Origin of the sequence: Streptomyces justiciae, assembly GCF_015163075.1 — a bacterium.
Taxonomy (GTDB): Bacteria; Actinomycetota; Actinomycetes; order Streptomycetales; family Streptomycetaceae; genus Streptomyces; species Streptomyces justiciae.
The window spans coordinates 55,952-111,504 of record NZ_JADDXU010000011.1 but is presented as its reverse complement, the minus strand read 5'-3'; the positions used below and the strand labels follow the sequence as shown (position 1 = coordinate 111,504).

At 71.6% G+C, this 55,553-nt stretch carries 56 protein-coding genes and 2 pseudogenes (1 of these 58 cut by a window edge); 35 read left to right on the top strand and 23 right to left on the bottom strand.

Going from position 1 to position 55,553, the window contains the following annotated elements:
• Positions 1-54, bottom strand: partial view of a hypothetical protein gene (locus IQ210_RS28425; protein WP_194082005.1) — the 5' portion only. Its footprint begins 621 nt before the window's first position; only the first 54 of its 675 coding nucleotides appear in the window; the start codon lies at positions 52-54; its stop codon lies off the left edge, out of view.
• Positions 55-406: 352 nt separating this feature from the next.
• On the opposite strand from IQ210_RS28425, the gene IQ210_RS28420 reads away from it, so the two are divergent.
• Entirely contained in the window at positions 407-1,618 is a 1,212-nt protein-coding gene (locus IQ210_RS28420; protein ID WP_194082004.1) for an MFS transporter, read from the top strand.
• Here IQ210_RS28420 and IQ210_RS28415 read toward each other — a convergent pair.
• The gene (locus tag IQ210_RS28415; RefSeq protein WP_194082003.1) at positions 1,600-2,067 is read right to left on the bottom strand and encodes a hypothetical protein; all 468 of its coding nucleotides are present in this window, start codon (positions 2,065-2,067) and stop codon (positions 1,600-1,602) included. The two genes, IQ210_RS28420 and IQ210_RS28415, sit on opposite strands and share 19 nt — an antisense overlap.
• Positions 2,068-2,165: 98 nt before the next feature.
• A complete protein-coding gene (locus tag IQ210_RS28410) occupies positions 2,166-2,669 on the bottom strand; it encodes a PaaI family thioesterase (protein WP_194082002.1) in 504 nt (167 codons plus the stop codon).
• 93 nt (positions 2,670-2,762) lie between these two features.
• Between IQ210_RS28410 and IQ210_RS28405 the strand changes: the two genes are divergently transcribed.
• A complete protein-coding gene (locus tag IQ210_RS28405; RefSeq protein WP_194082001.1) occupies positions 2,763-3,230 on the top strand; it encodes a winged helix-turn-helix transcriptional regulator in 468 nt (155 codons plus the stop codon).
• A 10-nt stretch (positions 3,231-3,240) separates the two neighbouring features.
• Here IQ210_RS28405 and IQ210_RS28400 read toward each other — a convergent pair whose 3' ends face one another.
• Entirely contained in the window at positions 3,241-3,996 is a 756-nt protein-coding gene (locus tag IQ210_RS28400) for a hypothetical protein (protein WP_194082000.1), read from the bottom strand.
• A gap of 381 nt (positions 3,997-4,377) precedes the next feature.
• Between IQ210_RS28400 and IQ210_RS48280 the strand changes: the two genes are divergently transcribed.
• Both IQ210_RS48280 and IQ210_RS28390 read left to right on the top strand, forming a co-directional pair.
• Positions 4,378-4,617, top strand: coding sequence for a hypothetical protein (locus tag IQ210_RS48280; RefSeq protein WP_194081999.1), 240 nt, complete (start codon positions 4,378-4,380; stop codon positions 4,615-4,617).
• A gap of 135 nt (positions 4,618-4,752) precedes the next feature.
• Positions 4,753-5,022 carry a hypothetical protein gene (locus IQ210_RS28390; RefSeq protein ID WP_194081998.1) on the top strand — a complete coding sequence of 90 codons (270 nt, stop codon included), beginning with the start codon at positions 4,753-4,755 and terminating at the stop codon, positions 5,020-5,022.
• A 43-nt stretch (positions 5,023-5,065) separates the two neighbouring features.
• Here the strand turns inward: IQ210_RS28390 and IQ210_RS28385 are convergent, their stop codons facing one another.
• The gene (locus tag IQ210_RS28385; protein ID WP_194081997.1) at positions 5,066-5,710 is read right to left on the bottom strand and encodes a hypothetical protein; all 645 of its coding nucleotides are present in this window, start codon (positions 5,708-5,710) and stop codon (positions 5,066-5,068) included.
• Between the two features lie 326 nt (positions 5,711-6,036).
• Here IQ210_RS28385 and IQ210_RS28380 point away from each other — a divergent pair, with 326 nt between their 5' ends.
• From IQ210_RS28380 to IQ210_RS28370, 3 genes are read left to right on the top strand one after another with little or no spacing between them, the layout of a single operon-like run.
• Complete coding sequence (locus tag IQ210_RS28380) at positions 6,037-7,176, top strand: sensor histidine kinase (protein WP_194081996.1); 1,140 nt, start codon at positions 6,037-6,039, stop codon at positions 7,174-7,176.
• Positions 7,173-7,832, top strand: coding sequence for a response regulator (locus tag IQ210_RS28375; RefSeq protein ID WP_194081995.1), 660 nt, complete (start codon positions 7,173-7,175; stop codon positions 7,830-7,832). The genes IQ210_RS28380 and IQ210_RS28375 overlap by 4 nt, the downstream gene beginning before the upstream one ends.
• A gap of 48 nt (positions 7,833-7,880) precedes the next feature.
• Complete coding sequence (locus IQ210_RS28370; protein WP_194081994.1) at positions 7,881-8,906, top strand: YihY/virulence factor BrkB family protein; 1,026 nt, start codon at positions 7,881-7,883, stop codon at positions 8,904-8,906.
• 37 nt (positions 8,907-8,943) lie between these two features.
• On the opposite strand, the gene IQ210_RS28365 is transcribed toward IQ210_RS28370, so the two are convergent.
• The gene (locus IQ210_RS28365) at positions 8,944-10,212 is read right to left on the bottom strand and encodes a cytochrome P450 (protein WP_322656890.1); all 1,269 of its coding nucleotides are present in this window, start codon (positions 10,210-10,212) and stop codon (positions 8,944-8,946) included.
• Positions 10,213-10,370: 158 nt separating this feature from the next.
• Between IQ210_RS28365 and IQ210_RS28360 the strand changes: the two genes are divergently transcribed.
• Positions 10,371-10,838 (top strand): MarR family winged helix-turn-helix transcriptional regulator, encoded by a 468-nt coding sequence (locus tag IQ210_RS28360; protein WP_194081993.1) that lies wholly within the window; start codon positions 10,371-10,373, stop codon positions 10,836-10,838.
• Between the two features lie 106 nt (positions 10,839-10,944).
• Here the strand turns inward: IQ210_RS28360 and fahA are convergent, their stop codons facing one another.
• The 3 genes from fahA to IQ210_RS28345 are packed head-to-tail and all read right to left on the bottom strand — an operon-like array spanning position 10,945 to position 14,179.
• The gene (gene fahA / locus IQ210_RS28355) at positions 10,945-12,144 is read right to left on the bottom strand and encodes a fumarylacetoacetase (protein WP_194081992.1); all 1,200 of its coding nucleotides are present in this window, start codon (positions 12,142-12,144) and stop codon (positions 10,945-10,947) included.
• On the bottom strand, positions 12,141-13,001 hold the full coding sequence (locus IQ210_RS28350; RefSeq protein ID WP_194081991.1) for a hypothetical protein: 861 nt from the start codon (positions 12,999-13,001) through the stop codon (positions 12,141-12,143). Before IQ210_RS28350 ends, fahA begins: the two co-directional genes overlap by 4 nt.
• Positions 12,998-14,179, bottom strand: coding sequence for a homogentisate 1,2-dioxygenase (locus IQ210_RS28345; protein WP_194081990.1), 1,182 nt, complete (start codon positions 14,177-14,179; stop codon positions 12,998-13,000). The genes IQ210_RS28350 and IQ210_RS28345 overlap by 4 nt, the downstream gene beginning before the upstream one ends.
• Positions 14,180-14,256: 77 nt before the next feature.
• Here IQ210_RS28345 and IQ210_RS28340 point away from each other — a divergent pair, with 77 nt between their 5' ends.
• The 6 genes and pseudogenes from IQ210_RS28340 to IQ210_RS28320 all read left to right on the top strand — a co-directional run bounded on the left by IQ210_RS28340 (position 14,257) and on the right by IQ210_RS28320 (position 19,438).
• Entirely contained in the window at positions 14,257-14,928 is a 672-nt protein-coding gene (locus tag IQ210_RS28340; protein WP_194081989.1) for an IclR family transcriptional regulator, read from the top strand.
• A gap of 166 nt (positions 14,929-15,094) precedes the next feature.
• Positions 15,095-16,300 carry a 4-hydroxyphenylpyruvate dioxygenase gene (gene hppD / locus IQ210_RS28335; protein WP_194081988.1) on the top strand — a complete coding sequence of 402 codons (1,206 nt, stop codon included), beginning with the start codon at positions 15,095-15,097 and terminating at the stop codon, positions 16,298-16,300.
• Between the two features lie 186 nt (positions 16,301-16,486).
• Positions 16,487-17,536 carry a glycosyl hydrolase 53 family protein gene (locus IQ210_RS28330; RefSeq protein ID WP_194081987.1) on the top strand — a complete coding sequence of 350 codons (1,050 nt, stop codon included), beginning with the start codon at positions 16,487-16,489 and terminating at the stop codon, positions 17,534-17,536.
• Positions 17,508-17,723 (top strand): annotated as a pseudogene (locus IQ210_RS47345) (hypothetical protein); the annotation flags it as partial. The gene IQ210_RS28330 and the pseudogene IQ210_RS47345, both read left to right, overlap by 29 nt.
• A 66-nt stretch (positions 17,724-17,789) precedes the next feature.
• Positions 17,790-18,326 (top strand): annotated as a pseudogene (locus IQ210_RS28325) (AMP-binding enzyme); the annotation flags it as partial.
• A 95-nt stretch (positions 18,327-18,421) separates the two neighbouring features.
• A complete protein-coding gene (locus IQ210_RS28320) occupies positions 18,422-19,438 on the top strand; it encodes a LacI family DNA-binding transcriptional regulator (RefSeq protein ID WP_194081986.1) in 1,017 nt (338 codons plus the stop codon).
• A 55-nt stretch (positions 19,439-19,493) separates the two neighbouring features.
• Here the strand turns inward: IQ210_RS28320 and IQ210_RS48275 are convergent, their stop codons facing one another.
• A complete protein-coding gene (locus IQ210_RS48275; protein WP_194081985.1) occupies positions 19,494-21,026 on the bottom strand; it encodes a glycoside hydrolase family 43 protein in 1,533 nt (510 codons plus the stop codon).
• 149 nt (positions 21,027-21,175) lie between these two features.
• Here IQ210_RS48275 and IQ210_RS28310 point away from each other — a divergent pair, with 149 nt between their 5' ends.
• A complete protein-coding gene (locus tag IQ210_RS28310) occupies positions 21,176-22,618 on the top strand; it encodes a GH1 family beta-glucosidase (protein WP_194081984.1) in 1,443 nt (480 codons plus the stop codon).
• A gap of 16 nt (positions 22,619-22,634) precedes the next feature.
• On the opposite strand, the gene IQ210_RS28305 is transcribed toward IQ210_RS28310, so the two are convergent.
• From IQ210_RS28305 to IQ210_RS28295, 3 genes are all read right to left on the bottom strand, one after another.
• The gene (locus tag IQ210_RS28305; RefSeq protein WP_322656888.1) at positions 22,635-23,138 is read right to left on the bottom strand and encodes a carboxymuconolactone decarboxylase family protein; all 504 of its coding nucleotides are present in this window, start codon (positions 23,136-23,138) and stop codon (positions 22,635-22,637) included.
• A 124-nt stretch (positions 23,139-23,262) separates the two neighbouring features.
• A complete protein-coding gene (locus IQ210_RS28300) occupies positions 23,263-24,324 on the bottom strand; it encodes a dipeptidase (protein ID WP_228048473.1) in 1,062 nt (353 codons plus the stop codon).
• Positions 24,321-25,643 (bottom strand): amidohydrolase family protein, encoded by a 1,323-nt coding sequence (locus tag IQ210_RS28295; RefSeq protein ID WP_228048472.1) that lies wholly within the window; start codon positions 25,641-25,643, stop codon positions 24,321-24,323. Before IQ210_RS28295 ends, IQ210_RS28300 begins: the two co-directional genes overlap by 4 nt.
• Before the next feature lie 189 nt (positions 25,644-25,832).
• On the opposite strand from IQ210_RS28295, the gene IQ210_RS28290 reads away from it, so the two are divergent.
• The 3 genes from IQ210_RS28290 (at position 25,833) to IQ210_RS28280 (ending at position 27,727) form a co-directional block, all read left to right on the top strand.
• Positions 25,833-26,570 carry an IclR family transcriptional regulator gene (locus IQ210_RS28290; protein WP_322656886.1) on the top strand — a complete coding sequence of 246 codons (738 nt, stop codon included), beginning with the start codon at positions 25,833-25,835 and terminating at the stop codon, positions 26,568-26,570.
• The gene (locus tag IQ210_RS28285; protein WP_194081980.1) at positions 26,567-27,496 is read left to right on the top strand and encodes an ornithine cyclodeaminase family protein; all 930 of its coding nucleotides are present in this window, start codon (positions 26,567-26,569) and stop codon (positions 27,494-27,496) included. Before IQ210_RS28290 ends, IQ210_RS28285 begins: the two co-directional genes overlap by 4 nt.
• Before the next feature lie 69 nt (positions 27,497-27,565).
• Positions 27,566-27,727: a hypothetical protein gene (locus IQ210_RS28280; RefSeq protein WP_194081979.1), complete on the top strand. Its 162-nt coding sequence runs from the start codon at positions 27,566-27,568 to the stop codon at positions 27,725-27,727.
• Positions 27,728-27,730: 3 nt separating this feature from the next.
• On the opposite strand, the gene IQ210_RS28275 is transcribed toward IQ210_RS28280, so the two are convergent.
• The gene (locus IQ210_RS28275) at positions 27,731-28,636 is read right to left on the bottom strand and encodes a helix-turn-helix transcriptional regulator (protein ID WP_194081978.1); all 906 of its coding nucleotides are present in this window, start codon (positions 28,634-28,636) and stop codon (positions 27,731-27,733) included.
• Between the two features lie 260 nt (positions 28,637-28,896).
• Between IQ210_RS28275 and IQ210_RS28270 the strand changes: the two genes are divergently transcribed.
• The 5 genes from IQ210_RS28270 to IQ210_RS28250 all read left to right on the top strand — a co-directional run bounded on the left by IQ210_RS28270 (position 28,897) and on the right by IQ210_RS28250 (position 35,014).
• Positions 28,897-29,940 (top strand): zinc-binding dehydrogenase, encoded by a 1,044-nt coding sequence (locus tag IQ210_RS28270; protein ID WP_194081977.1) that lies wholly within the window; start codon positions 28,897-28,899, stop codon positions 29,938-29,940.
• A gap of 45 nt (positions 29,941-29,985) precedes the next feature.
• Entirely contained in the window at positions 29,986-30,627 is a 642-nt protein-coding gene (locus IQ210_RS28265; protein ID WP_194081976.1) for a (2Fe-2S)-binding protein, read from the top strand.
• 3 nt (positions 30,628-30,630) lie between these two features.
• A complete protein-coding gene (locus IQ210_RS28260; RefSeq protein ID WP_194081975.1) occupies positions 30,631-31,611 on the top strand; it encodes an FAD binding domain-containing protein in 981 nt (326 codons plus the stop codon).
• Entirely contained in the window at positions 31,608-33,803 is a 2,196-nt protein-coding gene (locus tag IQ210_RS28255) for a xanthine dehydrogenase family protein molybdopterin-binding subunit (RefSeq protein ID WP_194081974.1), read from the top strand. The genes IQ210_RS28260 and IQ210_RS28255 overlap by 4 nt, the downstream gene beginning before the upstream one ends.
• A gap of 74 nt (positions 33,804-33,877) precedes the next feature.
• Positions 33,878-35,014, top strand: a complete 1,137-nt coding sequence (locus tag IQ210_RS28250; protein WP_194081973.1) for an XdhC family protein — start codon at positions 33,878-33,880, stop codon at positions 35,012-35,014.
• A gap of 44 nt (positions 35,015-35,058) precedes the next feature.
• Here the strand turns inward: IQ210_RS28250 and IQ210_RS28245 are convergent, their stop codons facing one another.
• Together IQ210_RS28245 and IQ210_RS28240 are read right to left on the bottom strand one after the other, a co-directional pair.
• A complete protein-coding gene (locus IQ210_RS28245; protein WP_194081972.1) occupies positions 35,059-36,381 on the bottom strand; it encodes a lipase family protein in 1,323 nt (440 codons plus the stop codon).
• Between the two features lie 241 nt (positions 36,382-36,622).
• A complete protein-coding gene (locus IQ210_RS28240; RefSeq protein ID WP_194081971.1) occupies positions 36,623-36,910 on the bottom strand; it encodes a hypothetical protein in 288 nt (95 codons plus the stop codon).
• A 53-nt stretch (positions 36,911-36,963) separates the two neighbouring features.
• Here IQ210_RS28240 and IQ210_RS28235 point away from each other — a divergent pair, with 53 nt between their 5' ends.
• Positions 36,964-37,689 carry a MerR family transcriptional regulator gene (locus tag IQ210_RS28235; RefSeq protein ID WP_194081970.1) on the top strand — a complete coding sequence of 242 codons (726 nt, stop codon included), beginning with the start codon at positions 36,964-36,966 and terminating at the stop codon, positions 37,687-37,689.
• Between the two features lie 52 nt (positions 37,690-37,741).
• Here IQ210_RS28235 and IQ210_RS28230 read toward each other — a convergent pair whose 3' ends face one another.
• Positions 37,742-39,052 (bottom strand): hypothetical protein, encoded by a 1,311-nt coding sequence (locus tag IQ210_RS28230; protein ID WP_194081969.1) that lies wholly within the window; start codon positions 39,050-39,052, stop codon positions 37,742-37,744.
• Between the two features lie 333 nt (positions 39,053-39,385).
• Between IQ210_RS28230 and IQ210_RS28225 the strand changes: the two genes are divergently transcribed.
• From IQ210_RS28225 to IQ210_RS28200, 6 genes are all read left to right on the top strand, one after another.
• Positions 39,386-40,420, top strand: a complete 1,035-nt coding sequence (locus IQ210_RS28225; RefSeq protein ID WP_256783908.1) for an alcohol dehydrogenase catalytic domain-containing protein — start codon at positions 39,386-39,388, stop codon at positions 40,418-40,420.
• Positions 40,421-40,442: 22 nt separating this feature from the next.
• A complete protein-coding gene (locus IQ210_RS28220; RefSeq protein WP_194081968.1) occupies positions 40,443-41,519 on the top strand; it encodes a flavin monoamine oxidase family protein in 1,077 nt (358 codons plus the stop codon).
• Positions 41,507-42,037 (top strand): DinB family protein, encoded by a 531-nt coding sequence (locus IQ210_RS28215; RefSeq protein ID WP_194081967.1) that lies wholly within the window; start codon positions 41,507-41,509, stop codon positions 42,035-42,037. The genes IQ210_RS28220 and IQ210_RS28215 overlap by 13 nt, the downstream gene beginning before the upstream one ends.
• 41 nt (positions 42,038-42,078) lie before the next feature.
• Complete coding sequence (locus IQ210_RS28210) at positions 42,079-43,320, top strand: MFS transporter (RefSeq protein WP_194081966.1); 1,242 nt, start codon at positions 42,079-42,081, stop codon at positions 43,318-43,320.
• A gap of 93 nt (positions 43,321-43,413) precedes the next feature.
• Positions 43,414-43,857, top strand: a complete 444-nt coding sequence (locus IQ210_RS28205; RefSeq protein WP_194081965.1) for a hypothetical protein — start codon at positions 43,414-43,416, stop codon at positions 43,855-43,857.
• A gap of 154 nt (positions 43,858-44,011) precedes the next feature.
• Complete coding sequence (locus IQ210_RS28200) at positions 44,012-44,713, top strand: hypothetical protein (RefSeq protein WP_194081964.1); 702 nt, start codon at positions 44,012-44,014, stop codon at positions 44,711-44,713.
• A gap of 32 nt (positions 44,714-44,745) precedes the next feature.
• Here IQ210_RS28200 and IQ210_RS28195 read toward each other — a convergent pair whose 3' ends face one another.
• Positions 44,746-45,726, bottom strand: coding sequence for a tetratricopeptide repeat protein (locus tag IQ210_RS28195; RefSeq protein WP_194081963.1), 981 nt, complete (start codon positions 45,724-45,726; stop codon positions 44,746-44,748).
• 89 nt (positions 45,727-45,815) lie between these two features.
• On the opposite strand from IQ210_RS28195, the gene IQ210_RS28190 reads away from it, so the two are divergent.
• The 5 genes from IQ210_RS28190 (at position 45,816) to IQ210_RS28170 (ending at position 50,070) form a co-directional block, all read left to right on the top strand.
• Positions 45,816-46,634 carry an IclR family transcriptional regulator gene (locus IQ210_RS28190; protein ID WP_322656884.1) on the top strand — a complete coding sequence of 273 codons (819 nt, stop codon included), beginning with the start codon at positions 45,816-45,818 and terminating at the stop codon, positions 46,632-46,634.
• Positions 46,635-46,707: 73 nt separating this feature from the next.
• Complete coding sequence (locus IQ210_RS28185; RefSeq protein WP_407699728.1) at positions 46,708-47,694, top strand: PDR/VanB family oxidoreductase; 987 nt, start codon at positions 46,708-46,710, stop codon at positions 47,692-47,694.
• A 32-nt stretch (positions 47,695-47,726) separates the two neighbouring features.
• A complete protein-coding gene (locus IQ210_RS28180; protein WP_194081962.1) occupies positions 47,727-48,920 on the top strand; it encodes a cytochrome P450 in 1,194 nt (397 codons plus the stop codon).
• Positions 48,921-49,021: 101 nt separating this feature from the next.
• Positions 49,022-49,267, top strand: a complete 246-nt coding sequence (locus IQ210_RS28175; protein ID WP_194081961.1) for a DUF5133 domain-containing protein — start codon at positions 49,022-49,024, stop codon at positions 49,265-49,267.
• A 113-nt stretch (positions 49,268-49,380) separates the two neighbouring features.
• Positions 49,381-50,070 (top strand): NADPH-dependent F420 reductase, encoded by a 690-nt coding sequence (locus IQ210_RS28170; RefSeq protein ID WP_194081960.1) that lies wholly within the window; start codon positions 49,381-49,383, stop codon positions 50,068-50,070.
• 20 nt (positions 50,071-50,090) lie between these two features.
• Here the strand turns inward: IQ210_RS28170 and IQ210_RS28165 are convergent, their stop codons facing one another.
• The 5 genes from IQ210_RS28165 to IQ210_RS28145 form a co-directional block, all read right to left on the bottom strand.
• The gene (locus IQ210_RS28165; RefSeq protein WP_194081959.1) at positions 50,091-50,738 is read right to left on the bottom strand and encodes a response regulator transcription factor; all 648 of its coding nucleotides are present in this window, start codon (positions 50,736-50,738) and stop codon (positions 50,091-50,093) included.
• Positions 50,735-51,997, bottom strand: a complete 1,263-nt coding sequence (locus tag IQ210_RS28160) for a sensor histidine kinase (RefSeq protein ID WP_228048470.1) — start codon at positions 51,995-51,997, stop codon at positions 50,735-50,737. Before IQ210_RS28160 ends, IQ210_RS28165 begins: the two co-directional genes overlap by 4 nt.
• Before the next feature lie 122 nt (positions 51,998-52,119).
• Positions 52,120-53,265: an ABC transporter substrate-binding protein gene (locus IQ210_RS28155; protein ID WP_194081958.1), complete on the bottom strand. Its 1,146-nt coding sequence runs from the start codon at positions 53,263-53,265 to the stop codon at positions 52,120-52,122.
• A 165-nt stretch (positions 53,266-53,430) separates the two neighbouring features.
• A complete protein-coding gene (locus IQ210_RS28150; RefSeq protein ID WP_194081957.1) occupies positions 53,431-54,642 on the bottom strand; it encodes a GNAT family N-acetyltransferase in 1,212 nt (403 codons plus the stop codon).
• 123 nt (positions 54,643-54,765) lie between these two features.
• Positions 54,766-55,527 carry a nuclear transport factor 2 family protein gene (locus tag IQ210_RS28145; RefSeq protein ID WP_194081956.1) on the bottom strand — a complete coding sequence of 254 codons (762 nt, stop codon included), beginning with the start codon at positions 55,525-55,527 and terminating at the stop codon, positions 54,766-54,768.
• Positions 55,528-55,553: the final 26 nt, after the last annotated feature.

The following is a 55,553-nucleotide window of genomic DNA, read 5'->3' as shown; positions in this document are numbered from 1 at the left end:
CTTTCGACGACGCTGTTCCTCGACCGGATCGGACGTCCATGACGGGCGTGCCACAGTCTCAGCCCCCTGCGCCTGCCTCCCGCACCTGCTTGCGCCGACGCGGGACAACTACCCAGCGCGCCGAACGGATGCTCGATCGGCGGTCGAAAACCGGCCGAGCGCGCGGGCGCACGGAGGCACGGGAGGGCGCGTGAGCGGAGCAGTGCCGACACGGGTGTGACATGAGTCATGGAAAGCGGGCCGGGATCTTGGAATGCCCTGCTCCGCCGCGCTGCTGCACTCGTTATGGGCTCACCATGCCCTGGGGGGCGCCGGGCGACGATGCCGGGTGAGGGAAGCCGCTGCGATGCGGCCCAGGCCCGCCCCCTCGTACTTCTGCACCACCTTCGAAAGGTTCTCCTGCGCCATGCCACTGGCTCTCCTGGCCCTGGCTGTTGTCGCTTTCGGCATCGGTACGACGGAATTCGCCACGATGGGGCTGCTGCCCCAGATCGCTGACGGAATCGGCGTGTCCGTGCCGCAGGCGGGCAACATCGTCTCCGCCTACGCGCTGGGTGTCGTCGTCGGTGCCCCCGTGCTGACGGGCATCGGCGCACGCATCCCGCACAAGAAGCTGCTGCTGCTCCTGTCCGGGCTGTTCGTCGTCGGCAACGTCGCGTCCGCGCTCGCCCCCGGCTTCGGCCTGCTCTTCGCCGCGCGTTTCCTGGCCGGCCTGCCCCACGGGGCGCTGTTCGGCGTCGGCGCGGTCGTCGCCTCCCGGCTGGTCGCTCCCGACCGGGCCGCACGCGCGGTCTCCAAGATGTTCCTCGGACTGACCATCGCCAACATCGTGGGCGTCCCGGCCGGTACGGCGCTCGGGCAGCAGCTGGGCTGGCGGGCCGCCTACGTCGCGGTGGCCGTCATCGGCCTCGTCGCCCTGGTGGCGTTGTCCCTCTTCGTCCCCCACCAGCCGCGCGGCCCGCAGACCGGCGTCCGTCACGAACTGCGGGCCATGGGCAACAAGCAGGTCGCCATCGGCCTGGCCACGGCCGTCGTGGGATTCGGCGGATTCTTCGCCGTCTACAGCTACCTCGTGCCCATGCTCACCCACCTGACGGGCCTGTCCGACTCCTCGACCACGCTGGTCCTCGCGCTCTACGGCGTCGGCATGACCCTCGGCACGCTCGTCGCGGGCCCCCTCACCGACCGCGCCCTGCGCCCGACCCTGTACGCGGGACTCGCGCTGCTGTCCTCGGCGCTGGTGGCGTTCTACTTCACCGTCCACAGCACGGTGCCCGCCCTGGTGACGATCACGTTCATCGGCGCGATGGGCGCCCTCATCACCACGCCGGTCCAGATGCTGCTGATGGCCAAGGCCAAGGACGCCCCGACCATGGCGGCGGCCTCCAACCACTCCGCCTTCAACCTCGCCAACGCGGGCGGCGCCTGGCTCGGCGGCCTCGCGATCTCGGCGGGCTGGGGATGGGCGTCGCCGTCGCTGGTCGGCGCGGCGCTGGGCGTCGCCGGGCTGGGCCTGGCGTTCATGGGCGGCTTCATGGACCGCGGCGGCAGCCGCTCCGAGGTGATCACGGGCGCCCAGCCCGAGCAGGTTGCCGCCGCTCAGTCCCAGAGGGGGTAGGACACGGTCGGGCCGAACTGCTCCGGGCGGGCGGCCGGGTACGTCAGCGTGATCCGGGAGTAGTGCGACACCTGGGGCTGCTTCTTCCAGGGGCGCGCACGGTCCAGTCGTACGGTCACCGGGTAGGCGTGGAAGTGCCCGGCCGCGCAGTACGGCTTGCAGTCGTTGACCCAGTTCACGCCCTCGGCCCGCGCCGAACCCGCGTCCCATCGGATCCAGTGCAGGGAGGCCAGGCGGCTGTTGCCGTCCCCGCAGGCGAGCATGAAGTCGGCCGGACGCACGTGCGGATGCCACAGGCAGTCGACGAGGACCGGAAGGTCGGTGCGTTGCTCGACGGTCTGCGTCGCGGCTGCCGGTGCGGGCCGGGCCGCGGGCGAGGTGCCCGCGGCGGTGGCGAGGGTGGCCACCGCGAAGAGCGCGACCGTCGTGGTGAGTGCGCGTAGCTGCATGGCCGATCCCCGCTGCCGCTGGCCGACGGATGTCCCGCCTTCGACGCTACGACCGTGGGCCCGTACGCACCACTCGAACAGAGCAGTGCGCGGTCGGCTCAGGCGGCTGCCGTCGGCGGCAGCGGGAAGAGCATGCAGGAGCTGGTCGCGTGCGCCAGCACCCGGTCCTCGGTGTCGACCAGTGTGGCCTCGGCGAGAGCGGTCTGCCGGCCGCGGTGGACGATCGTGCCGATGGCCCGCACCGGGCCGGTGTCCACCGACACCCGCTTGAGGAACTTCACGCTCAGGTCGAGCGAGGTGTAGCCCATGCCCGCGGGCAGCGTGGACTGCACGGCGCAGCCCAGCGCCGAGTCGAGAAGGGTGGCGTAGACGCCGCCGTGCACGCTGCCGATCGGGTTGTAGTGCTCCTCGCCCGGGGTGAGCGAGACGACCGCGCGGCCCTCGGACACCTCGTCGAGCGTGAAGTCGAGGGTGGCCGAGATCGGTGGCGCCGGAAGCCGGGCGTCCAGTACGTCACGCAGGAAGTCCAGTCCGGACGAGCGGCCCACGGCACCGGCCGTGACCATGGGGTCGTCCCATGTGTATGTACGTGTGCGTCCCATGCGCCTGTGCCCTCCCGGCTGACTTTGTACGGCGAAGCTAGCCCTGCCTGCACCTGACTGTCAATGACGAAGCCAGCTGGCTATCATGGCCCGGTGGACTGGCTCGCATTCAGCACCGAGAACTGTTCCGTGCAGCGCACCCTCGACGTGGTGGGGGAGAAGTGGACGCTGCTGATCGTGCGGGACGCGGCCAACGGCGTGCGCCGCTTCGACGACTTCCGCAGACACATCGGCCTGTCGGAGGCGGTCCTCAGCGACCGGCTCCGCAAGCTGACCGAGGCCGGCATCCTCACGACCGTCCCCTACCGCGAACCCGGCAGCCGCTCCCGCAACGAGTACCGGCTGACCCGCAAGGGCTGGGACCTGTGGCCGGTGCTCGTCGCCCTGCGCCAGTGGGGCGAGACCCACACCCCGGACCCCGCCGGACCGATCCTCGACATGCGGCACAGCGCCTGCGGCTGCCCGGTCCGCGCGGTCGTCGAATGCACCGGGGAGCACGGCGCGCTGACCCCCAGGGACGTGACGGTCGAGCCGGGGCCGGGAGCGCGGCCCCTGACCTGATACGGCGCAGCTACTCGGACGGCGACGAGTCCCCGCCGCGCATCAGCTCAAGGTCCGCACCCCAGTCGTCCAGCACCTCGCCGTGCCCGGCCGCCCGCGCGGCCACCTCGACGAGCGCGAACAGCTGTCGTTGCAGCGCGATGTCACCGGTCGCCGAGACGCGGTCCGCGGCACGGAGCAGGGCATCGGTGTCCCACCCCGGCAGCGGATGCCGGGCGAGCTCCCATTCCAGGTACTTGTTGTAGGGGCGGGGCCGGCGGTCGAGCGCGAAGAGCAGTTCCAGCAGGAACCGGATGCTGTCAGCGGCGTCGAGGCGAGCGGCGAGTGCCTGGCCGTCCCGGTGGTTCTTGAGGGAGCGGTAGAGGGAGTTGGCGTAGGCGTCGAGCCAGCCGCCCGCCTCCTGGAACGCCTCCTCCGCACTCAACTGACCCTTTTCGGCGATGAGTTGAGCGATGCCTCCGTCGAGCCGGTCGAGCACGACCTGGGCGCGCGCGAGAGCGTAGCGCTCGAAGCCGGGCATCCCGGCCGCGCGGAACTCGGCGAGGGTGACGACGACGAGGTCGAGTTCGGGGGTGCGGTGGCCCGAGAGCCGGGTGAGGTCGGTCGTGGCGTCGTCGGCGACAACCACGTAGAGGTCGTGGTCGGAGTGCCGGGTGACCATGCCGTCATGGGCTCGGGAGCCCTTGAGGACGAGGCCGACGACGGCCGGGTCGGCGGTGGCTCGCTCGACGAACCCGTCGTAGGTGATGGGCTGTTGAGGATTCATGTGCTCAAGTGATCATCTGCGGCTGCGATTTGGCAATGCACTAACTGCATCGAGGGGCAGTGAACGCGGCTGCCACTGTTCGGCATCACTCACGCGCTTCCCGCGCAGGCTGCCGACGACCGATCCGTCTCCTACGACTTCGAAGACCCGGCGCCGACGGCCACACCGGCAACCACTACAGCGACCAGGACACGGCCAACTTCCTAGCCTGGCTCGCCGAGTTCCGCGCCCAGCTCGGCTGCGACAAGCTGCTCACCGCCGCGCTGCCGGCCAGCCCGAAGAAGATGAGCAAGATCGAGATCGGGAAGACCGGCATGACTGCGGACGACGCGGTCACGACGTACCTCGGCAAGGGCTTCCCGGCCGGCAAGATCACCCTCGGTGTGCCGTTCTACGCCCGCGGGTGGAGCGGGGTGGCAGGCGGCGGCACGAACGGCCTCTACCAGCTCACCGGCCGCGTACCCCTACTCGCAGGCACCGGGCGTCGCCTTCTACAAGGAACTCAAGACGGCGAAGCGTCAGTACATCAAGAACAAGGGCCTGGCCGGCGTGATGATCGACTCCCTGGAAGGAGCCGACGCCCAGGCCATCCTGCTCAAGGCCTCGACCGGCCTGAACTGAGCCGGTGACCCCGAGCGCCGGAACCGGGCCGGCGGTTCCGGCGCTTCGGCCTTGGACCAGAATGATCCCGTGCTCCCTCCTCGACTGCATTGGTGCGACCCACGCCCCATCCCTCCGTACAACCGGCAGGAACCGGTGACGCTGATCGTCCGCGACCCTGGCTTCCACGAGCCGAGCGATGACGACGACTGCACGAGGTTCTGGTACTTCTGCCAGGCACACGACCGCGTGTACCGCCACGAGGCCTGCGGAGCGGGGCCGCATCTCGTGGCCCTGCACTGCGAGGAGCACGGGCCCGAGAGCATGTGGCCCCAGCCGCTCATGCTGATGTTCCCGGACGGGTTCGACCCTCTGCTGAGCGAGGGCCAACTGGACTGGGTGCGCGCGGAGGGCGACGCCGACTGAGGACGATCCGTACGACGCGCCACCGTTGCCCGTGCGCATGCACCTATCGGGTCGCCCGCTGATCCGTCCCGTGGCCACCGAACCCCGCCTCGGCCGGCGGGGCGGTCGGGGCGGGCTGCCACAAGGCCGCCGACAGCCACACCAGGACCGTGCCGACGGCGATGTGCAAGGCGCTGGTGAGGAGGGAATCGGGCAGTGCGGTCACGAAGGCGAACAACGGCAGCACGACGGCGTACCCCCAGGCCGGGACCCTCGGGAGGGTGCGGGCTCGGATCGTCGCCGCTCCGAACAGCGCGCAGCCGATCGCGAAGACGACCGCGCAGCCCGCGAGCGCCGGAAGGGTGGGGCCCGTCAGTTCCGTGTCGATGGTGTCGTCGTCGAGATGGAACAGGACGACGTTCGCGGCGAACGCCGCCCCGCCGAAGAGGCCGAGGCCGATGAGGTTCACGACGTAGGCGGTCTCCCCGAAGCGGCCGGAGGCGGTGCGCTGCCGCTCGTGGAGCGCGCTGAGGAAGGGCAGGGCGAAGGCGGGGGCGAGCGCGAGGAGGAGGCTGGTGGCGGTGGTTTCGCCGGTGAACGCCTCGACCAGCGCGGGCAGGGCGATGAGCAGGCCGGCGAGCGCCCCGCACAGGGCGCCGGGACGGATGGGCCGGGCGGGGGCGGGCGTGGGGCTGGACGGTGAGGACATGGGGGCCGACTCCGGTTCGTCTGGGTCGAATTGATGGTGGGTCAGGGCGAAACCGTAGGAAGCGGGGAGCGGTTCGGGGCAGGTGCCGGGCGGCGAGGCCCGGCGCCGACGGTCACCGCTGACCGGGCGGGCATGGTGCCGTTCGGCGCCGTCCGGTCGGCCGGGGTGGTGCCGTTCGGCGGTGTCCGGTCGGCCGGGGTGGTGCCGTTCGGCATGTGCCGTTCGGCCCCGTCCGGTCCGCCGCGGCGGACGGTTCCGCCGGGGCGGTCGCCGTGCGCGCGTGTCCGGCCTAGCCTGGGCGGTGGTGTCGGGGGTAGGGGGTGTGCATGGCGGCGTATGTGCCGGTGCCGTGGGTGTCGCCGCTGCTGTACGGCGCGGTCCTCCTCGGCGGTCTCTACTACTTGGCGGCGGATCTGGGCGACGGCCCGGTCCTGCTGTCCTGGCGCACGGCCGGCTTCGTCGCCGCGCTCGCGGCCTTGGCCGCCGTGGAGGCCGCCGGACGCCGCAGGAGCCTGCCACCGTTGCCGCTGCTGCTCGCACAGTGCGTGCTGACGGGCGCGGTGGTGGTCCTGGACGCCTCGGGGCTGTCCCGGGTGCTGTTCGTGCTCCTGCCGTTCACCGCCTACTTCGCGCTCGGCCGCACGGCGGCGCTGGTGCTCGGCGCGCTGTGTCTGGCCGGACCGCTCACCGGCCGCCTCCTGACGACCCGTGACTGGTACCGCGACACGGAGTACGTGTCCGACCTGCTGATGCTCGCCGTCGGCCTGGTGCTGGCGATCTCGATGGCCGCCGTCGCCGTCGGCGAACAACGGGCCCGGCGAGAGGTGCAGGAGTACGCGGCACGCGTCGCGGAACTGTCCGCCGCGACCGAACGCAACCGGCTGGCCCGCGACATCCACGACAGTCTCGGCCACCATCTCACGGCGATCTCCGTGCAGTTGGAGATCGCCTCGGAGTTCGCCGCGCTGGACCCGCACGCGGCCGGGCGGGCCATGACCGAGGCCCGGCAGTCGGTGAAGCTGGCGCTGGGCGACGTACGGCAGTCGGTGCGCGCGCTGCGCGAGGAGGCGGCCCGCCCGGCGCTGGCGGCCGCACTCGCGGGATGGGCGCGGGAGGGCGGCGCGGGGCCGCGCGTCGACGTGGCGGTGACGGGCGAGGAGGACGGCTACGGCACGGCCGCGCTCACCGCGCTGCACCGGGCCGCGCAGGAGGGGCTGACCAACGCGCTGCGCCACGCGCGCGCCTCACAGGTGTCGGTGGACCTGCGGCTCGCCGAGGACGGGGCCCGGCTGACGGTGGCCGACGACGGCCGCGGTTTCACGCCGGCCGAGACCACGACCGGCTTCGGCCTGACCGGCATGCGGGAACGGGTGCACCTGGTGGCGGGCAGCGTGGACATCGACAGCGCGCCCGGCCGGGGCACACGGCTCACGGTGCTCGTGCCGCGGGGAGGGGACGAGCGGTGAGCCAGGAGCCGGCGACGGTCCGCGTGCTGGTGGTGGACGATCAGCAGCTGATCCGGGACGGCATCGCGGCACTGCTCTCGATCCGGCCGGGCATCACGGTCGTGGGTACGGCGGTGAACGGGCGGGAGGCCGTGGCGAAGGCGGTCGAGCTGCGGCCCGACGTCGTGCTGATGGACGTACGGATGCCCGAGCTCGACGGCGTGGAGGCCGTCGCCGTGCTGCGCGACCGGGCACCGAAGTGCCGGGTCGTGATGCTGACGACGTTCGACGACGAGGAGTACGTCGTCCGGGCCCTGCGGGCCGGCGCCGGCGGCTATCTGCTCAAGGATCTGCCGGCCGAGGAACTCGCGCACGCGATCCGCCTCGCGCACGCGGGAGTCACCCAGCTCGACGCCTCGGTGGCCGGTCGGCTCGCCGCGGCCCTGCCCGCACCCGCGCCCGCGGCCGGTCCGGCCGCCGTCGCCGCCGGTCTCAGCCCACGGGAGATCGACATCCTGCGGCTCGTGGCGCGCGGCCGGACCAACCGGGAGATCGCCGCCCAGCTGTATCTCAGCGAGGGCACCGTCAAGAACCACATCTCCCGCATCCTCACCCGCCTCGCCCTGCGCGACCGCACCCAGGCCGCACTGCACGCCCGTGACCTGGGCCTGCTGTGAACCCGGCCGGTGCGGTGTGGTGCCGGGCGTCGTGGTTACCCGGGGGCCATGAGCGGACGGCGGAAGAGCGGGCGCGAGGACGAGGAGCGGTTCGGGCCGCCCCCGGAGGTGGAGGAACGGGCCCCGGACACACCGGCGAAGCTGCCCGCCAGGGCGTGGGGCGCGGCGCTGAAGGGCAGCCTGCGCGAGTTCCGCGACGATGAACTCGCCGATCGCGCGGCGGCCTTGACGTACTACGGAGTGCTGTCGCTGTTCCCGGCGCTGCTGGTGCTCGTCTCCCTGCTGGGCGTGGCGGGCAAGTCGGCCACCGACAGCGTGCTGGACAACCTCAGGCAGCTCACCCCGGGTTCGGCCCGCGACATCATCACCCAGGCCGTCCAGCAGTTGCAGGACCGGGCCGGTACCGGCTCCGTCATGGCGATCATCGGCCTCGTGCTGGCGGTGTGGTCGGCGTCCGGCTATGTGGCCGCCTTCATCCGTGCCGCCAACGCCGTCTACGACATGCCGGAGGGGCGCCCGGTGTGGAAGGTCCTGCCGCTGCGGATCGGGGTGACCGTCGTCCTGATGGTGCTGGCGGTGGCCAGCGCGCTGATGGTGGTCTTCACCGGCGGCCTGGCCCGCCAGGCCGGGACCGCACTGGGCCTGGGGGACACGGCACTGACGGTGTGGGCGATCGCCAAGTGGCCCGTTCTCGTCCTCCTGGTCACGATCATGATCGCGATCCTGTACTGGGCGACGCCCAATGCCCGGGTGAAGGGGTTCCGCTGGATCACGCCGGGCAGCATCCTGGCCCTGCTGATCTGGCTGGCGGCGTCCGCCGGCTTCGCGCTGTACGTCGCCGGCTTCGCCTCGTACAACAAGACGTACGGCACCATGGCGGGCGTCATCGTCTTCCTGATCTGGCTGTGGATCAGCAACCTGGCCGTCCTGCTGGGCCTGGAGTTCGACGCGGAGACGGCACGGCAACGGGCCGTCGCGGGCGGGCTCCCACCGGACGCGGAGCCGTACACCGAGCCGCGCGACACCAGGACGTGGGACGAAGAGGACCGGCGTCGGCTCTCGGACGGGCTGTGAATCACCCTCGCCGCACGGAGCAGGGGCCGGCGCCTGGCTAGCGCTGCTCCACGGCGACCCGCATCGGGGCGCGGAAGGACAGCAGGCCTAGTACGGGGGCGTCCGCTGATCCTGCCGCCGGCTGTATGCGCGGCAGGTGGCGGGCCGCCGCACGCAGGGCCACGGCGGCCTCCGTGCGCGCCAGGGACGCCCCCGGGCACCGATGGCGTCCGACGCCGAAGGCCAGATGGTGGCGGATGTTCTCCCGGTGCGGGCACATCTGTTCCGGGGCCGGGAAGACCTCCGGGTCGGATCCGCTGCCCATCAGCATCAGCAGCAGTTGGGCGCCCGCCGGCAGACGTACCCCGGCGAGTTCCGTCGCCTGCGCGGTGATCCTGCGCCAGGTGGTCACCGGCGGCTCACGCCTGAGGACCTCTTCCACCCAGCCCTCGGCCAGGCCCGCCTCCCCGGCCGCGCGTGGCCAGATGCCGGGCTCGGCCAGCGCCCGCTGCAACACGGTGGCGATGAGTTGCCCGGTGGTGGACTGACCGGCGATGAAGACGAAGAAGCACATGCCGACCGCGGTCTCGACGTCCAGCACCTTGCCGTCGGGCAGCCGATGGCGGGCCAGTGCGCCGATGAACGAGTCGTCCGGCGCCGAACCGCTGCGCACGGTCTCGGTGAGCCACTGATGGAAGGCCGCGACGAGCCCGGCCAGCTCCAGTTGGCGTTCTGGCGTGGGCCTGCCCCAGAACAGCTCCAGCGAGGCGTCGCTCCAGCGGATGAGCGTGGCCGGGTCGATGCCGCGGACGCCGAGGAGTTCCATCAGCACGCGGCAGGGGAGGGTCTGGGCGAACGCGGGGAACAGGTCGCAGTCGCCGGTCGAGTCGAGCGTGGAGCGCACCGGCTGGAGCAGTTCGTCGGCGATGCGCTCGATCACCGGTACGGCGGCCGCGACGCGCTGGGCGTTGAAGAACCGGGTGACCAGCCGGCGCAGTCCGGGATGGCTCGGGGCACCGTTGTTGGCGAGCGCCGGGGGAAGCGTGAAGCCGGCCCGGACGAGAATCCGCAGCACGGGGACGGGCAGAGGGGTGACGGCGTTCTGCGCGTTGTCCGGCAGGAAGACGTCCGGATGCATCAACACATGGCGCACGTCCGCGTATCGGCTGACCAGCCACAACCCGGTCCCGGGGTCGTGGTGCACGGGAGACTCGGACCGCAGGAGGTCCAGCCAGGGGTACGGGTCATGGACGAACGGGGCGCCGAACAGGTCGAGCAGACCGAGGGGATCACGTGTGTCGGTTACATCCAGTGCCGGAGGGATCACGGCCGGACGCTAACACGGCAGCGGTGCAGCTCAGACGGTGTGTGCGCGGCATCACTAGGTGACTGGTGGAGGCTTCGAGGAAGAGTGCTGGACTGCGCCGGTTGGCGGGCCGCCTTCGGGACGTTTGGTGAACTGTCAACTACGCCTACACTCCTCGCATGGAGGAGAGCGTGCGTCCGTTGGCGGCGGAGGAGCAGCGCGTCTGGCGTGACTTCGTCCGGCTGCACGAGAAGCTCAGCGGTCGGCTGTCACGCACGTTGCAGGCGGAGTCGAGCCTGTCCGCCGCCGACTTCGCGGTACTGGCCGATCTGGCGGACGTGCCGGAAGGGCGGCGGCGCTATCAGGAGCTGGCTCTGGCTCTGGAGTGGGAGAAGAGCCGGATGTCCCACCACATCGCGCGGATGGCCGGGCGGGGGCTGGTGGTTCGCGAGGAGTGCCTGGAGGACGCACGCGGTGCGTTCGTGGTGATCACCGAGCAGGGGCGCGCGGCGATCGAGGCGGCTGCCCCGCTCCATGTGGAGGCCGTGCGGGCACTGTTCCTCGACCATGTCACGCCGTCAGAACTGCGCACCCTGGGCGAGATTTCCGCACGGGTGATCGCGAAAATGGACGAGGACAGGCCCTGATCCGACGACCGGGCCGGGGTGCGCCTGTCCCGCTGCCTAACGGCGTTGTTGATGCATCAACAATGCCAGGGGCTGGTGTCAGCGGCCGAAACCCCTGTCCTGCTCGTCACGCCTCCCGCCGCTTGCCGCTGACGATCCGGCCGCGGGCCTCGCCGAAGCCGATCCGGGTCCCGTCGGCGCCCGGCGCCGTGGCGGTGAGGGCGATCTCGTCCCCGTCCTCCAGGAACGTGCGCTCCTGGCCGTTGACCGTGATCGGCTCCTTGCCGCCCCAGGTCAGCTCGATGAAGGCGCCGCGCTGCTCCTTCTCCGGGCCGGAGATCGTGCCGGACGCGAACAGGTCACCGGTGCGCGAGGGGGCGCCGTTGACGGTCTGGTGGGCCAGCATCTGGGCGGGGGACCAGTACATGGCGGCGTACGGCGGCCGCGAGACGACCTGGCCGTTCCACTCCACGGCGAGGTCGACGTCGAGGCCCCACGGCTGTTCCATGCGCAGATACGGCAGTACGGCGGGTTCCTGGACCGGAGTCGGGACCCGCGCCGCGTCCAGGGCGAGCAGCGGCACCACCCACGGGGAGATGGTCGACGCGAACGACTTGCCCAGGTTGGGGCCGAGCGGGACGTACTCCCAGGCCTGGATGTCGCGCGCGGACCAGTCGTTGAAGAGCACCACCCCGAAGATGTGCCGCTCAGCCTCCTCGGCGCCGATCGACTCGCCCATGGCGTTGCCCGTTCCGAGGACGAAACCGAGCTCGGCCTCGATGTCGAGGCGGGTCGAGGGACCGAAGAACGGGGCCGGGTCCTGGGGGCCCTTGCGCTGCCCGGAAGGCCGGATGACGTCCGTGCCCGAGACGACGACGGAGGCGGCACGGCCGTGGTAACCCACCGGCAGATGCTTCCAGTTCGGCATCAGCGGGTCCGGGTTGTCGGGCCGGAACAGCCTGCCCAGGTTCGAGGCGTGGTGCTCGGAGGCGTAGAAGTCGACGTAGTCGGCGACCTCGAAGGGCAGGTGCAGGGTCACCGCGCCCAGATCGTGGACGGCCTCGGTGGGGATCTCGCCCTGGAGACGCTCGGTGATCGCCGCCCGGACCTCGACCCAGCGGGCGTGGCCCTGCGCCATGAAGGCGTTCAGGTTCGGCCGGGCGAAGACGTCGTCGTCCAACAGCAGGGCCAGGTCGATGACATGGTCGCCGTAGCGGGTCGCCACGCGCGGCTCCTGTCCGGGCGTCGTCGAGTAGACGCCGTAGGGCAGGTTGGTCAGGCCGAAGAGGGAGTCGGCCGGGACGGTCAGCTGGGTGGTGCGGGTCATGCGGACACCTCGGTCAGGTCGGCGACGGTCGCGGCGGGGAGGAGGCCGAGACCGGCCGATTCGGTGGCGGGTTCGGCGATGGAGCAGGTGCCGAACGAGCGGAAAACATCACGGACTTGGGGCGACAGGGCGTGCACCTGCTCGGCCACCCGATCGCCGTCGCGGTCGGCCAGCAGCTCCACCAGCTCCGTCTCCTCGGCACCCTTCAGGGCCGCGTCGGTGGCCACGAGCAGGTTGAGGAAGCCGTGCTGCTCGAAGCCGGTCTCCGGATCGGTGTTGCGCAGTGCGTGGTGCAGCCCGGCGGTCGCCTTGAACGCCACCCCGGCCCGCGTCGCGGCCAGGACGGCCGCCGCGAGTTCGTGCTCGTCGGGGTAGAGGTCGGCGCGCATGCCTCCGGTGCGGAACTTGGCCAGATACGGCGTCCCGGCAAGCCCGGCGAGCAGCGCCTCGCGCCGGTTGTCGCGCGGTACCTCGACGTACACGGTGAGGTCGTCGCCGATCGCCGCGGCCAGGGTGGGTACGACTGTGTCGGCGGCGACCCCGTCCGGTACGGCAACCTCCAGACCGACCAGCCGCACGGCCGGAATCCGGCGGGCGGCGGCGAGAGCGGCCGAGACATCCGGGAGCGCGACCGTCACGGAGAGGTCGAAGGAGCCCTTTGGCAGGTCCGCGGTCAGCTCGCCGAGCCGGTCGATGTCCTTGGCAGCGAGCACGAACGGGCCGACCAACTCCGCGTGGGCGCCTCGGCTGTGTGCCACATGCGCCGGCACGGCTTCCTCGATGGGCAGGCTGCCCGGCGGAAAGACCGCAGCGTCGTCGAACAGGCCGACGAGCACCGGCGGGATCTGCGATGTCATCGGTTCTGCTCCCAGGAGTAGGCGTACGTTCCGTCGTCGGTCGCGCGCGCGGCCTCACCGAGGTGCAGGGGACGGAAGGTGTCGACCATGACCGCGAGCTCGTCGAAGAAATCCGCCCCGATCGAGCGCTCCATCGCGCCGGGTTGGGGGCCGTGCGGATGGCCGCCCGGGTGCAGGGAGATCGAGCTCTGTCCGATCCCGGACCCCTTGCGCGCCTCGTAGTCGCCGCCGCAGTAGAACATGACCTCGTCGGAGTCGACGTTGGAGTGGTAGTACGGCACCGGCACGGCCAGCGGGTGGTAGTCCACCTTGCGGGGCACGAAGTTGCAGATGACGAAGTTGTGGCCCTCGAAGACCTGGTGGGCCGGCGGCGGTTGGTGGACCCGGCCCGTGATCGGCTCGAAGTCACGGATGTTGAACACGTACGGGTAGAGGCAGCCGTCCCAGCCGACGACGTCGAAGGGGTGGTGCGGCAGCGTGTGGACGGTGCCCACGACACCGCCCGCACCACGGTGCTTGATGTACACCTCGACGTTCTCGCCCTCGGCGAGCTTCGGCCCGACCGGGAGGCGGAAGTCCCGCTCGCAGTACGGCGCGTGCTCCAGGAGCTGGCCGTGCTGGGAGAGGAAGCGCCGCGGGGGGCCGATGTGCGAGTTGGCCTCGATCGCATAGATCCGTACGACGCCGTCCGGGACGATCCGGTACGTGGTCGCCCGCGGGACGATCACATAGTCGCCGTCGCCGACCTCCAGGTCACCGAAGACCGTCTCCACGCGCGCGTGGCCGTCCTCGACGTAGAGACACTCGTCGCCGATCGCGTTGCGGTAGTACGGGCTGACCGAGTCGGCCACGACGTACGCCAGCCGTACGTCGTCGTTGCCCAGCAGCAGCCTGCGGCCGGTCACCGCGTCGACGCCGGACCCGCCGTCCGTGAAGAGCTTGTGCGTCGAGAGATGGCGGGGGACGAGGGGATGGTTGGGGACCAAGGACTGGTCGCCGAGCTCCCACACCCGGTACTCCCGCACCGCCGACGGAATGTGCCGGTGGTAGAGCAGTGAGGAGTCCGAGGAGAAGCCCTCCTCGCCCATCAGCTCCTCGTAGTAGAGGTTTCCGTCCGGGTCCCGGTGCTGGGTGTGGCGTTTCGGCGGGACCGCCCCCGCCTGGTGGTAGTACGGCACGAGTCTCCTCTGTGCGCTCAGCGCACATTTTTGTGCGATGGTAGCGACACGTCGACGTTAGTCTCTCGGAGGTGTTGATGGCCACCCTGCAAGGTCTGGACCGTGGGCTTCGGGCGCTGGACCTGATCTCTTTGACGGCCGACGGCCTGACCGTGGCGGACCTGGCGGCGCAGCTGGAGATCGACCGCGCCGTCGCGTACCGGATCGTGCAGACGCTGGAGGAGCACATGCTGGTCTCCCGGCAGGGCAAGCGGGTGCGGCTCGGGGCCGGCGCCGCCATGCTGGCGGGACGGTTCCAGCACCAGCTCGTGCTGGTGGCCCAACCGGTGTTGCAGGAACTCGCCGACGCCACCGGAGCCTCCGCCTTCCTGACGCTGGCGCACGGCGCGCGCGAGTGCGTCCCGGTGGCGGGTGCGCAGCCGACGGTTCAGCACGGCCCGGTCCAGGTGGGCTACCGCATCGGAGTCCGGCATCCGCTGGAGCGCGGGGCGAACGGCGTCGCGATCCTCGCGTCGCAGCCGCCGCTGCCGGACGAGCCGGAGGACATCGTGCGGGCCCGGGAACTGGGCTACAGCGTCACCTCGGGGCAGCTTCAGCAGGGTGCCACCGGGATCGCCGCGGGCTTCGCGGTGCCGGGCGCGGTGGGCGCCTCGGTGGGGGTGGTGGCCATGCACGAGTTCGACGTCGAGTCGGTCGCCGGTGAGGTGAAGGCCGCGGCCGCGCGGCTGTCGTCGCTCGGCACGGCCTGACGGCTGCCGGCCACTCCCGACTGGGCATATTGCACATGAGAAGCCGTGCTGAACGAGACAAACTGAGCAGCTTGAACAGTCTGAGAGGCGACTCTTGTGCAGGCGAGGGGTCCCGGTGTGTTCTACCGCCACGCGTTGGTGACACGCACACCGAAAGGGATGACCTATGAGCATCGAGCAGACCCTGACGAGCCAGGAGCGGCTGGCGGAACTCGATCTGCAGCAGCTCAAGCAGCTGGTCGGGCTCGTGGAGTACGACGCCGCGGGTGACCCGTTCCCGGTGACCGGGTGGGACGCGGTGGTCTGGTCGGTGGGCAACGCGACGCAGGCCTCGCTCTACTTCCAGACGGTCTTCGGCATGGAGCTCGTCGCCTACTCCGGCCCCGAGACCGGCAACCGTGACCACCACGCGTTCGTGCTCCGCTCCGGAGCGATCCGGTTCGTGCTCAAGGGCGGCGTCGACCCGGACAGCCCGCTGCTCGACCACCACCGCCGCCACGGTGACGGTGTCATCGACATCGCCCTCGAGGTGCCGGACGTCGACAAGTGCATCGAGCACGCCCGCGCGGAGGGCGCGACCGTCCTGGAGGAGCCGCACGACGTCACCGACGAGCACGGCACGGTCCGGATCGCCGCCATCGCCACGTACGGCGAGACCCGCCACACCCTGGTGGACCGCTCCCGCTACACCGGTCCCTACCTGCCCGGTTACGTCGCCCGCACCTCCGGCTACGTCAAGCCCGAGGGCGAGCCCAAGCGCGTCTTCCAGGCGCTCGACCACGTCGTGGGCAACGTCGAGCTCGGCAACATGGACGAGTGGGTCGACTTCTACAACCGTGTCATGGGCTTCACCAACATGGCCGAGTTCATCGGCGACGACATCGCCACCGAGTACTCGGCGCTCATGAGCAAGGTCGTCGCCAGCGGCAACCACCGCGTGAAGTTCCCTCTCAACGAGCCGGCGGTCGGCAAGAAGCGTTCGCAGATCGACGAGTACCTCGACTTCTACCGCAGCCCCGGCGCCCAGCACCTCGCCCTCGCCACCAACGACATCATCAGGACCGTCGACGTCCTGCGGTCCAAGGGCATCGAGTTCCTCGCCACCCCCGAGAGCTACTACACCGACCCCGAGCTGCGTGCCCGCATCGGCAACGTCCGCGTCCCGATCGAGGAACTCGCCTCGCGCGGCATCCTCGTCGACCGCGACGAGGACGGCTACCTGCTGCAGATCTTCACCAAGCCGATCGGTGACCGGCCCACGGTGTTCTTCGAGTTCATCGAGCGTCACGGCTCGCTGGGCTTCGGCAAGGGCAACTTCCAGGCCCTGTTCGAGGCGATCGAGCGCGAGCAGGCGAAGCGCGGCAACTTCTGAAGCCAGCCTGTAAGGGGCCGTGGTCGCGGGGCGCGATCACGGCCCCTGTGGGCTCGGTACGCACTCTTGCGGGCGCAGCACGTGAGGGAACCAGCAGAGGCGCCGGATTCGGGGACCGGGGCAACTTCGCGGGCGTGGCCGACGACTTGAGGGCGAACGGCTCCCGCTCCGACGAAGGGACCCCGCATGACCGACAGCAGAGACACCGAGCCCGCCGGCTTACGGCGACGCAGCGTACTGCGCGGTGCCGCCGCCGGCGCCGGAGCGCTCGCCCTGGGCGTCGGCCCGCTGGCCGGCGAGGCCCGAGCGGCGACGTACATCAAGGGCGCGGACATCAGCTGGATGCCCCAGATGGAGGCGAACGGCTACTACTGGAACAACAGCGCCGGCGTGCGCCAGGACCTGTTCACCATCCTCAAGGGCTACGGCATCACCGCGGTCAGCCTGCGCACCTGGGTCAACCTCTCCGACAGCCCCGACAACGGCCATTGCGGCATCGACGAGACCGCACAGCTGGCGAAGCGGGCCAAGGACGCCGGCATGCAGGTGCTCATCGGCTTCCACTTCGGCCACACCTGGAACTCGGTCGGCGTGCAGAACCCGCCCGCGGCCTGGGCGAGCATGGGCTACAGCCAGATGCTCGACGCCATGTACGACTACGTGTACCACTCGTGCAACGTCATCAAGTACTACGGCGTCACCCCGGCCTGGGTGAAGATCGGCAACGAGACCAACTCCGGCATCTGCAAGCCGGTCGGCAGCATCAGCAACCCGGCTCAGATGACAGGCCTGTTGAACGCCGCGTACGACATGTCCAAGCACGTCTTCCCCAGCACACCGGTGCTGGTGCACGCGGCCCAGCCGCAGAAGCTCGACAGCGTCCTGAACTTCCTCAATGCCTACCGGGACAACGGCGGGAGATGGGACATCACCGGCCTGTCCTCGTACGCGCAGGACGGCAACGTGCCCGGCGTGCTGAGCGCCATGCAGACCATCCAGTCCACCTACGGCAAACCGGTCATGCAGGTGGAGTACGGCGGCCCGCTGAACAAACCCACCCAGGTCCGCGACTCGCTCAAGGCTTTCATCACCGGGCTGCGGGGCATCGGAGGCCTCGGCACCATCTACTGGGAGCCCGAGGGCTACTCGCCGTTCACCAGCTACGGCAGCGGCGCCTGGGACCCCACCACCCGGCGCCCCACCACCGCCCTCGACGGCTTCCTGGAAGCACGCTGACCGTTCGCCGTCCCTGTTCGTCGGCGGCAGCCTGGACGCGTCCACGACCTGGCCGGCCGACGCGATCGACGCCTACCCGGTCACGCTTCCCGGGCTGGTCTCGTCCCACATCCTCGACGGCTGCGGCCACTGGATCCAGCAGGAGCGCCCCGCCGAGGTCAACCGGCTGGCGGTACTGCCTGGTTGAGGCTCGGGTCGGGTCCGGGCGGTTGTTGACGCGAAAGGAAGGGGGACGGTGCCGGGTGTCCCCTACCCCGACGGCACCCGCTACCGCGACGCCTACTTCTCCTCCTACCCCGGCATCTGGCGGCACGGCGACTGGATCACGGTCACGGGGCATGGCTCGGTCATCGTCCACGGCCGCTCCGACAGCACGCTCAACCGCAACGGCGTCCGCCTGGGCAGCGCCGACATCCACGACGTCGTCGAACGCCTCCCCGAGATCACCGAAGCCCTGGTCATCGGCGCGGAGGAGCCGGACGGCGGCTACTGGATGCCGCTGTTCGTCGTCCCCGCGGCCGGTGTCGAGCTGGACGACGCCCTGCGCGAGAAGATCCGCGCCGCCGTCCGCACGGGTGCCTCACCGCGCCACGTCCCGGACGAGATCCTCGAAGTGCCGGGCATCCCGCACACCCGCACCGGCAAGAAGCTGGAGGTCCCGGTCAAACGCCTGCTCCAGGGTGCCCCGGTCGAGCAGGTCGTCAACCCCGCCACCGTGGACGACCCCGACCTCATCGACTATTTCGCCGGTCTCGGCGCGGAGCGTCGCAAGGACAGGGCGACCGAGTGACGGACGAGTCCACACCGGGGCGGATCGGCGCCTGTGACAGTATCGGCGGTGGGCGCGGGGCCGCCTGCTGAGGTTGAGGGCAGAGGACGAGTGACATGGACCGGCCGCCAGGCATGATGGACGTGGCCCGGGAGGCCGGCGTCTCGCACATCACCGTCTCCCGCGTCATCAATGGCCACCCGTCGGTCCGCCCGGAGACCCGCACCCGGGTCGAGGCGGCGATCGAGAAATTGGGATACCGCCGCAACAGCGTCGCCAGGGCCCTCAAGAGCCGCCGTTCCTCGACGATCGGTGTCGTGATCGTGGGCTCGGACCTGTTCGAGCTGCCCCGAATCCTCCTCGGCGTGGAGACGGCCGCCAAGGAGGCCGGCTACTGGGTGAGCCTGGCCAGCAGGCAGGGCGAGAGCACCACCGGTGACCTCGTGGAGACGCTGCAACGGCTCACCGACCAGTCGGTGGAGGCGATCGCGGTCGTCGCCGACCGTCCCGTCGCCGTGGAGGCACTCACCCGCCTCTCCATCGGGGTGCCGGTCGCGGTGGTGATGTCCGGCAACGTCCCCAACCCCGAGCTGAGCTTCGTCGAGGTCGACCAGGAACTCGGCGCCCGTCTCGCCGTCCGCCACCTCCTCGACCTCGGACACCGCGACATCGCCCACCTCACGGGTGCGCTGCGCACCTTCGACGCCCGGGCCCGCGTAGAGGGCTGGCGGGCGGAACTCGCCGCCGCGGGAGCCGGAGGGGCCCTGCTGGAGGGCGACTTCAGCGCGGAGAGCGGATTCCGTCTCGCCCACCAACTCTGCGCGGCCGACGCCGTCCTGCCCACCGCGGTCTTCGCCGGGAACGACCAGATGGCGATGGGAGCACTGGCCGCGTTCGCCGAGCGGGGCGTGCGGGTGCCGCAGGACGTGTCGGTCGTGGGCTTCGACGACATGAAGGGCGCCGGATACCTGGTCCCGGCCCTGACCACGGTCCGGCAGGACTTCGCCCATGTCGGCAGCAGTGCCATCGAGGTGCTGGTGCGGATGCTGGGCGGGGAGCCGGCGGAACGCCACAAGATCGCTCCGCGTCTCGTCGTACGGCGTAGCACTGCCGCTCCCCGCTCGGCTTCCTGAAACGGCACCCAGCGGACTCGCCGACTAGCTGACCCAGCCCGGACCGTGCGCCAGGTCAGTCGGGTGTGTACTCGAACCAGCGCACCTGCGCCTCACCCGAGTCCCCCGTGCCGTAGAGGCCGAGATGCACGCCGACGAACCCGCCCGCTCGTTCCGTACTGAAGAAGGACCGCTCGATGCTGCCCAGCGTCGACCGGGTGCCGTCCTCGACATGGAAGGTGTAACCGGCCTCGTCGCTGTCGACGCTCAGGACGACTTCGCCGTCCGCGACGGGCACCGCGCCGAGGCGGGTGGCGACGCCCGCCTCGACCGCGGTGAGGACGACCTGCGGGGCGCCGGTCGTGTCGGCCGTGAGGGACAGAGTGGCGTGCTGGTGGTGGTTCTGGAAGACGACCAGACCCGCTTGCTGCGTCGGCGATGAGGCCGCGAAGCGGATGCGGGTGCCTGCGTGCAGGCGCACATGTTGCTGGCGGCGCGCGACGAACACGGGTGTGCCCGTCGAGGTCAGGGGCTCGGGGGAGAGGCGGATGGTGACGCCGGCTCCGTCGGAGCGAGGTGAGACGAGGTCATCGACCGGTCCGCGCAGGCTCGTCCAGTCGGGGCCGAGTGACGGGTCCTTGAAGTCGTACCGCACCGGTGTGTCCTGGCGCTGGCTCGCCTCGGTTCCCGCGGGCAGCCGCTCCGTCAGCCGTACGCGGCCGGTCTCGGGCGCGAACACCGGCCCCCTGGGCGTCCATTCGACGGGTACGAGGAAGACCTCGCGGCCGAGGGTGTGGGTGCCGTCGATCGGTCGTATCGCGAGCGCCACGGCCCAGGTCTCCCCGGCGGGTGTGTCGACGAGGTCGACATGGCCCACGTTGTGGATCGGCTCCGCCGCGCCGCGGTGGCGGTGGGTGAGGAGCGGGCTTCTGGGGTCGGTGGAGTAGGGCCCGGTGACGGTGTCGGCGCGGGCCGCCGTCACGGCGTGGTGGTGTTCGGTGCCGCCCTCAGCGGCGATGAGCCAGTACACGCCGTCCCGCTTGTACAGGTGCGGCGCCTCCACCCACGCGCCGCGCATAGCGCCGTACCACAGCGCGTACGTCGGCCCGGTCAACGCCAGCGTCTCCAGGTCGAGTTCGCGCATCCACAGCTCACCGGGGCCGGTCACCGCGGGTTCGGCGGCGTCGCGGCAGGCGGTGAACCAGCAGCGGCCGTCGTCGTCGAAGAAGAGCGACGGGTCGATGCCCTCGGCGTTCAGGACGACCGGTTCCGACCAGGGACCGGCCGGGTCGGTGGTGGTGAAGAGATACGTGGTGCTGCCCTGACGGCCCCGCGCCAGGGCGACGACGACGTAGAAGGTGCCCTCGTGATGGCGGATCGTGGCGGCCCAGAGGCCGTCCGAGACGTCGAGCCCGGACAGTGACACCTGCGAGGGGCGGTCCACGACATGGCCGACCGGTCGCCAGTTCACCAGGTCGCGGCTGTGCAGGACGGGGAGCCCCGGGAAGTACGCGAACGACGACGTGACGAGGTAGTAGTCCTCCCCGACCCGGCAGATCGAGGGGTCCGGGTGACTGCCTGCGAGAACGGGGTTGGAGAAGGTCGGCACGGGCGCACTCCGAGGCGGCGGGGTGGTGCGGGACGGGGAGCGGGATGGTGCGGGACGGGAAGCGAGGTTCGTCGGGGTGAAGACCTGGACGGCTTGTTAACGTTAACATCGCGTTGGTTCCCGGCCGATACCAGCAGAGAGAAATCCGCATGACGACAGCCCAGCAACCGCCCCTGTCCTTCCCCGCGCACTTCCTCCTCGGCTCCGCGACCGCCGCCTACCAGATCGAGGGCGCCGCCGACGAGGACGGGCGCGGTCCCTCGATCTGGGACACCTTCTCCCACACCCCGGGCAAGACCTGGAACGGCGACACCGGTGACGTCGCCGCCGATCACTACCACCGCCTCGAAGCCGACCTCGACCTCATGGCGTCGCTGGGCCTGCGGGCCTACCGCTTCTCCATCGCCTGGCCGCGCATACAGCCCACGGGCCGCGGCCCGGCCAACCCCAAGGGTCTGGACTTCTACAGCCGTCTGGTCGACGGCTTGCTCGCCCGGGACATCACGCCGGTCGCGACGCTCTATCACTGGGACCTGCCGCAGGCGTTGGAGGACGAGGGCGGCTGGACCAACCGCGCCACCGCCCACGCCTTCGCCGACTACGCCCGTATCGTCGGCGAAGCTCTCGGCGACCGGGTCGCGATCTGGACGACCCTGAACGAACCCTGGTGCTCCGCCTACCTCGGCTACGGCTCCGGCGCGCACGCCCCCGGCCGCACCGACGGCGCCGCGGCGCTGACCGCCGTCCACCACCTCAACCTCGCCCACGGTCTCGCGGTCGAGCAGCTGAGGGCGGTCACCACGAACGACCCGCAGTACTCGATCACCCTCAACTTCCATGTCCTGCGCGGCAAGGGAGAGGGTGCGGAGGAGGCCGTACGACGGATCGACGCCCTCGCCAACCGGGCCTTCACCGGGCCCCTGCTGCGCGGCCACTACCCCCAGGACCTCATCGAGGACACCGCGGGGATCACCGACTGGGCGTTCGTCGAGGACGGCGACCTGGCCCGGATCCACCAGCCCGTGGACCTGCTCGGCGTCAACTACTACGCCACCACCACGGTCGGCCTCTGGGACGGCGGTGCGCCCCGCCAGAACAACGACGGGCACAAGGACGTGGGCGGCTCGCCCTGGCCCGGCTCACCGCAGGTCGAGTTCCACGCGACGGACGGCCCGCACACCGCCATGGGCTGGAACATCGACCCCGACGGTCTGGAGGAACTCCTCCTTGACCTGCACGCCCGCTTCCCCGGCCAGCCGCTGGTCATCACGGAGAACGGAGCGGCCTTCGAGGACCAGGTCACCGTCGGCCCCGACGGCGGTCACGCCGTGCACGACCCCGAGCGCGTGGACTACATCCACCGCCACCTCGCCGCCGCCCAGCGGGCCCTTGCCGCCGGCGTGGATCTGCGGGGGTACTTCGTGTGGTCGCTGATGGACAACTTCGAGTGGGGTTACGGCTACTCGAAGCGCTTCGGCATCGTCCATGTCGACTACGAGACCCAGCGCCGCACGCTCAAGGACAGCGCGTTGTGGTACCGGGAAGTGGTGAGGAAGCACAGCGGAGCAGTTGGCGCATCACTCACACGCTGACCTAGTGGACGGCTCGTCAACTGACGGTGGCGGCGGCCTGGCGCGGCGCCGTCACGGGGTGCTTGCTCATGATGGACACGCGGTTGAAGGCGCCGATCGTGACAGCTACCCAGATCACGGCCGAGATCTGGTCCTCGGTGAGGATGCGACGGGCGACACCGTACGCGGCCTCCTGGGCGGCGGAGTCGGTCGCAAGGGTGGTCGACTCCGCGAGCTCCAGTGCCGCACGCTCCACGGGGGTGAACACGTCGGCGTCCCGCCAGGCCGCCAGGACACCCAGGCGCTGCGCCGACTCACCCGCGCGCAGGGCCCTCCGGGTGTGCAGATCGAGGCAGTAGGCACAGCCGTTCACCTGGGACACGCGGAGGTTGATCAGCTCGACGGTCGTCCGGTCGAGCCCCGCCTCCGCGGCCGTCGCACCCACCGCCTCCGAGGTCTTCACCAGAGCCTGGAAGGCCTGCGGGCTCTGCTTGTCGATGAAGATCCTGCGCGGGGCGGACCCGTTGCTGTGCTCACTCACTGTGCGCCTCCCCGGGCAGGCCGGTCTGTGTGTCGGGTGTGCCGCGGTCGGCGCCCCATGCGCCCACATGGTAGTTGACGCAGCAACTAGGGGTGTGAGGGGGCACCGGGCCGGCATCGGGGGTTCACCACACCCGTTCCGCGTACGCGACGAAGTTGCGGCCCATGACCTTCTCGATACGTGTCGCGGACCAGCCGCGCCGCTCCAGCAGACGTATCAGCTCACGGAACTGCTCCACACCGCGCAGGTCGACGACGAACGGGAAGGTGTCCGCGCGTTCTCCGGCCGCCGACACCCCGGCCTCCTGACGCCGTGCCACATGTTCGGCGAGGCTGGCCCGGTACGCGTCGAGGTCGTCGATGGCGGTGACCGGCCCGTCGGTGCCGATCCCGACGTGGTCCTCTCCGCACACGTTCACGGCGTGCACGAGATGCTCGACCACGTCGGCCGCGCACGCGTGGCCGGTGGGGTTGAGGAACGGCATGAAGTAGATGCCGACGAATCCGCCCCGCGAGGCCACCAGGCGCAGTTCCTCGTCCGTCTTGTTGCGCGGCAGATCGGTCAGCGCCCGGCATCCGGTGTGGTTGATCGACACCGGCACGGAGGAGTGCTTGGCGGCGTCGAGACACGTGCGCTCACCGCTGTGCGAGAGGTCGACCATCAGATGCTGTTGGTTGAGCGCGTCGACCACCTCGCGTCCGAAGGCGGTCAGCGGGGTGTCGGCGGGCGCCATCGATCCGCCGCCCAGCTGGTTGGCCTGGTTGTACGTCAACTGCACCACACGGACGCCGCGTTCGGCGAACGTAGCAACCCGGCCGACGTCGTCCCCGACGGCCTCCGCGTTCTGGAAGCCGTAGATGACACCGATCCGCCCGTCACGGTGCGCGGTGTGGAGGTCGGCGACGCTCGTGACCTTCAGCAGGTCCTCGGGGTGCCGGGCGATGACGCCGTCCCACACGTCGATCTCGTGCAGGGTGTGCTCGTAGGGCGGCAGGTCGCCCATCACATAGCCGAGGGTGATGTTGACGGCGGTCAGGCCGGAGGCGCGTGCCTCGGTCAACGTGCGGGCGTCGACCGTGAGTTGTTCGCCGCTGGCGTTGAGGTCGCCCGCGGCGGCCAGCGACTGCGGGGCGTTGGGATTGTCGAGCTGGCCGAGCGCGTTGATGATCATCGGCGTGCCGGTCAACGGTTCTCCCCGGGTAGGTCGGTGGTGTGGGCGGCGCGCGGGAAGCGGTGGCCCCGCTTCACGGTCAGGGTGATGGTGCGCAGGTGGTCGATGTCGGCCAGCGGGTCCCGCGCGAAGACCGCGAGGTCGGCCAACTTGCCCGGTTCCACACTGCCGGTGAGGTGTCCGACGCCGGCGCTGCGGGCACCCACGAGGGTCGCCGAGCGCAGCACGTCCGCCGCCGGGAGGCCGCATCGCCGTACCAGAAAGGCGAGTTCCTCGTACAAGGCGGGGAACGGCTCCTCAGGCGGTGTCTCGTAGTCGGTCCCGGTGGCCAACTCCACGCCCGCGCGGTGTGCCTGCTTGGTCAGGGCGATCGCCAACTCCGTGTTACGGGCCGCGCGTTCGGCCGCCTCCGGGTCGTCGGTCACGAACTCACGGGAGGCGTACAGCCCGGCGGTCGCGTCCAGCACGACGCCCTGCTCGCGCATCCGGGCGAAGAGCTTCTCCAGCCGCTCGTCCTCCCCGGTGACCAGGCTCGCGTGGTCGACGGGCGGCTTGTCCTTGTACGACGTGAGCGGCCCGGTCGCCGCCTCATGGGCGACCAGCGTGACATGCGAGACGCTGTCCACACCCGCCGCGACGACATCGCCCGGCGACGCCGGGAACACGGCGGCGTGCGCCCACACCGGGACGCCCTGCCGGTGCGCCTCGGCGGTGATGGCGGCGACGAGGGAGGCGTCGAGGTCGGCGTACACCTTGATGGCGGCCGCGGAGGTGCCGCGGGCCAGGGCGACGGCCAGCGGCAGGTCGCTCGCGTCGGTGACGGCCTGCATCCAGGGGACCTCGCCCGCCACCGCGCCCTGGGTGACCTGGTGCGTGCGGGGGTCGTCGAAGAAGCCGGGGCCTGCCATCAGCGCCGCGTAGTGGATGTCGGGCGCGGGGATTTCCCCGACCCGTGCCGCCCGGGCGAGGTCGCCGAGCTGACGCAGGTCGTCGGCCATGTCCCGTACGGCGGTGACTCCGCTGTGCACGAGACGGCGCAGGACGGCCTCGGCGGCCGGACGGTCGGGCGGCGTGGCGAGGTGCTGGTGCGAGTCGACGAGCCCGGGAGTGACGAACTGCCCCGTCAAGTCGACGACTTCGGCCCCCTCCACGAACGCCGCGGGGTCGTTGTCGTCCACGACGGCCCGGATCACGGAGCCGTCGACGACGATCGACGTGCCCGGCCGGGGCGGGCTGCCGGTGCCGTCGAACAGGGTGGCGCCCCGGTAGACGACGACCGCGCCCGACTCGGGCGGCCCGAACGGCGTCGCCGCGCCGGCTCTGTCGCTCGTCAAGCTCACCACTCCCTCGGTAGTGCATCGTTGTTACGCTGTAGGTAACAATGCTCTCGGTCGATGAAACAACCGGTACCCTACCCCCGGAGTCCGGCGGGCGACACGCCCCACCGGCAGGCTCCACACGCAACTGCCGGAAGGGTGTCGATGCCACAAGCGCCGCAAGTGCGACAAGCGCCGCGTACGGCCGTGGACAAAGCGCTGGACCTGATCGAGGCGGTCGGCCGGGCGCCCCGGCCGCCCCGGCTCACGGAGCTCGCCGACGAGGTCGGACTGCACCGGGCCACCGCGTACCGGATCCTCGTGGACCTGGTCCGGCGCGGCTGGGTCCTGCGCGCCGACGACCGCTATCTGCCCGGGACGGCCGTACTCCTGCTCTCGGCGCGGGCCGCCCACAACTCCCTGACCTCGGTGGCCCGTCCGGTGCTGGAGAAGCTCTCCGCGCAGACCGGTCTGATGGCCAACCTCCAGGTCCTGGAGAGTGACGGCTCGCGTGTGGTGGACGTCGTCCGGCCGGACCGTCTCGCCATGATCAGCACCCTGCTCGGCGACCGGCTGCCCGCCCACCGCTTCGCCGGGCCGCTCGCCCTGGTCGCCGCGCTCACGCCCGAGGCGCGCGGCCCCTATCTCGACGCGGCCCGCGCGCAGGGGCATCCCCTCGACGGGGACACCGGTCTGCTCGCGGACATCGCCCGGGCCGAGGCCGCCGGTCACGCCGTCGAACACGGGCGCAACGACCAGTTCGTGGCGTCCGTCAGCCGAGCGGTCGTACCCGTCCCCGGGGCGCCCGTCTGCGCGATCACCCTCGTCGGGCCCGCTGCCGAGATCGACGAGGAACACCTGCCGACGCTGCGCGACGCGCTCGCCGCGGCCGTCGACACACTGACCGGCCTGTTGTCCCGGGCCGGCGGGGAGGCCGACGTATGACCGAGCTGCTCGTGCTCGACGCGGCCGCCACGTTGGCCGCTCTCGACCCGCGTCGTCTCATGGCCGCCGTCGCCGACGCGCTTGTCGCCGTGGCGCAGGACCGGGCTTCGGCGCCGCCGCGCTCGGCCGCCTTCACCCCGCACGGGTTGCTGGGGGCCATGCCGGGATACGTCCCCGGGCAGGGCCTCGCCGCGAAACTGGTGACGGTGTTCGCCGACCCCACACACCCCGGCCGCAGCACCCACCGTGGCATCGTCGCCCTCTTCGACCCCGAGGACGGCCGCCCCCTGGCCGTGATGGACGCCGAGCCCATCACCGCCTGGCGCACCGCGGCGTCCGCCACCCACAGTGCCCTGGCCCTGGCCCGCCCCGGTCCCGTCGTCGTCGTGGGCACCGGCGTGCAGGCCCGCGCGCAGGTCGGCCTGCTGGCCGTGCTGCGGCCCGACGAGCCCGTCACCGTGGTGGGCCGCGACCCCGACGCGGCTCGCGCGACGGCCGCCCTGCACCCCGCGGGCCGCGCGGCCGACGGCATCGAGAAGGCCGTACGACAGGCGGCCACAGTCTACTGCTGCACCGGCGCCACCACCCCTGTCCTACGCCGTGCATGGCTGGCGCCGGGCACCCACGTGAGCTCGGTCGGCGGCTCCCAAGGCCACGAACTCGACGCCGCCACCGTCCAGGACGCGACGCTCTACGCCGAGTGGCCCGGAGCCGCCGCCACCCCACCGCCCTCCGGCGCCCACGAACTGCAGGGCCTCCCGCCGGACCGGACCGTCAGCCTCTTGGGCGCGGTCCTCGACGGCTCGGCCCCCGGCCGACGCACTCCGGCCGAGCTCACCGTGTACAAGTCCACCGGGCACGCGGTGCTGGATGTGGCGGCCGCGTATGTCGTGCACAGTGCGGTGACCGGCCGGTCGGCTGGGTAGCGCCGCCGTCCGCCGCGGCGTCAGCCGGTGACGGCTGCCGCGCGGGGCATGGCGATGGTGGGGACGAGGGTGAGCACGGCGATCGCCGTGCCCGCCATCGCGGGCCCGGTGGCGCCCACCGAGGAGTCGAGCGCGAGGCCGGCGACCCAGGAGCCGGCCGCAGTGCCGAGGTTGAAGGCCGAGATGGTGAGGGCGGAGCTCCAGGAACCGGGCGGCGGAATCCACGCCTGACGGCTAGATCCTCCGGGGTTCGTCGTCCGTGGTCGGGGACTGGGTGACCGCCAGGCTGGTGAGGAGCTTGAAGCGGTCTTCGGAAGGGGTGCCAGGCTCCGCCGCGTAGATGGTCAGGCCATGCACAGCCCGGTCGGAGAGGGGCAACTGCATGCCCTGGTAGGTGAGTTCCAGGGAGCCGACCTCGGGGTGGCGGAACTTCTTGACGCCGTCGTGTTGAATGCGGACGTCGTGGGCCGCCCACAGTGCGCGGAACTCCGGGCTGAGCGTGGACAGGTCGCCGATGAGGTCGCGCAGCGCCCGGTCGTGGGGCTCGCGTCCGGCTTCGGCGCGCAGCAACGCGGCGGTCACACCAGCGGCCTTGTCCCAGTCGACGAAGAAGTGCTGGGAGTCCGGGTCCAGGAAGATGTAGCGCGCGAAGTTGGGACGACCGCGTCTGTCGGTGGTGTTGCTGTCGAACATCGGCGCGAACAGGGCTCGTGCCAGCGGGTTGTTGGCGACGATGTCCTGGCGGCCGTTGTGCACGTGTGCGGAGGCCATCGTCATGGAGTCGAGCATCCACTGGATGCGGGGCGGGATCGGGACGTCCTTGCGGCGGGTGGGGGTGCGCCGCGCGGGTCGGGCTGCCCGGGCCAGGTCGAACAGGTAGGTGCGTTCGTCATCGTCGAGCTGCAATGCCTGCGCCACTGCTTCTACGACGTCTTCCGACACCCCGCTGATGTGGCCCTTCTCCAGCCGCGTGTACCACTCGGTGCTCACCCCGGCCAGGACCGCGACCTCTTCACGCCGTAGTCCCGGGACCCGGCGTCGGCCGCTGGTGGGCAGCCCGACCTCCTCCGGGGTGATCTTGGCGCGGCGACTGGCGAGGAAGTCCCGGATCTCGGTGCGGTTGTCGGGTCGTTGGTCCATTTCGTCCACGGTAGCGATCCCGTGGCGTTTAGGGAGGTCGAGCTTGTACCCCCCATAAATGCGGCGCCGGCGTCGGCCCATCAGGGGCCTTGCGTAGCGTCGACACAGTCGACGGGGGAGCGCCGCGTCAATCATCGGCGGCCGCTTGGGGGTTGAGGTTATACCCCCCATAAACACGACCTTCCTCCTCCGTGGCGAGCCCGGTTTCGTGGAGTGCACCGGCAACACCCGCATCACGTACCACCACCGGAGAACAGATCATGCGCGCAACCCTCCTGTACGGCGCAGGCGACGTCCGTGTCGAGAACGTCCCGGACTCCGTCATCAAGCACCCCACCGACGCCCTGGTCCGGATCACCGCGTCCTGTATCTGCGGCAGCGACCTGTGGCCCTACGCCTCGGCGAAGCCCGAGGACGGTCCCGCGCGGATGGGGCACGAGTTCATCGGCGTCATCGAGGACACCGGCTCCGAGGTGAGCACCGTCAAGCGCGGGGACCTGGTCGTCGCCCCGTTCGCCATCTCGGACAACACCTGCGCGTTCTGCCGCGAGGGCCTGCACACCTCCTGCGCCCACGCCCAGGCCAACTTCTGGGACGGCCTGCCGGACGAGGGCGGCCAGGCCGAGGCGGTCCGCGTCCCGCTCGCAGACGGCACCCTCGTCAAGCTCCCCGTCGCCCCGGACTCCGCCCTCATCCCCTCCCTGCTGACGCTCTCGGACGTGCTCGGCACCGGCTACCACGCCGCCGTCGCGGGCGGCGTCAGCGAGCGCACCAGCGTCACCGTGATCGGCGACGGCGCGGTCGGCCTGCTGGGCGTGCTGTCGGCCAGGCGGCTGGGCGCCGAGCAGATCATCCTCATGGGCCGGCACCAGGCGCGCACCGACCTCGGCCGGGAGTTCGGCGCCACCGACGTGGTCTCCGCACGAGGCGACGAAGGCATCGCCCAGGTACGGGAGCTCACCGGCGGAGAGGGCACGCACGTGGTCCTGGAGTGTGTCGGCAACCTGCCCGCCTACCAGCAGTCCGTCGGCGTCGTCCGCCCGGGCGGCGTGATCAGCCGGGTCGGCGTCCCGCAGTACGAGGAGGCCCCGATCGGCTTCGGCAGCCTCTTCCGCCACAACATCCGCCTCGCCGGCGGCCCCGCGCCGGTGCGCGCCTACATCGAGGAACTGCTGCCCGACATCCTCAGCGGCGCCATCGAGCCCGGCAAGGTCTTCGACGTCACCACCGGCCTCGACGGCGTCCCGGCCGGCTACCAGGACATGGCCGACCGCAAGACCCTCAAGGTCCTGGTCAACGGCTGAAGACCTCCTCCCCGCCCTGCTGCCCTGTCACGCGAAGGAGCACCTATGTCCACTGAACCCGTGTCCGCCGCCCCACCTCCCGCCGAACCTGAGGCGCTCCCCTCCGCACCCACCCGGCGCACCTTCATCGCCGCCACCACCGCGGTAGGCGGGGTCGCCGTCGCGGGCGGCGTGATCGGGGGATCGGTCCTGGTCGGCTCGGAGGACGCGGCGGCCGCCGTGGCGCCCGTCAGCCGGGTCTCCCTGACGGTCAACGGCACCCGGCGGACCGTGACGGTGGACAACCGCACCTCGCTCCTCGACCTGCTGCGCGAGCACCTCGACCTGAGCGGCGCCAAGAAAGGCTGCAATGCGGGTGCCTGCGGGGCGTGCACGGTCCTCGTCGACGGTCGGCGGGTCAACTCCTGTCTGACGCTGGCGGTTCGGTTGGAGGGTGCCGAGGTCACGACCATCGAGGGCCTCGCCGACGGGGACCGACTGCATCCGTTGCAGCAGGCGTTCATCGACGAGGACGCCTTCCAGTGCGGCTACTGCACGCCGGGGCAGATCATGTCCGGCGTCGGCTGCATCAAGGAAGGCCACGCCGACACCCCGGAGGAGATCCGGGAGTGGATGAGCGGCAACATCTGCCGCTGCGGCTGCTACGTGAAGATCGTGCGCGCGGTCGAGCAGACGGCGGGGAAGTGAACCATGCATCCTTTCTCCTACACCCGAGCCTCCGACACCCGTGAGGCCCTCAACGCCGGTCGCCGCGGCGGGCGTTACATCGCAGGCGGCACCACGCTCGTCGACCTGATGCGCGAGACCGTCGAACGCCCCGAGACCCTCGTCGACATCAGCGGCCTCCCGCTGCGGGAGGTCAGGGCGACCGAGGGCGGCGGACTGCGGATCGGTGCGCTGGTGACGATGGCCGAGACCGCCGCCCACCCGAAAGTGCGGGCCCTGTATCCGGTCATCTCCGCGTCGCTCGAACTGAGCGCGTCGGCCCAGCTGCGCAACATGGCCACCCTCGGCGGCAACATCATGCAGCGCACCCGCTGCACCTACTTCCGCGACGTCACCGCCGCCTGCAACAAGCGCGAGCCCGGCTCGGGTTGCGCCGCGCTGAAGGGCCACAACCGCACCCACGCGATCCTCGGCACCTCCGACTCATGCGTGGCCACGCACCCCTCCGACGTCGCCGTGGCGTTCGCCGCCCTGGAGGCGACCGTGCACCTGCTCGGCCCGGACGGGGAGCGCCGTGTCCCCTTCGCCGACTTCCTGCTGCTGCCCGGACGCACCCCCAATCGTGAACAGGCCCTCCGGCCAGGCGAGTTGATCACGGCGGTGGCGATCCCCGCGCTGCCGCGCCCGCTGAGGTCCGGCTACCTGAAGGTCCGGGACCGGCAGTCCTACGAGTTCGCCCTCACCTCGGCCGCCGTCGCCCTGCACCTCCGCGGCGGGATCATCCGCGAGGCGAAGGTCGCCGCCGGAGGCGTCGGCACCGTGCCCTGGAAACTCCCGGCCGTCGAGCGGCACTTGATCGGCGAACGCCCCTCGGCAGCCCTCTGGGCAGCCGCCGCGGAGAAGGCGGCCGACGGGGCGCGGACCCTGCAACACAACGGATTCAAGCCCGAGTTGCTCAAGCGGACCGTCGAGCGTCAGCTGCGCGTCGTGGGAGGTACGAAGTGAGTCCCCAGCCCCAGGCGGCCGTCGGCGCCCCCCTGTCCCGTGTGGACGGACGGCTGAAGGTCACCGGCAAGGCCCTGTACGCCGCCGAGCACGACGTCGACGGCGTCCTGCACGCGGTCCTCGTCGACGCGAGCATCGGCCGGGGTCGTATCACCTCCCTCGACACCGGTGCCGCCGAGAAGCACCCCGGCGTGCTGCGGGTGATCCATCACCGCAACGCGCCGAAGCTGCCCTACCTCGACAACCCCGGGTCGAACAACCCGGAGGGCCGCCGGCTGCGCGTCTTCCAGGACGACAAGGTTCTCTTCCACGGTCAGCCGGTCGCCGTGGTCGTCGCCACCACCTTGGAGGCCGCGCAGCACGGCGCGAGCCTGGTGAAGGTCGGCTACGACGCGCAGAAGCCCTCGACCGACCTGGCGGAGGCGCAGCCGGACGAGCCGACCAAGTACGCGCGCGGCGACGCCGAGGCGGGGCTGCGCAAAGCGGCCGTACGGCTCGACCTGGACTACCGCATGGCGCGCAACCACCAGAACCCCATGGAGCCGCACGCCACCATCGCCCGCTGGAACGGCGACAGGCTGACCGTGTGGGACAAGACCCAGTGGGTGGTGGGCACCCAGACCGAACTCTCCACGGTGTTCGACCTGCCGATGAAGTCGGTGCGGGTCATCTCGCCGTTCGTCGGCGGCGGTTTCGGCAGCGGGCTGCGCTGCTGGCCGCACACGGTGGTCGCCGCGCTCGCCGCGCGCGAGCTGAAGCGCCCCGTCAAGCTCGTCCTGAGCCGCCGTCAGATGTACTTCGGCACCGGCTTCCGGCCCTCCTACGACTACCGGGTGCGGCTCGGCAGCGACCGGCGGGGCCGACTCGCCGCCATGGTGCACGAGATGGACGCGGAGACCTCGTCGTACGAGAAGTTCGAAGAGGCCATCATGCTGGCCGGGCAGATGTTCTACAGCACGCCCAACGTCAGCCAGGAGTACCGGAAGGTACCGCTGGACGTGAACACCCCGATCTGGATGCGCGGTCCGGGCTTCGCCAGCGCGTCGTTCGCCATCGAGTCGGCCATGGACGAACTCGCGAACCGGCTGGGCGTCGACCCGATCGAGCTGCGGCTGCGCAACGAGCCGCCCGAGGACGAGTCGAACGGGCTGCCCTGGTCCACGCGTCGGCTGCGCGAGTGCTACAGCGTCGGCGCCCGGGAGTTCGGCTGGGACCGGCGCAATCCCGAGCCCCGCTCGACGCGGGACGGCGACTGGCTGGTCGGGCTCGGCATGGCCGCGGCCGTGTACGACCCCGGGCGCTTCCCCGCGCAGGCCCGGGTCCGCCTGGACGCCGACGGCACCGCGGTCGCGGAAGCGGCCACGATCGACATGGGGCCGGGCACCTACACCTCCCAGACCCAGGTCGCCGCCGACGCGCTCGGGCTGACCATGCGCAACGTGACCTTCCGGCTCGGTGACTCCCTCTACCCGCCGACCCCGCCGCACGGCGGCTCGATGACCATGACGGTCGTCGGCTCCGCCGTCCTCGACGGGTGCAACAAGGTCCGCGGCCGGGCGATCCAACTCGCCGTCGAGGACGAGGAGTCGCCGCTGTACGGCATCAAGGCCGAGGACGTCGTCGTCCGCAACGGCCGACTGCATGTGCAGGACGACCCGGCCCGCGGCGAGACCTACCAGCGGCTGCTGACCCGCAACAAGCTCACCCACCTCGAGGCCGTGGGCGCGTACGCCGGGGCACCGGAACCCGCGCGGCACTCGTACTTCTCCTACGGCGCGGTCTTCACCGAGGTCGGTGTCGACGCCACCCTCGGCCTGGTCCGGGTGCGGCGGATGCTCGGGGTGTACGACGTCGGCCGCATCGTCAGCCCCAAGCTGGCGGACAGCCAGGCGCTGGGCGGCATGGTGGGCGGCATCGGACAGGCCCTCCTTGAGCACACGGTCACCGACCACCGCGACGGCCGGATCGTCAACGCGAGCCTCGCCGACTACCTCGTCCCGGTGAACGCCGACATCCGCGACCTCAAGGCCATCTACCTGGAGGGCGAGGACCCCGACGCCGACCCGCTCGGCGTCAAGGGGATCGGAGAGGTCGTCCAGGTCGGGGTGGCGGCCGCCGTCGCCAACGCCGTCCACAACGCCACCGGTCGACGCATCCGTGAACTCCCCATCACCGCCGAGGCGTTGATCTGAGCCGGGTCGCCGCCGCGCGCCCGCCCCCGTAGCGCGCGGCGGCGACCCTTCCCCCCACCCACGGAGACAGGCCCATGCTGAACATCGCGGACACACTGCACCGCTGGTGCCGCGAACAACGCCCCTTCGCGCTCGCCACCGTCGTCGACGTCACCGGCAGCGCACCCCTGCCGATCGGCACGTCGGTCGCGGTGGACCTGGACGGCAACGCGGTCGGCAGCATCTCCGGCGGCTGCGTCGAGGGCGCCGTCTACGAGCTGTGCCGGCAGGTTCTCAAGGACGGGGGCGAGCCTCAGCGGGTCTGGTTCGGGTACTCCGACGACGACGCCTTCGCCGTCGGCCTGACCTGCGGCGGCGAACTCGACGTCGTCGTCCGGCGCGTCGACCCCGCGGCGCAGCCGGACTTGGGCGCGGCCCTCGCGGAGGTGGCGCGGGGCGGGCCCGCGGCCGTGGCACAGGTCGTGGACGGCCCCGAACCACTCATCGGTCGCACGCTGTCCGTCCTCGGCGACGGCGACGAGACCCGCGGCGCCCTGGACGACCCCGAGATCGACGCGGTGGTGACGGCACATGCGCTGGCCGCCCTCCGTTCGGGGCGGACCGCACGCTTCGAGGTCGGCGGCGACGCGGACACGTGTCCCGAGAAGCTGTCCGTCCTCGTCCATGTCCACGCGTCCCGGCCGCGCATGCTGATCTTCGGCGCCGTCGACTTCGCGGCCGCGCTCAGCCGGGCGGGCAGCTTCCTCGGCTACCGGGTCACGGTGTGCGACGCCCGCCCGGTCTTCGCCACCGAGGCCCGCTTCCCGTACGCGGACGAGGTGGTGGTGGACTGGCCGCACCGCTTTCTGGCACAGACGCCGGTGGACGGACGCACCGCCGTGTGCGTGCTGACCCACGACGCCAAGTTCGACATCCCGCTGCTCCGCCTCGCCCTCGACCTCCCGGTGGGCTATGTCGGCGCCATGGGCTCCCGGCGCACGCATGACGAGCGCCTGCGCAGACTGCGCGAACTCGGGGTGACCGAGGGACAGTTGGCTCGACTACGATCCCCGATCGGCCTCGACCTCGGCGCGCGCACCCCGGAGGAGACGGCCGTCTCCATCACCGCCGAGATCATCGCCGAGGCCAACCGCGCCACCGGCCTGCCCCTGACACGCCTCGACGGCCCGATCCACGGCGTTCGCGCGGACCGGTCCGTCATGAAGGTGTGAGCGGCACCCGTAGCGGCCGCCCAGGCATGAAGTGAGGCTTGCGGTCAGGGCTGGAACGGCAGCAGGCCGCAGGCGGACGTGACCGGCTTGCCGTTCAGCCGGTCCGTCAGCCAGGAGATGGCGTCGCCCTGATCGGTGAGCAGCGGAGCGAAGTGGTTGATCAGTGCGCGGCCCGCGTCGGGCAGGATCACCGGCTTGTAGGTGACATTGCCGCCCAGTCGGCACCAGTCCACGGCGAGCGTGCGCGCCTGCGCGTGCGGCACCAGGTTGTCGCTCGTGCCGGTCGCCAGCCGGACGGGCCCGCTCGGGCGCGTGGTGCCGATGCGCTGCTCGTCGAGGAAGGCCTGGAGGGCGGGTTCGGCCGCGATGACGTCGCTGATGGTCTTCCCGTCGGTCGTCCAGGCGGTGCTCCGCGCCGAGTTGTACGCGAACAGCGCGTCCCCCACGCACATGGTGGACAGGTCGTCGAGCGCCGCGCGTCCGGCCGCGTTGAGGTGGGCGTCGGCGATCGGCCGCAGAGCGGGGTCGGACTGGAGGAAGCCGTTGACGGACCAGCCCAGTGCTCCGGCGAGGTCGCTGCCGTCGATGGCCTTGGTGACCTCGGTCAGGTCGGCGGGCGGCGCTCCCGCGTAGGTGCCGGCGATCACGACGTCGGGGGCGTAGGCGGACTGGAGTTCGGCGGCCGCCGCGGTGGCGCCGCCGCCCTGGCTGTAGCCGAACAGGGCCACGCGTGAGGCGGTGGTGAGCGAGGTCCCGGGAAGCGCGCGGGCGGCGCGGACGGCGTCCAGGACGGCGTGGGCCTCGTCCACGCGGTTGACGTACGTGTGCAGCCGGTCCGTCGCGCCGAGGCCGGCGTAGTCGGTGACCACGACGGCGATGCCCTTGGCGAGCAGGCGGTAGACGGCCAGGTCCTCGTAACCCACGGAAACGGTCTGCCCGTTGAGCTGGAGGGGGTGTTCGAGACCGAGGGAGGCGGCGCACTGGTCGCCCTGCCCCATGGTCCCGGGTGCCAGGGCGACCAGCGGGCGGGGGCCGGTGCCCTGCCAGGCGGCGGACGGCTCGATGTACGCGCCGGTCACCGCCACGGGTCGGCCGTTGGAGTCCGTCGACTTGTACATCAGGCGGGTGGCTCTGCCGGGCAGCGGGCCGTCGATGCCGGGCAGGCTCAGCGCGAGCGGCAGCGGTTCACTGCGCACCAGCGCGCCGTTCGCGGTCGGCAGCGTCGCGGGCGGGTTGTAGAACGCGGGGATGGTGACGCCGCGGGAGACCACGGTGTCGCCGTCGGCGGCAAGCGCCGGGACGGTCGAGGCGCCGAGGCAGGCGGCGGCCGTGACGGCCACGGCGGCGAGGCGTACGGGAGCGGGCATGCGGGACCTCCGGAGAAGGGGGAGGCCGAGCTTCAGGTGCGGCTCGGTGACCTGACGGACCGGTCGGGCGGGACGCGGGCATGCGGAGGCGGTCGTCCCACCGCTGCTCCGATGCCACTCTTAGACGAATTGTCAGGACGGTAGCGCCGCAAGGGTTACCGCGGGTAGCGGTAGGTAGGTTACGGTTCAGTAATATGGCTGGGTCGGCCAGGCTCATGCGGAGTGTCGCAGCGGCCGCGGCTCAGCCCCGGTCCCCGTCGTCGGGCGCCTTCAGCAGCCGTTCCAGCTCGTCACCGGCCTGGTCGTACCCGGCGTCGGAGATCCGTTGCAGTTCGCGCAGGTCGCCCGCCGCGACCGCGCGCCGGGTGAGCAGGAACCCGGCGCGCGGAGAACCCTCGTCCAGCAGCTCGCTCAGCTCCTCGAGATCACCGGCGGCGTCGGCGAGGTCGGCCAGCCGGTCCAGAGCGGTCTCATTGCCCTCGTCGGCCAGGTCGCGCAGGGTCTGCCGATCGATGTTCATGTTCGCCATGGCCTCATCGTTCAACCCTGCCCTTGGGGCAGGGCAAGTGGGACGATGGCCGGGTGATCACCATCGGTCAGCTGGCCAGGTACGTCGGCGTGTCGATCAAGACGATCCGCGTCTACCACGACAAGGGCCTGCTTCCGGAGCCCGACCGCGACGCGTCCGGCTACCGCCGCTACGGCGCGAACGACGCCATCGCCCTGATCAAGATCCGGACGCTCGCCGAAGCGGGCGTACCCCTGGCCCGAATCCGGGACCTGAGATCAGCGACCGACGAGGAGTACCAGCAGGCGCTGCGTGAGATCGACCAGGACCTCACCGCCCGCATCCGCGGTCTACGGGCCACACAGGGGCGTCTGCGACAGCTCGCCGCGGGGCATCTCGCACCCCTGCCCGCCGAGGTCGGCCCCTACCTGGAGGATCTGGCCCGCTGGGGATTCACACCGCGCTGGGTGGACCTGCAACGCGACCTGTGGGTCCTGGTGTTCGCCACCCACCCGGACCGCGCGACGGCACTGTTCCGCGACCAGTCCGGGATGCTGGCCGATCCGGCGCTGCGGCAGCTCTTCCTCGACCACGCCCACGACCTCGACGCCGACGATCCCCGCATCGACACCCTCGCCCGCCGGATCACCGAGGCGACCCGGCAACGCTACGGAGCCGGCGAACTGCCCCAGCTGGACGCCGAGTCCGAGATCCCCGCCCTCATCCAGGGCACGGTCAACGCCTCGTCCCCGGCATGGCGGCGGCTGGACGCCCTCATCCGCGCCGGACTGGGCGCCTGACGTGATGGGGGCGTCTTCTCGACACGACGCCCCCTCACACACACCGGCCTGGTCAGCTGACGAACTCGACCATGACGGTCCCGCTGCCGGACACATGCCGGGCGTCGCCCGCGTACGTGACCGTGTACTGGGGATACGTGTTCCAGTCGGGCGGGGTGTCAGTGAAGCGGAAGGTGCCGTCCCGGGCGACCTTCACATCCGGCAGCGCCACACCGCTGCGGGTCACGGTGACCGTCTTGTGCTTGGGGAAGGCGACCAGCGAGGTCAGTTTCCCCGTCACGGTGACCGGCGTCCCGACGGGGTTCGTCGGCGGGGCGGACAAGGTGATGGTGCTGGATGCCTTCGCGATGTCCGTGATGACGTCGAGAACGACCTCGCCCGAGTAGGGGAACCGGGTGGCGAACAGCCTGTTGCCGTCGGGCGCCCAGGCCACGCCCCGGTCGACCAGATCCGCGTACCCGGGCGACAACGCGACCGTGCGGTAGGCGTCGGTCTCTCCCGGACGATAGACGTAGAGGTCCCAGTCGCCTCCCGCCACGATCCCCGCGGCGAGAGTGCCGTGGGAGTCGAGGGCGACGGAGTTGGGGTAGGGGCCGGTCTCGTACCGTGCCTCCTCCGTCAGGTCCGACAGGCGCCAGCGCTGGTGGTAGTAGTTGGACCCGTTCGCCGTGATCACGCTGCTGCCGTCCGGCGTCACCGCCACGTCCTCGACATCGGCGATGGCATCGCTGTACGCGGTCTCCCGCAGCGTCCCGGAGCTGACGTCGTACACGCGCATGCCCAGCGCGCCCTGGCTCTCCGCGGCGACGAGCCGGTCGGGCGCGCCCGGTGAGGAGGCGAGCCTCGGCTTGCCGTACCAAACGGGGGACGTGTCCAAGGCGACGGTCGGGGTCGCGTCGGTGAGGGTGACCGAACCGATGCCGGCGTCGAAGTCGGTGGCCTGGTAGCCGAAGAACAGCCGGCCGCCGACGAGGGCGAGGCTCTCCGGCGCGGTGCCGGCTCCGGTGGGGATGCGCCGTGTCTCGGTCAGGGTCGCGGTGTCGATGACGGAGATGGCGTCGGCGTCGGGGAGCGCCACGTACAGGGTGGACTCGTCGGCCGACTCGGTCATGCCCCGCGCCCCGTCGAGCCCTTCGACCTTCTTGACGACCTGTCCGTCGTGGTCGGTGGCCAGCACCGCGTCGTCACCGGGCGCGCTGAGATACACCTGGCGGCTGTCGGCGAGTGTCTGCCAGTGCGACCGCACGGGCAGGACGATGCCGCCCTGGGCCTGTGCCGCCGCCGTGCCGGGGGCGCCGAGCAGCGGGAACGACGCCGCCGCCAGGATCAGGACGACACCGGCCGCACGTCTTCGTAAACGCACCTGAGGACCTCCTTCGAGCGCGGACCCGGCCGCGGGAGCGCGACCGGCGGAGCAACTGTAGTGATCCGCGCTGACATCGGACCCCGAGGTGCTCACACGGGCAGTCGGCGGCCACGGCGCGCTTGCCGGCCAGGCGGACGTCGGCGAGACTCACAGGCCCGCGGCTGCCCGGGCGGGTATAGCCGTTGGTTATGCCCCCATTCACCATGATCCTCTACCGGGCCCCGGCCCGGCGATCTACGGTGCAGGCGGAGCCGTGTGCGAGACATGTCCGAGGACGTCCGCCCCTCCTCTTCGACATTTCCTCGAAGTCTCATCGAAGGAGGGATTCACGTGTCCCGAGACGCTGACCGGATGCACCGGGCCGCACAGGTGGCCGAGCCCGGAGCGACCGTGGAGGTGGTGCCGGTGCGGGAGAAGGCACCTGGGATCGGCGAGGTACGGATCGACGTGCAGGCGACCGGCATCTGCGGCGCCGACATCGGTACGGTCCGCAATCCCACCCCGGCGACCGGCTTCCCGATCACACCGGGCCACGAGGTCGCCGGTGTGATCGCGGAGCTGGGCCCTCAGGTACAGGGATGGGACGTGGGGGAGCGGGTGACCGTCGGCTGGTTCGGCGGCAGCTGCGGTCACTGCACCGCCTGCCGGACCGGCGACGTCGTGCACTGCCCGGAGCGCAAGGTGCCGGGCCTGTCGTACGCGGGCGGCTGGTCGACCACCGTCACGGTCCCCGCCACCACCCTTTCCCGCATCCCCGACGGCCTGACCGCGGCGGAGGCGGCACCCTTCGGATGCGCCGGCGTCACCACCTGCAACGCCCTGCGGCACTCCGGCGCCGGGCCGGGCGATCTGGTCGCCGTCCTCGGGATCGGCGGACTGGGGCATCTCGCGGTGCAGTTCGCCGCCGCCATGGGGTTCGAGACGGTGGCGATCGGCCGCGGCGAGGAGAAGCGCAAGCTCGCCGGGGAACTGGGCGCACGGCACTACATCGACACCGAGTCCCAGCAACCCGCGGTGGCACTACGGAAGTTGGGCGGCGCGCGGCTCATCCTCTCCACCGCCTCCAGCAGCAAGCCGCTCGCGGACCTGGTGGACGGCCTCGCCCCGCACGGGCGCCTCACCGTCGTCGGCTTCGACGCGGCACCGCTCCAACTCCCCCTGGCCAAGCTCGTCATGGGTGCTCGCAGCGTCACCGGTCATCTGACCGGCAGCCCCGCCGACACCGAACAGGCCATGCGCTTCGCGGTCGCCACCGGCGTCCGCCCCCAGGTACGGACCGTGCCACTGGAGGAGGCCCAGCAGGCGCTCGACACCCAGCAAGAGGGCCGGGCCCGCTTCCGGATGGTGCTCACCACCGGCGCCTGACCGCCGTCGAGGAGAAGAGAACATGACGGAACACGACCGCCACGATGTCGTCGTGATCGGTGCCGGCATCGCCGGACTGGCCGCCACCGCCGCCCTGGTCGCCGCCGGGCGCGACACCGTGTGCCTGGAGGCCCGCGGGCGCGTCGGCGGGCGCCTGCTCAGCGCGGCCGCCCCGCCCGGGGCCCTCGACCTCGGGGCCACCTGGTACTGGGACGGCGAGCCGCGCGTCGCGGACCTCGCCGCACGGCTCGGCATCGCCACCTTCGAGCAGCACCTCGCCGGAGACACACTCGTCCAGGACACCGCCGGCGTACGACGGCTGCCCGGCAACCTGCTCGATGCCCCCGCCCGCCGCTTCACCCCCGGCGCCGACACCCTCGCCCACGCCCTCGCGGCCCAACTCCCCACGGATGCCGTACGACTGGACAGCCCCGTCACCGCGATCCACCCCGGCGAGGGCGGCGCCCTCGAAGTCCGTACGCCGACCCGGGTGCTGCACACCGACCAGGTCATCGTGGCCGTACCGCCCGCGCTCGCCCTCGCGAACATCGACTTCGGCACCCACCTGTCACCGGGACTGGTCCGCCTCGCTCGGGCAACTCCCGTGTGGATGGGTGCGGTTGCCAAGGTCGTCGCCCGCTACCCCTCCGCCTTCTGGCGGGAGGCCGGGCTCGCCGGTGCCGCGTTCAGCAGAACCGGGCCGCTGCAAGAGCTGCACGACATGTCCGGGCCGGACGCACGGCCCGCCGCACTCTTCGGCTTCGCGGCGGCCCAAGCGCTCGGGCCCGACTTCGCGCCGGCGGTGACCGCCCAACTGGCCCAGCTCTTCGGCCCGGACGCCGCCGAGCCCGAGGCGCTGCACATCCAGGACTGGAGCAGTGAGCGGTGGACCGCGCCGCCCGCCGTCCACCAACTGGCCGACTACTCCCTGTTCGGCCACCCCCTCTACCAACAGCCCGCCCTGGACGGCAGGCTGCACTGGGCCTCGACCGAGACGGCCGCCGAACACGCCGGACACATCGAGGGCGCCCTCGCCGCCGCAGAGCGGGCGGTCGCGGCGTCCCTGACCACGGAAGGGGCGAACTCATGCTCCGGATAGACGCGTTGCTCCGCGAGTACGACCGTGCCCGCGCCTACACCGACGACCTCTGGAAGGACCTCACCCCGGACGAGGTGACCTGGCGCCCGCACCAGGACTCCAGCGCCATCGGCTGGCACCTCGGCCACCAGGCCCATGTCGCCCACTTCATGATCCGCAACCTGACCGCGGCCGAGCCCAGCCCGGACCCGGAACTGGACGCCCTCATGGACTCGGCCAACCCAGAGAAGTTCCGGGGAACGCTGCCCACCGTCAAACGCCTCGCCGAGTTCCGGGACACCGTCGCGGAGCGCGTGCACGCCCGCATCGGCGACATCGCCGCCGGCCGTGTCGGCGCACCCGCCCAACTCACCGTCGTCGCCACCCACTTGCTCACCACGCTCATCAACCACGAGTACCAGCACGACCAGTGGATCGGTGAGGTCCGCGCGGCCGACCTCGGCCACCCGCTGCCGCCCGACCCCGACAGCGAGCACCTGCGCCGGATCGACGGCTATCTCTGCATAGACATCCTGTAGTTCGTCGTCAGACGTCCAGAAGGCCAAGGAGACATCCACCCGTGACCAACACCGCCCCGGACACCGCCGCCGCGATATCGCCGCGGCCCGAGGCACAACGCCGCGTCCTCGCCGTCCTGGTCGGCAGCCAGATCCTCAGCGGGGCGGGGCTCGCGGCCGGTATCACCGTCGGCGCCCTGCTCGCGCAGGACATGCTCGGCTCCACCGACCTCGCCGGCGTGCCCAGCGCCCTGTTCACGGCGGGTTCCGCGCTCGCGGCGGTCGCGGTGGGCCGTATCTCCCAGGCCAGGGACCGCAGACCGGGACTGGCCATCGGATACCTGACGGGGGCCGTCGGCAGCGCGGGCGTCATCGCCGCCGCCGTCGCCGACAGCCCCGTCCTGCTGTTCATCGCCCTGTTCGTCTACGGCGCCGGCACGGCCACCAACCTCCAGGCGAGGTACGCCGGAGCCGACCTCGCGGCCCCCGCGCACCGCGCGCGGGCCGTCTCCACGGTCCTGGTCGCCACCACCCTCGGCGGCGTCGTCGGACCCAACCTCGCCGCCCCCACCGGCCGCCTCGCCGACAGCCTCGGCCTTCCCACCCTGGCCGGACCGTTCCTGCTCTCCGGCACCGCCTACGCGCTGGCCGCCCTCGTCCTCGCCGTCTGGCTGCGCCCCGACCCCCTCCTGCTCGCCCGCGGCCTCGACCTGCGACAGCCGACGCACCCGGCCGCGACGACGACGCGACGGCCGGGGCTGATACCCGGCGCACTGACGATGATCCTCACCCAGCTCGTCATGGTCGCGATCATGACGATGACCCCCGTGCACCTGCACGACCACGGCCACGGCACCGCCGCCTCCGGCCTCGTCATCGGCATCCACGTCGGCGCCATGTATCTGCCCTCACCCCTGACCGGCTGGCTCGTCGACCGGTACGGCCCGACCGTCGTCGCCGTCGCCGCCGGACTCACCCTCCTCGCCGCCGGTGTCACGGCCGCCGCCGCGCCCGGCGACTCCGTCGCCCTGCTCGCCCTGGCCCTCGCCCTGCTCGGACTGGGATGGAACCTCGGCCTCGTCTCCGGCACCGCGATGATCACCGACGCGGTGCCACTGGCCACCCGCGCCAGGACCCAGGGCCTGGTCGACGTCTCCATCGCCATCGCCGGCGCCACCGGAGGCCTGGGCTCCGGCCTCGTCGTGGCCGCCGCGGGCTACCCGGTCCTCGCCCTCACCGGCGGCGTCCTCGCCCTCGCCGTCCTGCCCGCCGTGGTCGCCACCGCGAGCGGCAGCAGCCGCTGACCGGTCCGCCTCCCGTCGGGCGCCGTACCGATTCCCCGGGCGGGCGCAGAATGGACGATGCCCTGCCCGAACCGGCCACGGGGGAGGCCTCAGATGACGGCTGATCCGGTCACGGCAGCGGTCCGACTCGCGGCCGAGCTGATGCTGCTTCCGCAGACCGACCCGGCCCTGGCCCGACGGATCGGTGGGCGCCTGGACGGGTGGGACGTCGACGGTGACGCGTTCCTCGCGCAGACCGAAGGCGTCGTGCTCGCGGCGCTGCTCGCCACACGCAACGAGGCGGGCCCGCCCGGCCCTTGGTGCGCCGCCGCGGCAGCCGGGCTGCGGCAGCGGGACGACCTGCCGCTGTTCGCCGCCCTGCCGTCATCTCTGCCGGACCCGGTGAGGACGCGGATGGTCCAACTGCGGCTGCTGGCCTGCTGCTTGACGCCGCGCTCGGGACACCGCTGGATCAGGCTCTACGACACCGCCTGCGAATTCCTGGAGCGCGCCGCATTGTTGACGGAGGACGCCGAGTCTCCGCTCAGAGGGGAGTGACACGCCCGTCGTGGACTTCGACGCCCCGCTCGGCCGCCGCCGACCTCGGCCTCATCCGCCGCTGACCGGCCCGCAGGAGGGAACCGTGGCCCGGGGCGGGCTCGTGTCCTGGTACGGGTGCCAGGGGAACGGCCAAGGTGCACGGGGGGCGACGATGCAGATCATCGAAGTGACCGGGTATGCCGTCAGATCCGCGGTGATCACCATGCGGCGGCGGGACAAACCGCTCGAGTTCGTGATCTTCCCGATGCTGCACGTCGCCTCGCCGACCTTCTACTCCCAGGTGCGCAGCAGGCTCAAGGAGTGCGACCTCATCGTGCTGGAGGGCATCAGAGGGAAGTCGGCCGGAGTCAGCGCCCTCACCCTCGCCTACCGGTTCGCCCCGCGACGCCGGCGCAACGGCCTGCAGGAGCAGCGCGATGACGTGCTGATCCCGGACTCCGTACCGGTGATCAACCCGGACGTGACCGCGGCGGAGGCGATCGCGGACCTGAAGACCCTGCCGCGGTGGATGTATCTGCTCCTGCTGATCGGGGCTCCCGTGATGGGCCTGGTGTTCGCGCTGCGCGGTCCGCGTGCCTTCCTCGACGAGGACCTGGCGGTCGACGATCTGCCGGCCACGCTGCGGGCGGAATGGCTGGCCGACGATCCCGTCGAGCACGCCATGTGCGACCGGCGTGACGAACGGCTGCTCGCCGCGCTCGGCGAGATCTACGCCGAGCGCGCCGACGAGCCGATCAGGGTGGCCGTCGTCTACGGCGCCGGCCATGTCCCGGCGATCGTGGCGGGCCTGATGGAACGTCACGGCTACCGCCCCCGCGAGGCACAGTGGCTCACCGTCATGATCCCGGCATAGGGCGTCGGACGGGCCGTTGCGCGGTCCGGTGATCAGGCCTGGCGCGTAGTCCGCCGCGCCTCTGCCACCAGCTCGCGAGGCAGTCCCTCCGTCGCGCACGCGTAGTCGATCAGCAGGTTGCGGTAGCCGGGGTTCGGGACCTGCGGCGCCACAGCGATCAGCGCCCGGAGATCGTCGGACGAGCCGGACGAGCGTGTGCGATAAGCGGCGGCCGCGGCGCGGAGGGAGGCCTCGCCGGGCGCGTGGGCCAGGCCCTGCTCGGCCTGTGCGGCGGCCCCGGCGAAGTCGCCTTGCTCGGCACGTACGTCGGCGAGGTCGAGATGGACCGACCAGTTGTCGGGCTCCAGGGCCAGGGCCCGTTCGAAGGCGGTCGCGGCCTGGTCCAGCCGGCCCATCACCCGCCAGGTGGCCGCTCGCGCGACCTCGGTCCACATGGCGGGTTCGACGGCGCGGTCGCACACGGCGAAGGCCAGGTCGTAGCGGCCGCAGGCCCGCGGCAGTCGCGCCATGGAGGCCAGGGACTCCGGTACGGGACTGCGCTCGGAGACGACGTCGATGGCCCGGAACCAGGGGGTGAACCGCTCACGCATGGCGTCGGAGTCCAGGTCGTGGCCGTAGTCCAACGTCCGCAGACACGCCTCCGCCATCGCCTCGGCACGCACCGCACCGAGCAGCCGGGCATCGCCGAACCACGGGGCGGCGCCCCACGCCACGTCGGGCCGCGCGCCGGTGGCCGAGCCGAGGGCCATCACCGCGTCGTCCATCTCCCCGTCGAGGAAGAAGAAGTACGCCTGCGCCACGACAGCGCCCAGGGAGGCGTCCCGCCGGAGGTCCTCTTCCAGCTCCGAGCGCCGGTCCCGCCACAGCTCGGCGAGGGCCGCGTACGGCTCCGGGGCGTCCGGCGCCGAGGCGATCGCGCCCACCAGAAACCGCACGGCACCGGCCGGGCTTCCGCCGCAGTGCGCCATCACACCGGCGAGCGTGACACCCGCCGCCACTGACTTGTTCGACATCAGCAGAGAATATCCAGGCCCCGAGGCCGGGTGGCACGTCGCCCCGGCCGAGGACTTGACGTACCGGAGAACGCTTCGATGATGGCCGGGTGAGGACACGGAACGGCGAGTCGGTGCTGGCGAGGGCCGTGCGGATCTTCGAGGCGTTCACGCCGGAGGAGCCCGCCCTGACCGTCTCGGACATCTCCCGGCGCACGGGATTGCATGTGGCGACCGCGTCGCGACTGGTGGCCGAGCTGGTCTCGTACGGCTTCCTGACCCGGGACGCCGACCGCCGGGTCCGGGTCGGGATGCGGCTGTGGGAGCTGGCCACCCGCGCCTCGCCCTCCCTGTCGCTGCGCAACGCCGCGATGCCGTTCATGGAGGGCGTGCACGACGTCGTCGGCCACCATGTGCAGCTCGGCGTGCTGGACGGCGACGAGGTGCTGTTCCTGGAACGGTTGTCGGCGCCGGGCGCGGTGATCAACTACACGCGCATCGCGGGCCGGTTGCCGCTGCACGTCTCCTCCAGCGGACTGGTCCTCCTCGCCCACGGCCCCGCCGAACTGCGCCGGCGCGTGCTCGACGAACCCCTGCGCCGCTACACCCCGGACACCCCCGCGACGGCCGCACGGCTGCGGGCGGTGCTGGCCGAGGTGCGCCGGCAGGGGTTCGCGTACTGCCCCGGATACGTCCACCCGGACGCTCTGGCCGCCGCCGCGCCGGTGCGGGACGCGAGCGGTGAGGTGGTGGCCGCGCTCGCGGTGATCGTCCCGAACGAGCCCGGGGCTACGTCGGTGGTGCCGGTGGTGCGCACGGCGGCCCGCGGCCTCTCCCGCGCGCTGGGCGCCCCTGACGCCGGCCGGCCGCGGCAACGCGCCGGCGATGCCGAAGCCGTATGTCTCGGAAGGAAGTTCGTCTCTCACTGATTGAGAATGCCGTCGCGACGGCGGGTCCACGCCCCGCATCCTGCCTGGCAAGCCAGAGACGGGAGGCGACGACGTGGTCGCGAAGAGTGTCGAACGGCCGGTGCCGAGAAGCGCGGCGAACGCGGCGACCCTGACGGTCGCCGGCAAGGAGGACGTCGCCGAGGGCGTCGTGTCCCTCACCCTCGCCCACCCGGACCGCGCCCGGCTGCCGGACTGGACCCCCGGCTCCCACATCGACCTGATCCTGCCGGACGGGACGACCCGGCAGTACTCGCTGTGCGGCGACCGCTGGGACGCCCACACCTACCGCATCGCCGTCCTGCGGGAGCCCGCGGGGCGCGGCGGATCGGCGTACGTCCACGACGAGTTGAGGCCGGGGGACCGCGTCGGCGTCGGCGGCCCCCGCAACCACTTCCCCCTCGTCCCGTCGCACACGTACCTGTTCATCGCGGGCGGCATCGGCATCACCCCGCTGCTGCCCATGGTCCACCAGGCCGAACTGCTGGGCGCCAACTGGCAGTTGCTGTACGGCGGACGCACGCGCTCGTCGATGGCGTTCCGCGAGGAACTGACCGGCGGCCACGGCGACCGGGTCCACCTCGTACCCCAGGACGAACGGGGGCTGCTGGACCTGACGGCCTGGCTGGGTGAGCCGCGCCCCGACACCAAGGTCTACTGCTGCGGCCCCGCCCCGCTGCTCACCGCCGTGGAAGCGGCCTGCGCCCACTGGCCGCCGTACGCCCTGCGCACCGAGCGCTTCACCGCCGCCCCGCGGACCGCGCCCGTACGGAACACGCCCTTCGAGGTCGAACTGCGCCGCACGGGACGCACCGTCACCGTCACCCCGGAGGTCTCCGTGCTGGAGGCGGCGCGCCGCGCCGGAGCGGACGTGCTGTCCTCCTGCGAGCAGGGCACCTGCGGCACCTGCCTGACCCCGGTGCTGGCGGGCCGGCCCGATCACCGGGACTCGATCCTCACCGACCACGAACGGGCCGCGGACGACTGCATGTTCCCCTGCGTGTCCCGCTCCCGCGACGACCGCCTCGTCCTCGACCTCTGAGCCCCCTCCGACCCACCCACCCAGGAGCCGCCATGACCGAGGCACTGGAGCGTGCCCTCGTGCCGCCCGTCAGTGACGCCGACCCGTTCGCCCACGACGTACTCCTCGACCCCGAACCGCTGCACCAGGCCCTGCGCGAAGCCGGTCCGGTCGTGTACCTCTCCCGCTACGACGTCCGTGCGCTGGCCCGCTACGAGCAGGTGCACGCGGCCCTGGTCAACTGGCAGCACTTCGAGTCGGGTTCGGGGGTGGGCCTGGCCAACTTCCGGTACGAGGAGACATGGCGGCCGCCGAGCCTGCTGCTGGAGGCCGATCCGCCGCTGCACGACGCCCCGCGCCGGGTGCTGCGCGAGATCCTCGCTCCGCCCGCGCTGCACCGCCTGCGCGCGAGCTGGTATGCGCTGGCCGAGGCGCTGGTCGACCAAGTCCTCGACGGCGGGCGGGAGTTCGACGGCTTCTCGGCGCTGGCGGAGGCCTTCCCGCTGCGGGCCTTCCCGGACGCGGTGGGCCTCGGTCCCGGCGGGCGCGAGAACCTGCTGCCGTACGGCAACATGGCCTTCAACTCCTTCGGCCCGCGCAACGACCTGGTCGCCGCCGACGCGGACCGGGTGGCCGGGCTGTCGGCGTGGGTGAACGCCCAGTGCGCGCGGGAGGCGCTCGGCGAGGACGGCTTCGGCGCACGCATCTGGGCGGCCGCCGACCGCGGCGAACTGACGTATGAGCAGGCGCCGTTGGTGGTGCGCTCCCTGCTCACCGCCGGGGTCGACACCACCGTGCACGGCCTGGCAGCCTGCCTGTACGCCCTCGCCACCCACCCCGTGGAGTGGCAACGGCTGCGCGACCGCCCGGAGTCGGTGCGCGTCGCCTTCGACGAGGCGGTGCGCTGGCAGTCACCGGTGCAGACCTTCTTCCGCACCGCCACCGCCGACATCACCATGGCCGGCACCGTCGTCCCCGAAGGCACGAAGATCCTCATGTTCCTCGGCGCGGCCAACCGCGACCCCGACCGCTTCGACCTCACCCGCGACCCGTCCGGCCACGTCGGCTTCGGCATGGGCATCCATCAGTGCGTCGGCCAGCACGTGGCCCGCCTGGAGGCCGAGGCACTGCTGACCGCCCTGGCCCGCCGCGTCGACCACCTCGAACTCGCCGGCCCGCCGCAGCGTCACCCCAACAACACCCTGCGCTCATGGACGTCCCTGCCGCTGCGCGTCCGGCCCGCCTGATCAGGCGTGGAATCTTCACGGCGGGGCACTCGGGGTCTGTCGGGCGGCACTGGGTGCCGAGCGGCGGTGTCAGAGGGCATCCGGCGAACAGGGGACTCGTGATGATTCTTCCGGCTGAGAGAGAACTGCGTACCGCGCTGGCACGGTTCGCCGAGGCCCGCATCGAGTACGACGCGTCGGGCGGCAGGCGGTGCGGCCGTGCGCTGGAGGACGCCACGTACACCCTCTGCGTGCTGACCGGCGCCCGCACCCCCGACGAGGCCCTGGCCGCGGCGGACGCGCTGCTGCGGCGGTACTGCGCGCACACCAAGAGCGCCACGCACGAGGACAAGACACTGGCGGCATGACGGCGGAGTGACTCGCCCGGCGGATTGGAATACCCGACGCCCCGGTCTAGGTTCATGCCGGGGAGCTGGACGCACCATCGTCGTCCCGCCACGTCGCGGAAGGACCGATCCTCATGCGTTACGCCGTTCTCGGCACCGGCATCGTCGGCCGTACGATCGCCGCCAAGCTCGCGTCCCTCGGTCATGAGGTGGTCATCGGCACCCGCGATCCGCAGGCCACCCTCGCCCGCACCGACCGCGACGCTATGGGCAACCCGCCGTTCGCCGTCTGGCATGCCGACCACACCGACGTACAGCTCAAGCCGTTCGCCGAGGCCGCCGCCCTCGGCGAGACGGTCGTCAACACCACCGCCGGTACCGCCGCCCTGACGGCCCTGGACGCCGCGGGCAGCGCGAACCTGGCGGGCAAGGTGGTCATCGACGTTGCTAACCCGCTGGACTTCTCCGCCGGCGTGCCGCCCACGCTCGACCCCGTCAACACCGACAGCCTCGGCGAGCAGATCCAGCGCGCCTTTCCCGAGGCGAAGGTCGTCAAGACCCTCAACACCATGAACTGCCTGGTCATGGTCGAGCCCACGCGCGTCGCCGGGGCACACAACGTGTTCGTCTCCGGTGAGGACACCGGCGCCAAGAAGCACGTCACCGAGCTGCTGGCCTCCTTCGGCTGGCCCGAGGGCAGCGTCATCGACCTCGGCGGCATCGAGACCGCCCGCGGCACCGAGATGCTGCTGCCGATCTGGCTGCGCCTGATGGGCACGCTCGGCCACGCCGACTTCAACTTCCACATCCAGGGCGCCCGTTAGACAAGGCCGCGCCCCGTCCGTCAGGTGAGTTCCAGCAGCCCGCGACGCACCGCTTCGGACACCGCGGCCGCTCTGTTGTCCACGCCGAACTTGCGGTAGATCCGGATCAGGTGGGTCTTGATCGTCGCCTCGCTCAGATGCAGGGACAGCGCGATGGAGCGGTTGCTGTGCCCGTCGGCCATCAGCCGGACGACCTCCGTCTCACGCTGTGTCAGTTCGGCGGCGGGGTTGACGACCTGCCCGACCAGATGGCCGACCAACTCGGCCGCCAGCCCGATCCCGCCCGCACCGGCGCTGCGCACGGCACGGAAGAGTTCGTCGGGCGGACCGGCCTTGAGGACGTAACCGCGGGCCCCGGCCTCCAACGCCCGTACGACGTCGGCGCGTCCGGAATAGCTGGTGAGCATCACCACCGGCAGCGCCGGCGCCGCCGAGGCGAGTCGCCGTACCGCTTCCACGCCGTCGATGCCGCCGTCACCGTGGGCGAAGCGAAGGTCCATCAGGACGACGTCCGGGCTCAGTTCGAGCGCGAGCCGGACGGCCTGTTCACCGCTGTGCGCCTCCGCGACGACGTCGAGATCGGGGGCGCCTTCCAGCAGGGCCCGTAGTCCCGCGCGGACGACCGCGTGGTCGTCGGCGATCAGCAGCCGCAGCGGGGAGGGTGTCATCGGGGGACCGCCGAGGTGAGCGGCTGGGCCGTGGCGGCGGCCGGGCGGCGACGGGTGGGCACGGTGGCGCGGACCCGGGTGCCGCAGCCAGGCCGGCTCTCTACGGCGAGGTCACCGCCGCGCTCCCGCAGCCGGGCGCGGGCCGAGGGCAGACCGAGACCGCGGCCGGAGCGGGACGGCGTGCCGGTGTCGGCCGGGGCGAAGCCGACACCGTCGTCCCGCACGTCCAGCTCGACGTGGTCCGGATGATGGCGCAGCGTCACCAGCAGCCGACTGGCATGGGCGTGTTCGCGGGCGTTCGCGACCATGCTGTGCGCCACGCGGAACATGGCGGTCGCGGTCTCCTCGTCCAGCTCGGGAGGCTGGCTGCCCACGGTGCGGAACTCCACGTCGGCCGCTGCTCCCTCCAACTGGGCGCGGGCGCACAGCAGCCGCAGCGAGTCCTCGAGGCCGGCCTGGGTGACCGGGGCCGGGGTGAGGTCCCGGATGATCCGCCGGGTTTCACCGAGGCCGACGTCCAGGCCCTCGACGACCGCCCGCACCCGGGTGTGCGCCACGTCGGGTCGCTCGGTCCAGTCCCGCTCGGCCGCCCGCAGCAGCATCAGGCTGCCGGACAGCTCCTGGGCGAGCGTGTCGTGCAGGTCCCGGGCGATACGCGCGCGTTCCTCCAGGACACCCGTGCGGTGTCGCTCCTCGGCCAGCGAGTCCCGGGTGCTGCGCAACTCCTCCACCAGCCGCTGCCGCTCCGCGAGGGTGTGTTGCAGCGTCCGGTACAGAGCGACGGTGCCCCAGACCGCGGCGACCGGGATGAGGACCAGCTCCGGGTCGAATCCCCCCGCGTCATGACTGAGCCGGCCGAGCAGAACGGCGGTGATCGCCAGGACGGCGACCGCGACCGACCTGGGGCCGAGCGTGCGCAGCGCCACGACGGCCAGCGGCAGGGCGCACCACACGTACGAGCCCGTGAAGGGCGGCGGGGCGAGCAGGACGAGGGCCGCCCACAACCCGATGAGCAGGGCGGCCCAGAGCGCGCGCCCTCGCGCGCCGAGCACGGTCCACGACGCCAGGCCGACGGCGTACGTCGCCGCGAGCAGCCCGCTGATCGTCACGATCTCCCAGCACAGCGGGATGTTCAGACGGATCAGTCGGATCAGCGCGACCCCGACGACGAGGAAGAACACCAGGTGCGGCAGCTGCCGCGCGGCGACATGACTGAGGCGGCCCGACATGTGAGCGGGCACGGCGTCCAGGTCGGACAACGGCTAACCCCCTGGACGAATGATCCATCGGGACAGGGAGGCCGAGTTTATCCGTTGCTTGTAGGGCTGATGTGAAGAGCGGTGCCGCCCGCCCACGAGGTGGGGGCGGCACCGCCCTTGCGTCAGGCCCCGGGGTGAAGGCCGAGCCAGCCGGGCGTGGGGTCGCCCTTCACCTCGCCGAAGTACAGGGCGAAGGTCTGCTTCCAGCGCTCCACTTCGGCGCGGTCGGCCATGAAACGGGGGAAGCCGTCCAGATGGGCCTCGGGGTACTCCCAGATCGGCTTCAACCCGGCCAGGGGCGTGACGTCGGTGCGCACCGACCAGCCGTTGAAGGAGTTCTTCTGCCAGTCGGTCGACAGCTGCCAGTTGAGGAACAGCTTGGCGGCCGCCGTGTTCCTGGCCTCCTTGAGGATGGCCATGCGCTGGCCCCAGCCCATGAACGGGTGCCCGTCCGTGATCACGAAGCGCGCGGGGGACGACGTGGAGGGCACCGCCGAGCCCGCGGTGCCGATGCCGATCGCCTTCTGCCCGGAGAAGACGGCGTCACCGGGGGAGTTGCTGCCGCGGGCGAACCGCACGTCCTGGGCGGCGAGCTTGGCGACCCACTCCCAGCCGTACTGGCGGGCGTAGAGGCTGTAGAGGTAGAGGACGGCGTCGTCGTCGTGCGGGTACGACGAGGCGATCTTGCCCTTCCACTTCGGGTCCACCAGGTCGAGCGGGCTGCGCGGTGCGTCGGAGCCGACCGCGGCGGTGCCGTACAGGAAGCTGAAGGCGATCGCGCCGGTCGCCACCCACGCGCCCTGGGGGTCCTTGAAGGCGTCGTACACCTCCGAGAAGCCGGACGGCTTGTAGTGCAGCAGCCGGCCCTGCTCCTTCCAGCGGACGAAGTCCTGCAGCGTCTGCAGCTGTACGACGTCGGGGACGAGGGTGTCGGTGGCGAACTGGTTGTCCACCCGGACGTCGTGGTACTTGCTGTAGTCGACGACGAGCGTCAGGTCGATGTCGGGGAAGCGGGCCTTGAACCCGGCCTTGGTGCCGTCCTGCTGGGTCGGGGTGTCGCCGCCCGCGTAGACGACGAGCTTCCCGCCCTCGGCCAGAGCGGCTCGGTACAACTCGTCCAGCGTCCGGGTCTCCTCGGGCCCGGTCCGGTTCCGGGACGCGGTGGGACTGGCCGCCGCCGGGACCGCCGAGGTGCCGAACACGCCCGCGCCGAGGGCGGCGCCGGCGCCGACGGTCAGGACGCGCCGTCTGCTGGGAAGAGTGGACATGCGAAGGAGACCTCTCTGGTTGGGGGGCGGGAGCCCGGGCGCCGCGGGCCATGGTCAGTCTGCTGCCGCCGGCCCGGGTTCCGCGTCGTCTGTACGGAGAGAGGAGAGGTCTGGGGGGTGGAAGCCTCGTTCAACCGTTCGGTTGAACGAGGGCGTCGGCGCCGGTCAGAACCAGTGCAGGCAGTGCGGGAGTCGGTCACCGCGGAACAGGGCGTCGGCGAGCGGGGCCGCGTCCGGGTGGTGGGCCCGGATGTGTCCGGCACGCACGAGGGTGCTCGGGGCGGTGCCGCCGAGGTAGACCGAGCCCAGATCGCGGATGTCCAGGGAGAGGTCGGGTGCCCGGTCCGTCGGGACGCAGTCCGCCTTGCCCTCGGAGACGGTCAGCAGCCAGCGGCCCCGCTCCGCGAGGAACGGGTCCTCGACGTCGAGGACGAGCTCGCCGTCCGTGAACCAGCCGCGCGCCGTCAGCGCACGCGGGACGTCCAGCAGGCGTACCCACAGCCAGTCCATGTCGCCGCCGACCTCGCCGGCCCGGAAGTCCGTGAGCTGCCAGCGCAGCGGATGCTGGGGCGGGACGTGCCGGAACACCACCTTCTCCACCAGGTCGTGGCCGAGCAGGAACCGGGCCAGGGCGGTGAAGGCGGCGCTGTCCGTGGTGATGGTCTCGTCGACCGTCAGGATCTGGTGCTCGCCGATCGAGTAGCTGGCGTACCCGTCCGGGACGCCGTCGGCGTCGCGGTGGACGGCGATATAGCGCGACGCCGGTGAGATCGGGGACTGTCCGGCGCGCAGGGCCCACCAGCGGTGCGGGCGGGACAGCGCGCCGGGCTGGGCGCGGCGATACCGGTCGTAGACCTCTTCCAGGAGCTCGCCGCACCCGTCGCGCCGCAGCACCTCGACCGAGCCGGTGTCGGTCGCCGTGCCTGCGCGGGGAGCGGTGAGCTCCGCCTGCCGGCGCGGCACCGTCAGCCGCCCCGTGTAGGTGGCGGGCCCGTAGCCGAACCTGCCGTAGATCGTGGCCTCGGAGGCCAGCAGCACCGACAGGAACTCCCCGCGGGCCCGGAACTCGGCGAGCTGATGCCGCATCATCGCGCTGAGCACGCCCTGGCGCCGGTGCGAGGGCAGCACGCCGACGGCGGTGACACCCGGGGCCGAGGCCAAGGTCGCACCGGGCAGGGTGAGTTCGAAGGCGTGCGAGGCGGCGGTGCCCACGGGCCGCCCGTCCGCCGTCAGGGCGAGCAGACAGCGGTCCGTCTCGAGCGCCGACCACCACAGCCCGCCGCCGTCGACCGGGGTCTCGGGGAAGCGCCCGAAGGCGGCATGGACGGTGTCGACGAAGACCTCCAGGTCCTCGTCGGTCGTGGAACGTATCTCCATTGCTGCCGCCGCCTCCTTGAAGTGCACGGCACCACGAAGCGTGGTGCCGTGCACAGTGCAGCGACGTCGCGTGCCGGGATCAAGCGAATTACGGCCGGCCGCAGCGGAACCGACCCTTTGACGTCAGAACAGGCCGTTGGAGTGCGGGAGTTCGGCGGGAACGGGGGCGATGACGTCCCAGTGCTCCACGATCTTGCCGCCCTGGACGCGGAAGAGGTCGTAGTAGGCGACAGGGACGCCGAACTCGCCCTCGGACTGGAGCAGGACGAAGTCGCCCTCGGCGATGGCCCGGTGGACGGTCTTGTAGACCAGGTTCTTGCCCTGCTCGGCCCACTTCGCGGCGGCGGCCCCGAAGCCGTCGAGGCCGTCGGCCGCTTCCGGGTTGTGCTGGTGGTACGTCTCGGTCGAGATGTAGTCGGTCAGTACGGAGTAGTCGGCACCCTTGAGGACCTTCTCGGCGAACTCCAGGACCAGGGCGCGGTTGGCCTCGGTCCTGTCCGGGTCGGCCGGCTCGGTGGGGCCGTCGGTCTGGGAACGGCCGGAGGCGGTGTCCTCGACCAGCGGGGTCAGCGCGTCCCAGTGCTCGGCGAGCTTGCCCTCGGCGTCGACGCGGAAGATGTCGAAGGCGACCAGCGGGTCGGGACCGAAGCCGTGGTAGGTGCCGTGCAGGGCGACCAGGTCGCCGTCGGTGATCACCCGGGCGCCCTCGTAGCGGAAGCCCTCAGGCAGGCCGGCGACCAGCTGCCGCAGGGCCTCGGGCCCGTCGGCGGCCAGGGCGCTGTGCTGGCGGTAGTCGGCGGCGACCCAGCGGTCCACGGCGCTCGGGTCCCGCTGTCCGAACAGCTCGGCGGCGGCGGTCAGGACGGTGTTCGTGGCGTTGCTCATGACGGTTCTCCTTGCGAGGTCCGGTC

Bases quoted from the DNA above. Each gene is read 5' to 3' on its own strand.
- IQ210_RS28420 (WP_194082004.1), top strand. From the start codon at position 407: ATGCCACTGGCTCTCCTGGCCCTGGCTGTTGTCGCTTTCGGCATCGGT.
- IQ210_RS28415 (WP_194082003.1), bottom strand. From the start codon at position 2,067: ATGCAGCTACGCGCACTCACCACGACGGTCGCGCTCTTCGCGGTGGCC.
- IQ210_RS28410 (WP_194082002.1), bottom strand. From the start codon at position 2,669: ATGGGACGCACACGTACATACACATGGGACGACCCCATGGTCACGGCC.
- IQ210_RS28400 (WP_194082000.1), bottom strand. From the start codon at position 3,996: ATGAATCCTCAACAGCCCATCACCTACGACGGGTTCGTCGAGCGAGCC.
- IQ210_RS28385 (WP_194081997.1), bottom strand. From the start codon at position 5,710: ATGTCCTCACCGTCCAGCCCCACGCCCGCCCCCGCCCGGCCCATCCGT.
- IQ210_RS28380 (WP_194081996.1), top strand. From the start codon at position 6,037: ATGGCGGCGTATGTGCCGGTGCCGTGGGTGTCGCCGCTGCTGTACGGC.
- IQ210_RS28370 (WP_194081994.1), top strand. From the start codon at position 7,881: ATGAGCGGACGGCGGAAGAGCGGGCGCGAGGACGAGGAGCGGTTCGGG.
- IQ210_RS28360 (WP_194081993.1), top strand. From the start codon at position 10,371: ATGGAGGAGAGCGTGCGTCCGTTGGCGGCGGAGGAGCAGCGCGTCTGG.
- fahA (WP_194081992.1), bottom strand. From the start codon at position 12,144: ATGACCCGCACCACCCAGCTGACCGTCCCGGCCGACTCCCTCTTCGGC.
- IQ210_RS28350 (WP_194081991.1), bottom strand. From the start codon at position 13,001: ATGACATCGCAGATCCCGCCGGTGCTCGTCGGCCTGTTCGACGACGCT.
- IQ210_RS28340 (WP_194081989.1), top strand. From the start codon at position 14,257: ATGGCCACCCTGCAAGGTCTGGACCGTGGGCTTCGGGCGCTGGACCTG.
- hppD (WP_194081988.1), top strand. From the start codon at position 15,095: ATGAGCATCGAGCAGACCCTGACGAGCCAGGAGCGGCTGGCGGAACTC.
- IQ210_RS28330 (WP_194081987.1), top strand. From the start codon at position 16,487: ATGACCGACAGCAGAGACACCGAGCCCGCCGGCTTACGGCGACGCAGC.
- IQ210_RS28320 (WP_194081986.1), top strand. From the start codon at position 18,422: ATGGACCGGCCGCCAGGCATGATGGACGTGGCCCGGGAGGCCGGCGTC.
- IQ210_RS28310 (WP_194081984.1), top strand. From the start codon at position 21,176: ATGACGACAGCCCAGCAACCGCCCCTGTCCTTCCCCGCGCACTTCCTC.
- IQ210_RS28285 (WP_194081980.1), top strand. From the start codon at position 26,567: ATGACCGAGCTGCTCGTGCTCGACGCGGCCGCCACGTTGGCCGCTCTC.
- IQ210_RS28275 (WP_194081978.1), bottom strand. From the start codon at position 28,636: ATGGACCAACGACCCGACAACCGCACCGAGATCCGGGACTTCCTCGCC.
- IQ210_RS28270 (WP_194081977.1), top strand. From the start codon at position 28,897: ATGCGCGCAACCCTCCTGTACGGCGCAGGCGACGTCCGTGTCGAGAAC.
- IQ210_RS28265 (WP_194081976.1), top strand. From the start codon at position 29,986: ATGTCCACTGAACCCGTGTCCGCCGCCCCACCTCCCGCCGAACCTGAG.
- IQ210_RS28260 (WP_194081975.1), top strand. From the start codon at position 30,631: ATGCATCCTTTCTCCTACACCCGAGCCTCCGACACCCGTGAGGCCCTC.
- IQ210_RS28250 (WP_194081973.1), top strand. From the start codon at position 33,878: ATGCTGAACATCGCGGACACACTGCACCGCTGGTGCCGCGAACAACGC.
- IQ210_RS28245 (WP_194081972.1), bottom strand. From the start codon at position 36,381: ATGCCCGCTCCCGTACGCCTCGCCGCCGTGGCCGTCACGGCCGCCGCC.
- IQ210_RS28240 (WP_194081971.1), bottom strand. From the start codon at position 36,910: ATGGCGAACATGAACATCGATCGGCAGACCCTGCGCGACCTGGCCGAC.
- IQ210_RS28220 (WP_194081968.1), top strand. From the start codon at position 40,443: ATGACGGAACACGACCGCCACGATGTCGTCGTGATCGGTGCCGGCATC.
- IQ210_RS28215 (WP_194081967.1), top strand. From the start codon at position 41,507: ATGCTCCGGATAGACGCGTTGCTCCGCGAGTACGACCGTGCCCGCGCC.
- IQ210_RS28205 (WP_194081965.1), top strand. From the start codon at position 43,414: ATGACGGCTGATCCGGTCACGGCAGCGGTCCGACTCGCGGCCGAGCTG.
- IQ210_RS28200 (WP_194081964.1), top strand. From the start codon at position 44,012: ATGCAGATCATCGAAGTGACCGGGTATGCCGTCAGATCCGCGGTGATC.
- IQ210_RS28195 (WP_194081963.1), bottom strand. From the start codon at position 45,726: ATGTCGAACAAGTCAGTGGCGGCGGGTGTCACGCTCGCCGGTGTGATG.
- IQ210_RS28180 (WP_194081962.1), top strand. From the start codon at position 47,727: ATGACCGAGGCACTGGAGCGTGCCCTCGTGCCGCCCGTCAGTGACGCC.
- IQ210_RS28175 (WP_194081961.1), top strand. From the start codon at position 49,022: ATGATTCTTCCGGCTGAGAGAGAACTGCGTACCGCGCTGGCACGGTTC.
- IQ210_RS28170 (WP_194081960.1), top strand. From the start codon at position 49,381: ATGCGTTACGCCGTTCTCGGCACCGGCATCGTCGGCCGTACGATCGCC.
- IQ210_RS28165 (WP_194081959.1), bottom strand. From the start codon at position 50,738: ATGACACCCTCCCCGCTGCGGCTGCTGATCGCCGACGACCACGCGGTC.
- IQ210_RS28155 (WP_194081958.1), bottom strand. From the start codon at position 53,265: ATGTCCACTCTTCCCAGCAGACGGCGCGTCCTGACCGTCGGCGCCGGC.
- IQ210_RS28150 (WP_194081957.1), bottom strand. From the start codon at position 54,642: ATGGAGATACGTTCCACGACCGACGAGGACCTGGAGGTCTTCGTCGAC.
- IQ210_RS28145 (WP_194081956.1), bottom strand. From the start codon at position 55,527: ATGAGCAACGCCACGAACACCGTCCTGACCGCCGCCGCCGAGCTGTTC.